The 57,671-nt window shown below is 38.8% G+C and carries 44 protein-coding genes and 2 pseudogenes (2 of these 46 only partly in view); 42 read left to right on the top strand and 4 right to left on the bottom strand.

What is annotated here, in order from left to right; translation table 11 throughout:
- From ACLKL2_RS08830 to ACLKL2_RS08730, 21 genes are all read left to right on the top strand, one after another.
- On the top strand, positions 1-623 hold the 3' portion of the coding sequence (locus ACLKL2_RS08830) for a hypothetical protein (RefSeq protein WP_413694109.1). The gene continues 463 nt to the left of window position 1, outside the view; only the last 623 of its 1,086 coding nucleotides appear in the window; its start codon lies beyond the left edge, outside the window; the stop codon is at positions 621-623.
- Entirely contained in the window at positions 623-3,160 is a 2,538-nt protein-coding gene (locus ACLKL2_RS08825) for a glycosyltransferase (protein WP_413694108.1), read from the top strand. The genes ACLKL2_RS08830 and ACLKL2_RS08825 overlap by 1 nt, the downstream gene beginning before the upstream one ends.
- A gap of 121 nt (positions 3,161-3,281) precedes the next feature.
- Entirely contained in the window at positions 3,282-4,127 is an 846-nt protein-coding gene (locus ACLKL2_RS08820; RefSeq protein ID WP_413694107.1) for a sulfotransferase domain-containing protein, read from the top strand.
- Entirely contained in the window at positions 4,124-4,534 is a 411-nt protein-coding gene (locus tag ACLKL2_RS08815; protein ID WP_413694106.1) for a glycosyltransferase family 2 protein, read from the top strand. The genes ACLKL2_RS08820 and ACLKL2_RS08815 overlap by 4 nt, the downstream gene beginning before the upstream one ends.
- A gap of 271 nt (positions 4,535-4,805) precedes the next feature.
- Entirely contained in the window at positions 4,806-4,976 is a 171-nt protein-coding gene (locus ACLKL2_RS08810; RefSeq protein WP_413694105.1) for a hypothetical protein, read from the top strand.
- Between the two features lie 3 nt (positions 4,977-4,979).
- Positions 4,980-6,179: a hypothetical protein gene (locus ACLKL2_RS08805; protein WP_413694104.1), complete on the top strand. Its 1,200-nt coding sequence runs from the start codon at positions 4,980-4,982 to the stop codon at positions 6,177-6,179.
- A gap of 106 nt (positions 6,180-6,285) precedes the next feature.
- Positions 6,286-6,861, top strand: coding sequence for a transposase (locus ACLKL2_RS08800; protein ID WP_413694103.1), 576 nt, complete (start codon positions 6,286-6,288; stop codon positions 6,859-6,861).
- A gap of 357 nt (positions 6,862-7,218) precedes the next feature.
- Entirely contained in the window at positions 7,219-7,917 is a 699-nt protein-coding gene (locus ACLKL2_RS08795) for a hypothetical protein (protein WP_413694102.1), read from the top strand.
- A 299-nt stretch (positions 7,918-8,216) separates the two neighbouring features.
- On the top strand, positions 8,217-9,062 hold the full coding sequence (locus ACLKL2_RS08790; RefSeq protein WP_413694101.1) for an HAD family hydrolase: 846 nt from the start codon (positions 8,217-8,219) through the stop codon (positions 9,060-9,062).
- A 4-nt stretch (positions 9,063-9,066) separates the two neighbouring features.
- Positions 9,067-11,103: a rhamnan synthesis F family protein gene (locus ACLKL2_RS08785; protein ID WP_413694100.1), complete on the top strand. Its 2,037-nt coding sequence runs from the start codon at positions 9,067-9,069 to the stop codon at positions 11,101-11,103.
- Between the two features lie 9 nt (positions 11,104-11,112).
- Positions 11,113-11,961: a hypothetical protein gene (locus tag ACLKL2_RS08780; RefSeq protein WP_413694099.1), complete on the top strand. Its 849-nt coding sequence runs from the start codon at positions 11,113-11,115 to the stop codon at positions 11,959-11,961.
- A 3-nt stretch (positions 11,962-11,964) separates the two neighbouring features.
- Positions 11,965-12,219, top strand: a complete 255-nt coding sequence (locus ACLKL2_RS08775) for a hypothetical protein (protein WP_413694098.1) — start codon at positions 11,965-11,967, stop codon at positions 12,217-12,219.
- A 125-nt stretch (positions 12,220-12,344) separates the two neighbouring features.
- Positions 12,345-13,142 carry a glycosyltransferase family 61 protein gene (locus tag ACLKL2_RS08770; protein WP_413694097.1) on the top strand — a complete coding sequence of 266 codons (798 nt, stop codon included), beginning with the start codon at positions 12,345-12,347 and terminating at the stop codon, positions 13,140-13,142.
- Positions 13,143-13,196: 54 nt separating this feature from the next.
- Entirely contained in the window at positions 13,197-14,174 is a 978-nt protein-coding gene (locus ACLKL2_RS08765) for a hypothetical protein (RefSeq protein ID WP_413694096.1), read from the top strand.
- Between the two features lie 7 nt (positions 14,175-14,181).
- Positions 14,182-15,081 carry a glycosyltransferase family 2 protein gene (locus ACLKL2_RS08760; protein WP_413694095.1) on the top strand — a complete coding sequence of 300 codons (900 nt, stop codon included), beginning with the start codon at positions 14,182-14,184 and terminating at the stop codon, positions 15,079-15,081.
- A gap of 26 nt (positions 15,082-15,107) precedes the next feature.
- Positions 15,108-15,434, top strand: coding sequence for a hypothetical protein (locus ACLKL2_RS08755; RefSeq protein WP_413694094.1), 327 nt, complete (start codon positions 15,108-15,110; stop codon positions 15,432-15,434).
- A gap of 46 nt (positions 15,435-15,480) precedes the next feature.
- Positions 15,481-16,386, top strand: coding sequence for a hypothetical protein (locus ACLKL2_RS08750; protein ID WP_413694093.1), 906 nt, complete (start codon positions 15,481-15,483; stop codon positions 16,384-16,386).
- Positions 16,367-16,645, top strand: coding sequence for a hypothetical protein (locus tag ACLKL2_RS08745; RefSeq protein WP_413694092.1), 279 nt, complete (start codon positions 16,367-16,369; stop codon positions 16,643-16,645). The genes ACLKL2_RS08750 and ACLKL2_RS08745 overlap by 20 nt, the downstream gene beginning before the upstream one ends.
- Positions 16,646-16,764: 119 nt before the next feature.
- On the top strand, positions 16,765-18,438 hold the full coding sequence (locus ACLKL2_RS08740) for a glycosyltransferase family 2 protein (RefSeq protein ID WP_413694091.1): 1,674 nt from the start codon (positions 16,765-16,767) through the stop codon (positions 18,436-18,438).
- A gap of 47 nt (positions 18,439-18,485) precedes the next feature.
- On the top strand, positions 18,486-19,589 hold the full coding sequence (locus tag ACLKL2_RS08735) for a sulfotransferase family 2 domain-containing protein (protein WP_413694090.1): 1,104 nt from the start codon (positions 18,486-18,488) through the stop codon (positions 19,587-19,589).
- A 165-nt stretch (positions 19,590-19,754) separates the two neighbouring features.
- Entirely contained in the window at positions 19,755-21,131 is a 1,377-nt protein-coding gene (locus ACLKL2_RS08730) for an MBL fold metallo-hydrolase RNA specificity domain-containing protein (protein WP_413694089.1), read from the top strand.
- A gap of 2,022 nt (positions 21,132-23,153) precedes the next feature.
- On the opposite strand, the gene ACLKL2_RS08725 is transcribed toward ACLKL2_RS08730, so the two are convergent.
- Positions 23,154-24,419 carry an ABC transporter substrate-binding protein gene (locus ACLKL2_RS08725; RefSeq protein WP_413694088.1) on the bottom strand — a complete coding sequence of 422 codons (1,266 nt, stop codon included), beginning with the start codon at positions 24,417-24,419 and terminating at the stop codon, positions 23,154-23,156.
- A 350-nt stretch (positions 24,420-24,769) separates the two neighbouring features.
- Between ACLKL2_RS08725 and ACLKL2_RS08720 the strand changes: the two genes are divergently transcribed.
- The 21 genes and pseudogenes from ACLKL2_RS08720 (at position 24,770) to tuf (ending at position 53,853) form a co-directional block, all read left to right on the top strand.
- On the top strand, positions 24,770-26,800 hold the full coding sequence (locus ACLKL2_RS08720) for a HAMP domain-containing methyl-accepting chemotaxis protein (protein ID WP_413694087.1): 2,031 nt from the start codon (positions 24,770-24,772) through the stop codon (positions 26,798-26,800).
- A 121-nt stretch (positions 26,801-26,921) separates the two neighbouring features.
- Positions 26,922-27,571: pseudogene (locus ACLKL2_RS08715) on the top strand (ABC transporter ATP-binding protein).
- A 1,549-nt stretch (positions 27,572-29,120) separates the two neighbouring features.
- Entirely contained in the window at positions 29,121-30,236 is a 1,116-nt protein-coding gene (wecA, locus tag ACLKL2_RS08710; protein WP_113818383.1) for a UDP-N-acetylglucosamine--undecaprenyl-phosphate N-acetylglucosaminephosphotransferase, read from the top strand.
- A gap of 83 nt (positions 30,237-30,319) precedes the next feature.
- Positions 30,320-31,276 (top strand): DHH family phosphoesterase, encoded by a 957-nt coding sequence (locus tag ACLKL2_RS08705; protein WP_413694086.1) that lies wholly within the window; start codon positions 30,320-30,322, stop codon positions 31,274-31,276.
- A gap of 68 nt (positions 31,277-31,344) precedes the next feature.
- Entirely contained in the window at positions 31,345-32,514 is a 1,170-nt protein-coding gene (locus ACLKL2_RS08700) for a nucleotide sugar dehydrogenase (RefSeq protein WP_413694085.1), read from the top strand.
- An 860-nt stretch (positions 32,515-33,374) separates the two neighbouring features.
- The gene (secE, locus tag ACLKL2_RS08695) at positions 33,375-33,755 is read left to right on the top strand and encodes a preprotein translocase subunit SecE (RefSeq protein ID WP_413694084.1); all 381 of its coding nucleotides are present in this window, start codon (positions 33,375-33,377) and stop codon (positions 33,753-33,755) included.
- Between the two features lie 9 nt (positions 33,756-33,764).
- Entirely contained in the window at positions 33,765-34,313 is a 549-nt protein-coding gene (gene nusG, locus ACLKL2_RS08690; RefSeq protein ID WP_113818379.1) for a transcription termination/antitermination protein NusG, read from the top strand.
- A gap of 283 nt (positions 34,314-34,596) precedes the next feature.
- Positions 34,597-35,025 (top strand): 50S ribosomal protein L11, encoded by a 429-nt coding sequence (gene rplK / locus ACLKL2_RS08685; RefSeq protein WP_113818378.1) that lies wholly within the window; start codon positions 34,597-34,599, stop codon positions 35,023-35,025.
- Between the two features lie 4 nt (positions 35,026-35,029).
- Positions 35,030-35,734, top strand: coding sequence for a 50S ribosomal protein L1 (gene rplA, locus ACLKL2_RS08680; RefSeq protein WP_113818377.1), 705 nt, complete (start codon positions 35,030-35,032; stop codon positions 35,732-35,734).
- A gap of 267 nt (positions 35,735-36,001) precedes the next feature.
- Positions 36,002-36,505, top strand: coding sequence for a 50S ribosomal protein L10 (gene rplJ / locus ACLKL2_RS08675; RefSeq protein WP_113818376.1), 504 nt, complete (start codon positions 36,002-36,004; stop codon positions 36,503-36,505).
- A gap of 43 nt (positions 36,506-36,548) precedes the next feature.
- Complete coding sequence (gene rplL, locus ACLKL2_RS08670; protein WP_413694083.1) at positions 36,549-36,914, top strand: 50S ribosomal protein L7/L12; 366 nt, start codon at positions 36,549-36,551, stop codon at positions 36,912-36,914.
- 241 nt (positions 36,915-37,155) lie between these two features.
- Positions 37,156-41,193: a DNA-directed RNA polymerase subunit beta gene (gene rpoB / locus ACLKL2_RS08665; RefSeq protein ID WP_413694082.1), complete on the top strand. Its 4,038-nt coding sequence runs from the start codon at positions 37,156-37,158 to the stop codon at positions 41,191-41,193.
- Between the two features lie 80 nt (positions 41,194-41,273).
- Positions 41,274-45,494: a DNA-directed RNA polymerase subunit beta' gene (gene rpoC, locus ACLKL2_RS08660; protein ID WP_413694081.1), complete on the top strand. Its 4,221-nt coding sequence runs from the start codon at positions 41,274-41,276 to the stop codon at positions 45,492-45,494.
- A gap of 2,324 nt (positions 45,495-47,818) precedes the next feature.
- Positions 47,819-48,205, top strand: coding sequence for a RidA family protein (locus ACLKL2_RS08655; protein ID WP_113820548.1), 387 nt, complete (start codon positions 47,819-47,821; stop codon positions 48,203-48,205).
- Positions 48,206-48,214: 9 nt separating this feature from the next.
- Entirely contained in the window at positions 48,215-48,619 is a 405-nt protein-coding gene (gene tusD / locus ACLKL2_RS08650) for a sulfurtransferase complex subunit TusD (protein ID WP_413694080.1), read from the top strand.
- Between the two features lie 10 nt (positions 48,620-48,629).
- A complete protein-coding gene (gene tusC / locus ACLKL2_RS08645; protein WP_413694079.1) occupies positions 48,630-48,989 on the top strand; it encodes a sulfurtransferase complex subunit TusC in 360 nt (119 codons plus the stop codon).
- A complete protein-coding gene (tusB, locus tag ACLKL2_RS08640; protein ID WP_413694078.1) occupies positions 48,990-49,283 on the top strand; it encodes a sulfurtransferase complex subunit TusB in 294 nt (97 codons plus the stop codon).
- Between the two features lie 208 nt (positions 49,284-49,491).
- Positions 49,492-49,865, top strand: a pseudogene (gene rpsL, locus ACLKL2_RS08635) (30S ribosomal protein S12).
- A gap of 84 nt (positions 49,866-49,949) precedes the next feature.
- Positions 49,950-50,420 carry a 30S ribosomal protein S7 gene (gene rpsG, locus ACLKL2_RS08630; protein ID WP_113820545.1) on the top strand — a complete coding sequence of 157 codons (471 nt, stop codon included), beginning with the start codon at positions 49,950-49,952 and terminating at the stop codon, positions 50,418-50,420.
- 77 nt (positions 50,421-50,497) lie between these two features.
- Entirely contained in the window at positions 50,498-52,594 is a 2,097-nt protein-coding gene (fusA, locus tag ACLKL2_RS08625) for an elongation factor G (protein ID WP_113820544.1), read from the top strand.
- Between the two features lie 74 nt (positions 52,595-52,668).
- Positions 52,669-53,853: an elongation factor Tu gene (tuf, locus tag ACLKL2_RS08620; protein ID WP_113820543.1), complete on the top strand. Its 1,185-nt coding sequence runs from the start codon at positions 52,669-52,671 to the stop codon at positions 53,851-53,853.
- A 1,980-nt stretch (positions 53,854-55,833) separates the two neighbouring features.
- Here tuf and ACLKL2_RS08615 read toward each other — a convergent pair.
- The 3 genes from ACLKL2_RS08615 to cysI all read right to left on the bottom strand — a co-directional run.
- On the bottom strand, positions 55,834-56,460 hold the full coding sequence (locus ACLKL2_RS08615; RefSeq protein WP_413694077.1) for a tetratricopeptide repeat protein: 627 nt from the start codon (positions 56,458-56,460) through the stop codon (positions 55,834-55,836).
- 124 nt (positions 56,461-56,584) lie between these two features.
- A complete protein-coding gene (locus tag ACLKL2_RS08610) occupies positions 56,585-57,349 on the bottom strand; it encodes a phosphoadenylyl-sulfate reductase (protein WP_113820541.1) in 765 nt (254 codons plus the stop codon).
- Positions 57,342-57,671, bottom strand: the 3' portion of a protein-coding gene (gene cysI / locus ACLKL2_RS08605) for an assimilatory sulfite reductase (NADPH) hemoprotein subunit (RefSeq protein ID WP_113820540.1). 1,359 nt of this gene lie beyond the right edge of the window; the window shows 330 of its 1,689 coding nt (coding positions 1,360-1,689); its start codon lies beyond the right edge, outside the window; it ends in the stop codon at positions 57,342-57,344. Before cysI ends, ACLKL2_RS08610 begins: the two co-directional genes overlap by 8 nt.

Genomic DNA, 57,671 nt, shown 5'->3' with positions numbered 1-57,671 from the left:
AAATAAAAGAAGAGGTTATTTATAAAGACCTCGATAAAGAATTAGATGTTGAGTTTTACAAAAGTCATTACCCTGATCTAGCTGAGTTATCTACATCACAATTAAAGCAGCACTGGTTAAGCAACGGTAAAAAAGAAAAACGCTATCAAAACAAAGCAATATTTGTGGCGAAATCATTACATATGCAATTTGATTTTGACTACGCATTTTATAAGCATTTTTATCCAGATTTAATAGTTGCTGGTATAGATAATGAAGTAGATGCCAAATTTCATTGGTTCTTTCACGGTAAAGAAGAGGGGCGCTTAAAAGGACTAGAAGAGTGGCTTGAAAAAAATAATCAATCAGGTCTTTTGTTTAACCCTTTAGATTATGATTTTGTTGATGTTTTAGACAGAAATGCCGAATTGTCAGTGACGCTACAAGACTATTTAAATTTAGCGCAAGGATCGATGACTAAACCCATCAAGGTTGAAGATACTAAAGAAAGTAACGCACGATTTTATCGTGGGTTAGGGTTAGGTTGTATAATCAATTTAAAAGCTCAAGCGATCATGCCAAGCTTCACAATGCGAGAAGTGCATGGCGCATCGCTTGTTATTTCCTACCTTCAAATGAAATAATGGAGATTATTGCCGGAACTTATTTTGAGCAAAACGATTTTAGAACGGCACAAAAAGCCTATGAAAATGGTTATAAACTTAATAATAAAATCAGCTTTGGTGCATTAGGTTCTTTATTGCAGTGTTATGAAAAACTAACCAATATTACTAGTGGATTAAAATTTTTAGTGCAGTACAAAAAAGATAATCCAGAGCAAACTGTTGTATTAGAGTGGATTGATGGTTTTTGTAAAAAACTTTACGAAGATAATTTAGGTGAGATGCAGGTTTTAAGTAACCTTGATCAAAGAAAAGAATTAATAGCTTGCGCAGAAAAGTACACAGATTATATTTATGACGCTTATTATCAATATTATTCAACAGATAACGTAACCACGCTTAAGTCCAACTTAAATACCGAAAAAGTACTTATTATTGGTGACTATCATATTCCTCAATGTATTCGTTACCGTATTGATCAAAAAGTAGAGCAACTAGAGTTACAAGGTAAGGTTGTTAAGACCGTAAGCTGGACTGAAATTGAACAGAATTTAAGTGAAGTAGCGTTACATGATATTGTTATTTTTTATCGAGTACCTTCAGTACCAACAGTGATTAAAGCATTAGCGCAAGTTAATGCAAATGGTAAAGCTTCATTCTTTGAAATTGACGATTTATTATTTGATGCCTCATACCCAGCTTCGATTGAAACCTTCGGTGGTTACGTTGATATCAATACTCATATTGAGCTTCGTAAAGCATCAGGTAATTTTTCAGCATTAGCTAAAAAGTGTCGTTTTGGCATTGCATCAACTGAATTATTGAGAGATAAACTCGCAAAATTAGTAAAATCCAGCGTTTGTTTATTGCATCGAAATGGCTTAGATAGCTTAAACTATTTTTCCAATAAGAAAAAAGTTGGTAAAAAAACTATCGATATCTTCTATGGCAGTGGAACACAAGCCCATAATACTGATTTTATTGAATTGGCATTGCCAGCACTTGAGAGAGTGTTAAAAAAATATCCAAATACACGTTTAATTGTTGCTGGGTATTTAGAGCTTCCGAACAGTTTTAAAACTACCTTCGCATCACAACTTTCAATGGTTCCACCAGTCAAAAGCGTAAGAGCTTATTGGAATTTATTGGAACAAGCTGATATCAACTTAGCAATACTAGTTGATGATGAAACTAACGGTTGTAAGAGCGAGTTAAAATGGTTTGAAGCAGCTTGTCTGAGTGTGCCCTCTGTTTTGAGTAGCACTGCAAATTATAGGGATGTTATTAACGATGGTGAAGATGCTCTGTTAGCTTCAACACCAAACGAATGGACAGTCGCTCTCAGTTCATTAGTAGATGATGCTGCGTTACGCCATAAAATTGCAGATAAGGCACTACAACGCGTAAAAACAGAATATAGTTTAGAAACGCTTGGCGAAAAATTAGTGGATGATATTCAACAGGTGGTATCTCCTGTTGAAAATAAAACGACGAAAATAAAGAAAAAAATAGCCATTGTGAATGTGTTTTTTCCGCCGCAATCAATTGGTGGAGCAACTCGTGTTGTATCTGATAATTTTGATATCCTACAAAAGCAGTACGGTGACGATTACGAGCTAGTGGTTTTTACTTCCGATGAGCGTTGTACAACTCCTTATAAGCTGGATACCTATCAACATCAGGGGGTGACGGTTTATCGTTCTACTATTTTGTTCAGAGAGAATATGGATTGGCATCCTAAAGATGACAATATGTACGATCTGTTTGAGCAATTTTTAGATCTTGAAAAGCCTGATTTAGTGCACTTCCATTGTGTACAACGTTTAACTGCCTCTATCGTCGAAGCAACAAAAGATAATAATGTGCCTTATATTATCACTGCGCATGACGCTTGGTGGATATCAGATCATCAGTTCCTGATCGATCAAAATGATACGGTGTATCCTGACGGCCATCCTGATATGTTTGCCCCTAGAGTATTACCTAATAACGTATCATTGAGCGATTCTATTGAACGTATTAATTATTATCAATCGCTATTACATGGTGCAAAAGAGCTCCTTACTGTATCGCAAAGCTTTGCTGACATTTACAGTAAAAATGGTTATCCAGATATTCAAGTGAACAAAAATGGTATCAGCTCAACTGTTGAGTGGAAGCCTAAAAATACAGCGCATACAGAAAAGGTGGTTTGTGCGCATATTGGTGGTATGGCCAATCATAAAGGTTACTTCTTACTAAAAGAGTCAATTGAAAAAGAGCAACCTAAAAATATTGAAATGTTAATTGTTGATCATTCAAAACCTGATGGTTACGAAGATAAAACTTATTGGGGTAAAGTACCCGTTACTTTTATTGGACGAGTAAGTCAAATGGGAGTGACAAGCCTTTATCAAAAATTGGATGTGTTATTTGCACCATCAATGTGGCCTGAAAGTTATGGATTGGTAACACGTGAAGCGGCTGCTTGTGGTTGTTGGGTAGTTGCGAGTAATTTGGTGGAATTGGCGAAGATGTTATTGAAGGGAGAAGTGGCTTTAGAATCGCTCCTGAAATGAATAGTTTAAGCAACACAATTATTCAAATAGACAAAAATACAAAGCAATTTAAACAAAATGTTAATGAGTTTGATATTCGAATTGCAGATAAACAAGTTTCAGAATTAGTGGAGATATATAAGTGATTGATAATTTATTGTTGTGTGTAGGCGCACAAAAAACTGGGACAACTTGGTTGCATGCTCAGCTAAAAGATCATCCTAAAATTGGATTTTCAGATGTGAAAGAAGTTCATTATTTTAATACCATTCATAATGGTAGTATTTTATTAACAACTAGAAAAGTATCTTATATCAAAAGTTTAATTGAAAATAATCGTTTTGCTTTAGAAAACTATTTTACTAAGCTTTCGCAGGGTAAAGCGGTGGATAAAGGGATTCAAAAGTTGTTATCACCCGTGAATGATGAATGGTATATCAATCATTTAAAAACAGATAAAAAGTATGCAGCTGACTTTACACCTGAATATGCATTGCTTCCTGACGCTGGTTTTGAAAATATTAAGAAGATTTCAAAAAAACAAAAAATTATTTTTATTATGCGAGACCCTATTGCCAGAGCTAAATCTGCTATTCAATATTATTTCCAAACTCATAATCTTGATATTAATGCAGCAACAGATAGCTTTATTATGGAAGTAGCGAAGAAAAGCTTTATTTTGAATATGAGTCGTTATCAAGATACTGTGAAAAGGATAAATTCATATTTTGAAAAGGAAAGTATTTTATATATGTTTTTCGAAGATATTATGGAAAATAAAAAATTAAAAGTAATTGAAGTGTCTAATTTTCTAGATATAGAGGTACAAAATATTAGTGAAGAAACTTTAGAGAAAAGAGTAAATACTTCTACTAAATATGTGTTTAATACAGCTGTAGAAAACTTTCTTATTGAAAGTCTAGATGAAACTTATAATTTTATTGAAAGTGAGTTTGGATTCCTACCTAATAAATGGAGCCGCAAATGAAAGTTGTGATTACCAGTATGAGAAATGAAGCTGATTATATACTTGAATGGGTCTCTTGGAACCTCATGATAGGTTTCGATAAGATAATAATTTATACTAACAATAACGATGATGATTCTTTAATTCTTTTAGAAAAATTACAAAAAATAGGTGTTATTGAATATTTTGAGCTTAATCCTCCAGAGGGTAAACAACCTCAAATGTATGCATTTAATAAAGGTATGGAGTGGGTACATGAACATAAACCCGAGTGGGTTTGTTGTTTAGACTCCGATGAGTTTTTAGTTCTGAAGTATGATAGTAATATAACAGACTACTTAAGTCGTTTTAATGCTGATGCAATTGCTATTAATTGGAAAATTTTTGGTTCAGGTGGAATAGAAAAAAGGTTTAGGCTTAACACCTGAGCGTTTTTTATTATCTGCAAACGCTCCATACAGAGAGCATAGGCAATTTAAAAGTATATTTAGGTACAATCCTGAGTTAGTTAGGTTTCATCATCGAGCGATTTATAAAAATGGAGCAGAAGAACAAATCAAGTATATATATTCTGATGGTTATGAACTTAGTTCTGATGCAAAGAAACCTGGGTTTCCTATAAATGAGTCTTATATAACCTTTGATTATGCTCAAATCAATCATTACACGATCCGATCAAAAGCAGAGTTCTTTTCTAAAATGTCTAGAGGCAATGGTTTAGATCCAGTTCAAGTAAAAAATAAAAGGCATGAAGAGTATTTAAATAAGTTTGATAAGGCTAGTGTTTATGATAATTCAGCTTTAAGATTTTTAGAGCAACATATTTATCATTATAATAATTTACTTAAAAAGATAGATACTATTGGGTGATTTATGAAAATTGCTATATTGGGTACTTCTAATTCAGTTTCTGGTGAGAATGGCTATATAAAATCTCTTAGGGAGCAGCATCAAATTATACAATTATCTGTTGGTAGAGTCCCATTTTTTTATCATATAAAGACTATCTTAACAAATATAGAGCTCATAGAAAGCTGTGATGTTTTAATAATTGATCATTATATTAATGATATTAATTTTTACTTAGATCGGCTTGGTAGTAGCTATCGAGGGTATTGTCTAGATTTTTACAAAATTTTAGGCGCTATAAATACAAATGTTATCAACTTGTTTTTTCCTGTAAAAAATATTTATAGGCATAAGCATTATAAATATTTTACAGAACTCCTTGTATTGTCTGAGAAGCATAATATATCGGTATTAAACTTAAACAAACTCGAGTGCCAGGACTTCATTTTTAAAGATGAGATTCATATAACTCATCATGCTTCGTACCTTTTTGGATTATGGTTTTCTGAATTACTTTCTAGCTCTTTATTTAGTGAAACAGTAAAGAAGGGAGTAATTTTAAACTGCCCATTTAAAGTAAATGTATTAACTGATAATTTGAAAACAGAAGATAATGTTGATCTTTTTTCTAACAGTCTAATAAGTATTAAATTTTTAGAAATTAAATCTGATATTACCGTAAATGTATCAAATGATTATAAGCTTTTATCGGTGGGCTTTGTTAATTTAAAATCAGGAGTAGGTTGCTCAGGTTTAGCAATAAATAATATAAAAGTTGGCTTGGAAGGGATTGGTTATTATCATGAAGCTATTGATTTTGAGCTTTATGGTAAATTAAAGTTATCCTCATTGAAGACCAATCAAAACATTAGAAATTTATTTGATCGAGGGGATAATAAGTTGATAGAGCCTTATTCTATGTTAACTGAATTATTATTCTTTGATAAAAGCTCCGGTTTGAAGACTATCCAAGAAATAAGAAGCCCCTGTACATTTGATTTAAGTAAGCTTCATTTTATGTTTGATAAATTATTAATGCCAATGTCTAAAAAAATTAGTAATAATACTATTGATAGATTGAGGGATTTAGCTATCGAAAATGAAGCTAATGACCTAGAGTTTTCACATGACATTATGTCAATTCTGAATTTTTTAAGACCGAGTGGACATTTTATAAACAAGAAGTTATTTCAGTATAGTTCTCTAAATAAGAATAAATCTTGATTTTTTAAGAAGAACGAGGGCAGGGCTTGTATTTTGCCTCTTAGCCTAATCTGAATTAGATTTGTTAGATTATCCTAAATTGTAGGTTGTTGTAATGAGTCGTCCTTTGCGTTTAGAGTTTGCTGGTGCGCTTTATTATATTACTTCGCGTGGTAATGAGCGAAAGATTATCTATTTTGATGAAGATGATTTTTTGCTTTTTCTTGATATTTTAGGAGGCGTTTGCAAACAATATAATTGGGTTATTCATGCTTATTGTTTAATGAACAATCATTATCACTTGTTAGTTGAGACACCAGACGCAAATTTGAGTAAAGGGATGCGTCAGTTAAATGGTGTTTTTACACAGTCTATAAACCGTAAGCATCGTCGTATTGGCCATCTTTTTCAAGGACGCTATAAAGCGATTTTAGTTGATAGGGATGTTTACCTTTTAGAATTATGTCGTTACATTGTTTTAAACCCTATTAGGGCTCATATGGTAAACTTTCCTGATGAGTGGTTATGGTCCAGCTGGTTTTGTATGGTGGGCTATGCTGAATCGCCTACCTGGTTATCTACAAATGCATTACTTATTATGTTTGCAAATAATCGTCAGGATGCAATAAAGTCTTATAGAGAGTTTGTTCAATGTGGTGTTGGCAAAAATGTTTGGGATAACTTACAGCATCAAGTTTTTTAGGTGATAATGAGTTTGTTGATAAATATCAATCGATGCTTGATGAGCAATCCGGCGACTTATCTGAAATCCCACTAAAACAGCGTAGCGCTACTCCTAAACGTTAAAACAATATGAACAGGAAGCCAATAGCAAACATGAAGGAATCGTTAAGGCTTATCAATCAGGTGGTTATACACAAAAACAGGTGGGTGATTTTTTGGCCTACATTATTCACAAATTAGCCGTATTGTAGCAAAACACAAGACCTAACTCTGCGAATACTTATAATACCCTAACTAATTTATTTCTTTAATTTTTCATCACACTATATAGCTCATTTAAATATAGCTAGGGTTAAATTCCATTGAAGAGCTGTGAATGAACAATACCATTACCTTTATCCTTCTGTGTAAAAATCAATGTCACTCTATAATTTGGTTAATTATGAAAAAAATAATTGTTACTTCTACCTTGAAATTTATCCCTAAAAACTTCCAACATAAAGCATTGTGCAAAGGATTAAATTATATCTTTTCTACTATTGATATGGCTGACTTCGAAAATATAACGATGAGGTTATATATTGGTGATATTAATAAAAGTTGGGTTGCTATTCATAATGGCAAGCACTTTACTTCGGCAAAAAAGCATAAAGTTAATCTTGAAATCACTATGCCATTGAATACTGCCTTTAATCTTAAAAATAAGCCACTCATCTTAGAGGCTATCCAACAAGGTAATATTGAATTCATGGGAGAGCTGGCATTAGTAAATAAGATGAAAGAGGTTATATTACAGCTTGATGAAAATCGGTTAGCTTATTTATCAAAAAAACTTTTATCTTTTTCGAAAGTTAAACCTCCTTTACCGTCTACTGGTTTTGACTTTAAAAATATTAAGCTAAGTAACTTAAAACACCCCGAAGATATTAATTTAATAAGGGATGAAGCGGTCCGATTAGAAAAACTGGATTTACAGAAAGCTCTATCATTAATGACGTTGGCACATCAAGCTCGCCCCAAGGGACAGTTTATTGCCAGGAAAATGGCTGAATATCAAAAGAAATTAATGAGTTAAAATGAAACTTCACACGGCGATAAACCACTAAAAAAAGAAGAAATTGTCTTTTTTTTGTTATAATATGAGTTCATTTAAAATATCACAAATTCATTAAAGAGTCGTCAAATGTCTATTACATCACTACAAGAATTAGGGGCGACTCTTGTGTCCCCTATCTTTACTTTTTTCAATCAAGAACTCGTTAATCAAACTAATCCTGATGAAAAAATATTTTTTTAGCCAGAGAAGGGTATTGGTTTAGCCGTGCTTATACGGAGTTTTGCAAGGCAACCCATCGCGCTGATAACAGCCAATATATGCTAGTATCTCGCGCTTTCCTTTTTAAAATAGGTTTATCAGAACCTAAAACATTTCCTTACTCTTTAAACTTTAAGTTTGAAAATAGTTTGTATGAACTAATGCGTTCGCGATTTATGTTGAGTGATACTAGTTTAAGAAAAGTGTTTACTGAGAAACAATTACAACAAACTTTTTCGTTACCAGATGATCTTAAAAAAGTATCTACTCTTTTAGTTCAAAAACAAGCAAAGTTAAAACCTGTTATTGAGCCTTCAAGCTCGGCTTATCATCAATATTTAACGTCTATCGGCTTTTTTGATGTGGAAACAGTCAATTTAGTTGATCTTGGTTATAGCGGTACGATTCAAACATTACTTACGATTTTGTTCGAAAAGAATACTAAAGGGCACTATTTGATTGCTTCAAATCCAGGTACACAAAAAGTTGAGAAGCAAACGATGGAAATGGTAGGTTACTTAAAAGAGGGCGTTAAAATGGGCGGTGGCTATACGCCGTTAGACCGTTCTATGTTTTTAGAGTCTTTACTTACTGCCCCTGTTGGACAATTTCAAGATATACGATTTAGCGCACTGCCTGATGAAACATTTGATACTTATTACGGTCGTAAAGTGACATCACAACATCAGTTTCATTTACTAGAGCAAATTTGCCAAGGGGCACTTAAGCAAATGAATGATTATATAACAAGTGGTGTTACTTTTTCTGCAGTAGAAGTAGAAACACTTTATACAAGGTTTGTCACTAAAAAAGGGATGTTACCTAAGCATAGTTGGCCACTGTTTACCATTGATGATGATATTGTGAGTGAAGGTACAGTGAACGGTTTAGATTTTTTGGATTAAAATTATGAATTATAGAGCAATGATTAAGCGTCTCCCTCTAGTAGGCAATGCATTAAGAAATAACCCTAAACTGATGGCAAAAGCAGTACAAATTGAAAATAAGTTAACTAAGCAACCTAATACACAAAGTCATGAGCACCAGCAAACGGAAATTCACGTGTCAACTCCTATTAATACTGATCCTAGCCTATTAAACGATGCTAAAGAGCATGGTTTATTTGATTTTTCATGGTATTGCGATGTGCAAGATAAACCATTCGATTCAGAAACGTCAGCTTTTAACGACTACTTAATGAAAAGTCGTTTCTCTAGTGTTAGCCCAAGCCCAGCGTTTAACAACTGGGATTATCTAAAAAATAACCTAGACGTATACCACTTTGGGTTAAGTCCTCTGGATCACTATATCTCTACCGGTATTAATGAAGGGCGTATCAACACGCATTTTGCACCGCGTTGGGAACCGAGTGATAAATTAACTACTAACATTGATGAAACGTTAAACAAAACACAAAAAGTGGCTGTTTGTTTGCATGTTTTTTATGCCGATTTTTTAGATTATTATCGCCAATGCTTAGCGCACTTTCCAGTTAATGTTGATGTGTTTGTTTCGGTGAGTGACGTTGCTTTAAAAGCCGTCGCTATTGAAAAGTTAGGTTCACTGCCTACTGTGAACAAAATAGAAGTCGTGCCTGTCCCTAATCGCGGTCGAAACTTTGGTCCTATGTTAGTAGAGTTTGGGCAAAAGCTATTAGATTATGATTTGTTTTGTCACCTTCATTCTAAAAAGTCATTATATTCAGGGCGCCCACAAACACAATGGGCTGATTACCTCGGCGAGTTTTTATTGAATGATGCCAATGTGATTGCAAAAGCGATTACGCACATGGCTAAAGATGAAAAGTGCGGTATTTATTACCCGACCTCATTTATGATGATGCCGGACTGGGTAAATCATTGGCTTAAAAACAAACCCTTTAAAAGTAAATACTTTGATGAGTGGGATATTACCGATCATTCTGAGTTTATCGCTTATCCTGTTGGGGGCATGTTCTGGGCTAAACCTGCAGCATTAAAGCAATTGCTTGATAAAGAGTACCAATATGAGGACTTTCCTGCAGAGCCTTTACCTAATGATGGTTCTGAACTACATGCATTAGAAAGAACTATCGGTTTACTAGCTGAGCGTAACGGTTATAAACAGCTATTTTATTACCCAGAGTTAGGGCGTTTTACACAAGATAAAAGCCATATTTTTGCTAATTATGTAAGTAGCCAAGAGCAGTTACTCCATAAAATACAACCCTTCGATATTATCTCTTTTGATGTGTTTGATACTTTAGTTCGCCGTACTCATTTTGTGCCTGATTATGCTAAGTTGAAATTAGGTAAATATCTTGTTGAGCAGGGTGAAGTAAAAGATGCGCATGAGTTTGTAAAATTGAGAAATAATGCTGAGTTTACTGTGCGTAAACAAAAAAACTTTAAAGGTGATGTTAAGATAACGGAAACCTATCAACAATTAGGTAAAGAGCTAGGCTGGGGTGAGCAAAAGGCATTAGGCTTTTCTGACATGGAGTTTGCTTACGATTTAGATATGATTGAAAGTAAAGACGAGGTGGTTGATATTTTAAATGCGTTAATCGGTCAACGAAAACACGTTTATATCATCTCAGATACTTATTATTCTGAACATCAAATTGTATTAATGCTTCGAAAAGCGGGCGTAACCAATGGCTATAAATTGTTTGTCTCTTCTGAATTAGGTTTAAGAAAAGATAGTGGCACCATGTGGGCCTTTATGAAAGAAGAGTTAGCAGATAAAGGCTCTTTTGTTCATGTTGGTGATAACGCCGTAGCGGATGCTCAAATACCAGGTGACTTTGGTTTGGCCAATCTGCATATTCTTAATCCAATGGATAAGTGGCAAGCGGCAGGATGGGATAACCCATTCAGTGACGGTAATGAATTAGATGAACAACACATTTTAAAATGGGGGCCACTGATTAGTCAGTTCGGTCGTTTCCCATTCTTAGGCGAGTAACCAGACGGTATGGATATTAATTTAAATCAATCTAAAACAATCATTTTTCATCCTGGTATCGGTAAAACCGCTACCAGTGCAATACAAAATATTGGTTTTACCTTTCCCACTGATAAAGTTGAAGAGGCTTGTTTTTCGCCTTATGGCATTTTTGGTGGTGCGCATAATTATTTTGCCTCTAACCATCCTGAATTTTCTGCTGTTACATTTCAAAAGCAATGGGATGAGTTATTAAACTTTGCATTGAATAGGCAAGGCAGCACTATTGTTTCTAGTGAATTTTTAATCCGAGATGACCCTAAACATATTGCTTTGATGCTGACACAAGCTAAAGAGAAAGGGCTGCATGTAAAGGTGATTGTTGCTGTTAGGAATTATACTGATTACCTTATTTCAGCTTTTTTACAAGCTGTGAAAGTGAATTGGGGGATTCCCGATAGTGAAAATGTTTTTATGTTTTGCGAAAGAGAATTAGCACAAGTCAGAATGCCATTGTTAGTTGATCACTGGGCTAAACATATTGGTGATGAGAATGTATTTTTAATGGATTATGACAAAGACAAAAAAGGCTTTGTTAACTTATTTTTCAAGACTATTGGGCTAGAAGTTGATTCAGGTGATAAGAAAGAGAATAAAGTTAACGAGTCAATAAGGCTTGAAATTGCCCCCATGTTACGTCACTTTGACCGTGTCACTTCAAACAAACAGCAACGCCCTGAGTTTATTAAATTCTTAAATTCGCTTGATTATAAAGAACAGCATTCAAAAAATGTTAAGCAGCGAATAGATAATAAAATCGTACGTAATGCTTTTACACATGATAAAGAGCGCCTTTCAGCTAGATACACATGGATTTAATGTATGAAAAATAACTCTTATTGGGATCCTGTTAAAAAGCGTATTAATGAGCGTATGGAATATAGCTTGCCATTAAAGAAGCATATTAAATTTATATGTGGATCTAATATTTCAGATACTCGTTTATATCGTTCAGAGTTTACCAAGTTCAAGCCAACTTATTGTATTGAAGATGGCGCACTGCTTTACCTTATAAAGAAACGCATCATATTCCTAAAAGCTATTTCTTCGAGCATTGGGCTTACGATAAACACTTAAATCCTATTTTAATTGCTGACCATTATAAACCTGTTTTAAAGGGATATAGGGACCATTCTGAGTTACCTGTTTATCCGTTCCGAGCGAACTTACCTGCTGAGTATATGAAGGGTGAGTATTATTATATGGGGATGTTAAATCCACATTACGGTCACTTTATTCAAGAAGGTGTGACTCGTTTTTGGTTAGCATTAAATAAACCGAACTTAATTAACAAAAAAACTAAGTTTGTTTACCACGTGTTTGAAAACTTTAGTAAAGAGCAAGAAAATAAGTTTTTAAACTCTAATATGATGGAGTATCTTGCGGTTTTGGGGATCAACAAAAATAATATTGTTTTTGTGAGAAAACCAACCACTTTTGAGCACCTTATTGTGCCTGAATCTGTTATCTCTATTAGCGATGGAAACTGTTATTTTGCTGATGAGTCTCGCCAAGTTTGGTTACATTTAAATAAACTGATGGCTGGTTATGATAATAAAAGTGATTTGGTTAATGATAAGCGCATCTATTTAAGTAGAAGAGCCGTTAAAGCGCCTATTCAAGGGCGTATATTGCTTAATGAAGGTGAAGTAGAATCTTACTTTCGTTCATCTGGCTTTGAGATTGTTGTGCCAGAGGATCTCTCTCAAGTTGAAATGCAAAAAGTACTTTCTACTACTCAATTTATTGCTGGTAACCCAGGCTCTGGTTTGCAAAACTCATTTTTTATTCCTAACCCTGCGAAGACTTTAGGCATAACCTGTTTACCAATTATGAAAATAAATCCTGGCATTAATCATCAGGTTAATACCGACTTAGTTTGTGGGCATCAAACCTTTGGTTATAACACCTCTGCTAATCATATAGTTCAAACAAGCAATTCAATTGAATGGAAAGTATCGATAGATAATTTGAATAAATGCTTAACGTCTATTTTGTAGTGTCTTGAATTTATTATTTAACTACTCAGGTATAACGTTTTCGGAGAAAATAAAATGCGGAAATTAACGCTGCATATAGGCGCGCATAAAACAGGTACATCAACGATTCAAAACTGGATGTATAACCACAGACAGTTTCTTAAAGAAAATGGTGTCACGCCATTTTTTACTGCAAACGGTAAACATACTGTTCAGGTTAACCAGACCTATTATTTTAATCATTCAAAAATTAAGCAAGGGGTGGTTACCATTGCCCCCAACTTGGCCGTTAATCTAAAACAATGTAATGAAGAAAATGTTGTTATGTCTTCAGAATGTTTTTCATGGATTCATGATCGAGAAGAGTTAGCGAAGTTAAAGTCTTCGCTACAGCCACATTTTTCATCTATCAATATTCTGATTTATATTCGTCGTCAAGATCGTCAAGCGTTGTCTCATTACCAACAACGTGCAAAAAGCTGGGAAGCTGAAGGGCTGTATTTCAGTGGTGAGAATAAAGCTTTCCCCACCCTAGATGAAAATGCTCAATCATATTTAGATTATTATAATCACTTTGCTATGTGGGGTGATGTATTTGGTGATGATAATGTAACTTTTAAAGTATTTGATAGAGCGTTGCTCAAAAATAACTGTGCTGTGAGTGATTTCCTTGATGTTTTAGGCGTCCCTTTCACTGAAAAAGATGTCAATGTCAAAGATGCGAATACAAGCCTTGGACTGCTTAATGTAAAAGTTGCACATATTCTGCGAGACATGGGGATAAAGCGACACGACCCAATATTCCAAGAGATCATTAATAAGTTAGGTGAGTCTCACGTTATGTTGCCTTCTCGGAAAGAGGCTATTGATTTTTATTCGAACTTCAAAGAATCAAATATAGCGTTGAATGAAAGATTTAACATTAGTACCGAAAACGAAGATATATTTGCTCATGATTTTAGTAACTATCAAGAAACGGCATCAGATGAATGGACTGAAGCGTTAGCTAATCATGCGTTAACAACGGTTCTTAAAGTCTTATTAAAAAAGTGAGTTGTTTATGAACGATGATAAGTTAAGTATCGATAATGCTAATGGTTCTAAGTCCATTCCATTAACGAATCAATGCAAAGAAGTGGCTGTTATTGCTGTGATTAAAGATGAATCGGCTTATATACATGAGTGGATTCATCATTATCTGTATTTTGGTTTTAAGCATATTTATTTGGCTGTAAATCGAACAACCGATAAAACGACGGAGATATTAGATCTAATCTGTGCTGAATATAGTAATGTAAAATATTTTGTTACGGATTGGATGGATAAAGATTCAGATAAAACGGGCATTAACCCGAGCATGCAAAGGTTATCTTTTAGTTTTCTTGCTAATGAGGCTTTTAGGGAATCGAATGTTTCGCATTGTTTAAGTGTTGATGCCGATGAGTTTTTTTACCCAACAGACTTTAAGCAAGATGTTTCTCACTTTATTAACTCTATGCCCTATTGCAGTAGACTCTCAATACACTGGGCTTGCCAAGACGTAGATGACTCTGACTTTGCTGCTCCTTTTGTTAATAAGGAATATTACACAACCTCACAAGTCAAAAGTATTATCTCTCGAGATGCCTTTGTGAACATGAGAAAATTTACGCTTCATGTCCCTTTATTAAAGGTTAATTATCATGCTCCACACATTGATGCGAGTGGTGATATTTTTAAAAAAGGAAAACATAGGGAAATTTCTGATTCAAATTTCAATGTAAATCAAAGCGCTTTTATACTTCACCGAATGATTCGCTCTGAGAGTGAATATTTAGCCTTGTTATTGAAAAGAAATCCTGAGTCTACGTTAAGAATTAAAAATAACAGAGACGGTATTGTTAAGAAAAGTGATCTACTGAAGTTAAGTATCGATGAACTAGCGCTAGAACACTATCAAAAGAGCCTAACTCTTTTTTAAAAGACTCTGGTATATCTGAAATAATAGTGAATATTAGAAGAGAGTTAAAAGAACAGGCGAAAGAGATCCTGAATACGAGTGATGAAGGAATTTTAAACGACGTAGATGTTTATTATAAAGTGTTGAAGGGCACTTCGGTGTTTACCACTTTACATGATAGAGTTAAAAATATTAAATCTAGCCTTTTATTTAATCATGAGATTATTGAGAAGTTAAGAGATGCAGCTTTATTGTTAGAGTCTTACGATATGCGAACATCTTTAGAATTGATGATGATGGCACAGAAATTTAGGCCTGATGGTGCTTTGATTTCACACAAGATCGCTGAATATAAAGTTAAATTAAAAGATTAAAGTTAAATTATGGTAATTGAATCAAACGTACTGAATGTGTTTTTCCATGTTCGATAAAATCATTTTACATGTAGGCCTTCATAAAACTGGAACCACTTCGCTACAAAATTATTTTGGGAAAAATAGAGATAAGCTTAAATTGCAGGGTATCTCTTACCCAAAGTTAAAGGTTAAAGAATTCACGCCTAATAACCACTCATGGCCCATTAGAAATTTAATCATGAGTCACCCTCATAAATACCATTTAAATATTGCGAATAATATTTTAAAAAATGATTTGAAAGAGGTTATTAACTCGATAGATAAGCAATTTGTGAAGTTGGGATCTACGGTTGAAAGCACTTTATTACTTTCTGGTGAAGGTATTTCTACTTTAAAAACTAAAGAGTTGAGTAGGCTCAACGAAAAACTACAATGTATTTCAACTGAAAAAGCGACGATAGAAGTTCATTATTTTACTAGAAATCCAACGGATTATGTTTCAAGTGTTATTCAGCAAAGGTTAAAAGGTGGAACGACTGAAGGCATTATATTATCTGGCCTATCAAAAGTATCGCCGTTAAGGCGTTTTATGAATCATGGGGCATTTGAACGTGCTTTTAATGATGTCACTATCATTGAGCATTGTTATGAAGACGCGTGTACCTTTCCTGGTGGGTTAGAAGCTTATTTTGCGAAGGCCATATTAAATATCGACACGAGCGAATTCGAACCTAATATTTCTCGTGATAATTCAGGTTTAAGCGACTTATCATTTCAGCTAATAAAGTATTATCTAACTCATTCTCAAGAGTATGTGCGGGTACCAATCGAAGGGACCGCTTATAAAAGAAACATTAAAGCTTTATCTCAGGTAAAAGGTGGTAAATTCATCATAACAGCTGAGCAAAAACTTAAATTGCTTTCTTTGGTTAATACAAAAAAGATCAGCGATGATTGGACTGTTTTTTGAAAACAAAGTTTTAAAGTCAGATTTAGATTGTTGGAATGATGTTAATGTAAGTCAGGTTATTTCTTGTATCAATCAGGCTGATGCAGAGTGCCATGCAGTTTTAATTCAGCTGTTTAACGAGGTATTAGTAAGCGGTAAAGGCGATGGCGAGAAAGTCAGATTGCTTTTAAAGTCTCTTACTAAGCCAGATAGCTATTTAATTAAATTAAAAAGAAAAGCGACGCAGATAGCTAGGAAGGGAATTTCCTATTTTCAGTGAACGAAAGGCATTTTGAGAGCTACCTTTTTAGGAACGATGATGTTTAAACTGTTTTTTACGAAACTGCGTAACCAAGCTAAAAAAGTAAATGGCTGACTAAAATATATCGCCGTTATTTTATGACTTTACCGATTGATGCTGATTATACAGAGGTCGCTAAGGTACAAAACCAGTTGCTGTCTAAGTTAAAAGTACATTCAAATTCAGTTACCTTTTCTATTTTAGTGCCTGTTTATAAACCTGATCTTGAATTATTTAAAGAGATGGTTTCTTCTGTGTTAATGCAAACCTACTCTCATTGGCAACTTATCCTGGTTGATGATGCATCTGGTGATCCTTTGTTATCTGATTATTTGTCTGAGTTAGCAGCGTCTGAATCGAGAGTTAAAGTAATCAGGAGCGAGCACAATATTCATATCTCTGCAGCGTCTAATCTCGGCTTAGGTGTAGCGAATGGTGAATATGTAGTATTATTGGATCATGATGATTTGTTGCATAAAGCAGCATTGAAAACCGTTGCTAATTATATCGAAAAGTACCCTGACGCGGTGGTTTTGTATAGTGATGAAGACAAGTTAACTGCTAAAGGTGAAAGAGCCGCCCCACATTTCAAACCCAAATGGAATAGAGACTTATTTTATTCGATGAATTATATATCGCATTTAGGTGTTTATAAAAAATCGACGGTTGATGCTATCGGTGGCTTTAAGTTAGGGGTTGAAGGCAGCCAAGATTATGATTTGTTATTGCGTTGTGTTGAGCAATGCCGTGATCAGCAAATTATCCATATACCTTACGTATTATATCATTGGCGCGCTTTAAGGGGTTCTACGGCATTGGCTGAGTCAGAAAAAGCCTATTCTGCTGATGCTGGTTTACTAGCTCTTCAAACACATCTCTCTGACTGTATTGTTGAGTCGGGAAATTTGCCTAATACTTATAAAGTGAATTGGCCTGTTCCTGAGTCTTGCCCTTTAGTGTCGATTATTATTCCTACCAAAAATGCTAAAAAACTTGTTAAGCAGTGTGTCGACTCTATTTACCGGAAAACCTTATATACTCATTTTGAAATTTTACTGGTAGATAATAAATCCGATGATTTGGCTAGTGTAGAGTATTTCAAGGCGCTTGAAGTGGAAGGTAAGATAAGGCTTATTTCATATGATAAGCCTTTTAATTATTCTGCGATTAATAACTTTGCAGTTACTCAAGCAAAAGGTGAGTTGTTAGTATTAATGAACAATGACATTGAAATACTGTCTGAGTCTTGGTTAACAGAGATGGTCGCGAATATGAGCCGCTCTGATATTGGTTGTGTCGGCGCTAAACTTTATTATCCTGATGGGAAATTACAACATGGTGGTGTGATAATCGGTTTAGGTGGCGTTGCTGGGCATTCTCATAAATATTTCCCGAAAGGGCATCCAGGTTATTTTAAACGTTTACAAGTCGTTCAAAATTTATCGGCTGTGACTGCAGCGTGTTTAGCAGTACGTAAAGAGGTGTTTGAAGAGGTCGGTGGTTTGAATGAAAAACATTTGACGATTGCTTTTAATGATGTGGACTTTTGTCTAAAGGTTCAACAAGCAGGGTATCGTAATTTATGGTCTCCTTATATTGAAATGGTGCATCATGAATCGATTAGTCGTGGCACAGAAGATACCCCTGAAAAACAAGCGCGTTTTGCTAGTGAAGTGAATTACATGAAAAAAACATGGGGAAAGCAGTTATTAAATGACCCGTGTTATAGCCAATGGTTAACTTTGGATAGAGAAGATTTTAGTTTGCGCTAAATCAGTTATAAGCATGTTGCTTAATATATTTATAATGGTAAATAAATTTGAAGTTTAGAAAATCGATCAACAAAACACGTGTTATCAGTGGCCTTCGCCGTGTTACTGGTGCATTTGACCTGACCTCTAAAAAAGTACCCGGAAAGTCTGTAAATCCTTTAATGCTTGCTGATCAAGTAAAAGAGGCAGACGGCCTTGAACAGTATAATAATTTTTTCTTTATTCACATCCCTAAAACGGCGGGAACTAGTTTCAGAAAGGCACTGGAAGATAAGTATTCAGTGCTTGCGGATTACGGCCCTCAATCTGTGGAAACCAATGCGCTTATAAAAGCATCTGTCTATGACAGTAATACGCCATTATTAGTAAAACGTCAGTTTCAAGAGCTCCAGAACCAATGGTTGACTGGACACGTATCTTTGAAAAAGTATTCCAATATGGTCTCTGCTCGTCATATTATTACGTTTGTTAGAGACCCTATTGAAAGAGTTATTTCACATTATAACCATAGTATTCGTTATCAAGGTTACAAAGGTGATTTAGCTGCGTTTATAAAAGGTCCGCAATCATCAAACTTTCAAAAAAACTCTCTTCTCTCTTTACCACTTGGCCTGATTGGCTATATTGGTTTGACGGATTGTTATGATGAAAGTGTTGCTTTGATTAATGGTTATTATGGGCTTGATTTGGATATTAAAAATGCCAATGTCAATGCTAAAAAAACCATTGAAAAAGAAGCTATGTCAGTGGCGTTGAGAAAGCAGATTAGCGAGCAAAATAAAGCAGATATTGCCTGTGTTAATGAAGTGCGTTTTCTTCATAAACAACGTATGGCGTTAACCCAAGAGAATAAACAGTGGGTGTATAGCCATTTTGCGATTAACCCTAATAATGTGTTGATTGGTTGTGCTTATTATAGCCACTCTTCAGAGGCGGTTGAATTTGAGGTGCTGCGCAATGGTGAGCTCATTGAAACGGTGATTGCTGATGGTTTTTATGGTGGTCAGCCTAAAGTTAACTTCCCGCGTGAGCGTTATATCGGTGTGCATTTACCTTTATCTAGCCATTGTCAAAAAGGCGATAAGATTGAAGTGTTTGCTAAGGAAACAGGGCAGCAACTTACCTTTAAGCCGTTAACTGTTAAAAAGTAATTATCTGAACTTAGTCATATAAAGCAAAGCATCGTATTCTGGTTATAAGTGGATACGGTGCTTTTTTGTTTTCTCCTCTCATTTCAAACACGCTATTTTTGTATTTATTGGGTCTTGGATCATACTCATTGCAGTGATTTAGCTAATGAGGTTCAAGGAGGGGGCATGGAAATACTTCATCACGGTGCAGTTAATGGTGTGACGGGATCGTGCCATCAATTAGTGATTGATTCATCGAATAGTGTGTTGGTGGATTGTGGTTTGTTTCAGGGGGCTGAAACGTCAGGACGAGGTGATGATGACCTGTTATCCATCGAGTTTGATATTAGTACGGTACAAGCTTTATTAGTCACACACTGCCATATCGACCATGTTGGTCGCCTTCCTTATTTGTTAGCCGCTGGTTTTTCTGGGCCTATTATCGCGACTGAAGCCACGGCAGCCTTATTGCCTATGGTCATTGAAGATGCATTGAAAGTCGGCGTGACGCGTAATCAATCAATTATTAAGGCGTGTTTGTCGCGTTTAAGTGAGCAGTTGATTGCGGTGCCTTATAAGCAGTGGTTTGTGCTTGATTTAGTGGGGGAGGTTGAAACCAAAATTAAATTCCAGCCCGCGGGTCATATTCTTGGTTCAGCTTATATCGAGGTGGATGTTAAGCCTGTTGCTGAAGTATCAAGTCGTGTTGTTTTTTCTGGGGATCTAGGCGCGACTTATTCGCCTTTGTTAGCATCTCCTCAAAGCCCTTATAAAGCAGATATTGTGGTGATTGAAAGTACTTATGGTGATAAGGAGCATCAAGGGCGTCGTGAACGTGCTAAGAGCTTGGAAAAGGTGTTAATTAAGGCGATTAGTGATAATGGAGTCGTCATTATTCCCGCTTTTAGCATTGGGCGCACTCAGGAGTTGCTTTATGAGCTAGAGCAGATTACCGCAAAGGCTAAGTTTAAAAAGTTAGCGGATATTGAGGTGATTGTGGATTCACCGATGGCAGCTAAGTTTACGGAGCATTATCAAGCGCTTCAAACGTTATGGGATGCGGAAGCTAAAAGGCGTGTTAAGCAAGGCAGGCAACCACTTAATTTTGATGCCTTGTATACGGTAGGTACACATCAAGAGCATATGCAGGTAGTAGAGTATTTGGCTAAACGTGATAAGCCTGCGATTGTGATTGCTGCCAGTGGGATGTGTAGCGGCGGTCGTGTAGTGAATTATTTAAAACGCTTTATTGGTGAGCCAACCGCTGATGTGTTGTTTGTAGGGTATCAAGCTTATGGCACCTTAGGGCGTCAAATTCAGCAATATGGCCCACGCGGTGGTTATGTGTTTATTGATGGGGCTAAATTGGATATAAAAGCCGGCGTGCATACAATATCAGGGTATTCAGCACACGCAGACCAATCTAATTTGGTAAATTTTATTAAGCGTATTCGTAAAGGCCCTGCAAAAGTAGTGATAGTACACGGTGATGATGAAGCAAAGCAGGCGTTGAAAGCAAAACTCATCGCATTGGATGATGAGTTGATAGTGACGATACCGTAATAATGCGTTTTTGTGTTGACTTTGGGGCGCTGAGCGAATTAGCCGGCAGGCTAGAGCAATGAGCGGAAGAGCTCTGCGATTCCTTTTTTCAGCCTGCTTCTTTTGAATTTGCTTTTTTGTGTTGACTTCGGGGTTATTGCTTTGTAATTGAAGAGATAGAAAAAACCTAAAAACCAACACAAAAAGATCTGCAGGCTGAAGCCAGCGCCCCTAATATTAGACTTCGTCTAATCACTGTTGCTCCTTTTTTGTGTTTGTGGATCATGAGAAACATGTTTTGAGTTTTATCGATATCAATGAAGGTTACGATACATCTTTAAGGGGTGCTGGCTTCAGCCTGCTTGTTTTTGTTTTTAGTGTGTTGAGTTTTAGTGTTTTGATGTTTTGAATGCTTCATCAGTTCGTTTTGCTTATTGAGGCTGATAGTCGTATGCGATGACTCGCATACTGGCAGGCTGAAGCCAGCGCCCCTAAGATCAAACGTTGTTTGATAGCTATCGCCGTGTTATGCGGTGAGCGAAGGCGTTGAATTTTGATATGACGTAATTGACGAATAACATAGTAAGTTACGAAGCATCTTTTAAGGGGCGCTGACTTTAGTCTGCAGTGTTTTGGTTTTGTGTGTCGATTTTGGGGTTATTGCTTCGTAATTAAAAAGATAGAAAAAACCTAAAAACCAACACAAAAAGATCTGCAGGCTGAAGCTAGCGCCCCGAAATCAAGCTTTGCTCGATAGCTGCCGCTTCTCATTTGTGTTTGTTTTTTAGTTCAACGAAATAATTGTAGTTTTATTATTTGTGTTATCTATAAAAATTACGAAACATGTTTTGACCTTGGGGCGCATGCTTTAGCTTGCAGTGTTTTTGTGTGTTGATTTTGATGCAACGTAGTTTACGACACATCTTTAGGGGCGCTGGCTTTAGCCTGCAGTGTTTTGGTTTTGTGTGTTGACTTTGGGGTTATTGCTTTGTAATTGAAGAGATAGAAAAAACCTAAAAAACAACACAAAAAGATCTGCAAGCTGAAGCCAGCGCCCGGAATCAAGCTTTGCTTGATAGCTGCCGCTTCTCATTTGTGTTGGTTTTTTAGTTCAACGAAACAATTGTAGTTTTATTATTTATGTTATCTATAAAAATTACGAAACATGTTTTGACCTTGGGGCGCATGCTTTAGCTTGCAGTGTTTTTGTATGTTGATTTTGGGGTTATTGCTTCGTAATTAAAAAGATAGAAAAAACCTAAAAACCAACACAAAAAGATCTGCAGGCTGAAGCCAGCGCCCCGAAATCAAGCTTTGCTTGATAGCTGCCGCTTCTCCTTTGTGTTTGTTTTTTAGTTCAACGAAATAATTGTAGTTTTATTATTTGTGTTATCTATAAAAATTACGAAACATGTTTTGACCTTGGGGCGCATGCTTTAGCCTGCTTATTTTTGGTTTTGTATTTTGACTATGTTGTTTTAGTTGTTCACGGTTCGCTTTGCTCATTGAGGCTGATAGTCGTATGCGATGGCTCGCATACTGGCAGGCTGAAGCCAGCGCCCCTGATATTAGACTTCGTCTAATCGCTGCTGCTCCTTTTGTGTTTATTTGTGGAGCATACGAAACATTTCTCAGCTTTATTATTAATTCTATCGATGAATATGATGAAACATATTTCGTGTTTTATCGTTATGAATGAAAGTAACGACACATCTTTAAGGGGCGCTGACTTTAGTCTGCAGTGTTTTGGTTTTGTGTGTCGATTTTGGGGTCATTGCTTTGTAATTCAAAAGATAGAAAAACCTAAAAATCAACACAAAAGATCTGCAGGCTGAAGCCAGCGCCCCGAAATCAAGCTTTGCTTGATAGCTATTGCTATTCATTCGTTTATTTGACATAAAAAACTGCAGACTAAAGTCAGCGCCCCTAAATCAAGCTTTGTTTGATAGCTATCGCAATGTTATGCGATGAGCGAAGGTATTGATTTTGGTTGTGAAAAACATGGCGTGGTATTTGACGCCATGTTTCTTTGGTGGCTGGTGGTTAGTAGCCTGCTCTGCGCATTTCACGGAGGGCGATTTTTTGGCTGCTGTCTAGTGCTTGTTCTACGCTGATGCTACCTTGTAGCGCTTCTGATATTTTTTGTCCGGTAAAGCCTGCGATGGAAACAAATTCAGGGATAGTAACAAATTGCACACTTGAGTAAGGTGATGGATAGAAGGTGTTGTTGTTTGGATCTATGCCATTCAATGCCGCTAATTCTGCTTTGGCAAAGTCACCAACAGCGTTGATGTAATCTTGGTTGCTATAGGTTGATAAGCGAGTGCCGGTAGGAATGTTTGCCCAACCGTTTTTACCTGCAATTTTTTTGATATATTCCTTAGACGTTGCCCAGCTAATGAATTTTTTAGCGGCATCAACATGGTTAGACGCTTTGGGTATTGCCAATGACCAAGACCATAACCAACTCGCACCACGGGTGGTGACTTGATAAGGGGCTTCAGCATAAGACCATAACTTAGAGTATTTGCTTTGTTTCCCATCCATCAAAAATGAAGCGGCAATTGAAGCATCAACCCACATTGCACATTTCCCTTCTCGTGATAAAGAAAGGATCTCGGGGAAGCTGTTTTTTTCTGGGTTAGGTGGACCATAGTTGTTGAGCAGATTAACATAAAAGTTAACGGCTTTGCTCCATGCTGTGCTGTTGATTTCAGGTTGCCAGTTCATATCAAACCAGCGACCGCCAAAACTGTTAGCGATAGTTGAGACTAGCGCCATGTTGTCACCCCAGCCTGGTTTGCCGCGCAAACAGATACCATAAACCTCGTTGTCTGGATCATGCACTGCTTTGGCTGCATTTTGAACATCCGTCCAGCTTGGGCGACCTGTAAATGAGATGTTGGCCTTCTCTAAAATATCTTTACGGTACATCAACATTGAGCTTTCGCCATAGAAAGGCGCTGCATAAAGATCGCCACCAAACGATAGGCCGGCTTTGATCGCTGGAAGTAGGTCGTTCTCATCATAGCTTGCTTCTGGTTTTAGTGGAATTAACCAGTTACGTTGTGCCCAAATGGGCGCTTCGTATAAGCCGATGGTCACCACATCATAATGGCCGCCAGCAGAGGCAATATCGGCAATGGCACGCATTCGTAAACTGCCTTCATTATAAATATGCCATTTCAGTTTGATGTCTGGGTTATCACGTTCAAACTCAGGCGTGAGGGCTTTCATCTCCATCATATGAGCGTTGTTGACGGTTGCAATATTGAGGTCAACTGAGAATACATTAGTGCTGAATGCCATTGATAAAAGGCTGAGAATAAAGGGCGCGTTTTTTTCATTATCTTTCCATCCTGGAAGTGTTATGTACAAGCTAAGGTAACAATGTGTTTAATAAACTGTTGTTTAGCGTGTTCAAGTAGCAAAATAATAGCATTGCTACTTTAAAATCAAAGCTTAAAAATACAGCTATGTGGGGTATTTCACAGCTTAATATTTAGCTTTTTAGTATAATCCGCTGAATTACTTTGAGTATTCAATTGGTTATAGTTTGTTGATGTTTAAATTTACAAAATGTAAAAAATATAGTCAAATAGTATCATTGAAAAGTATCTATTATGGAAATGGATACCCTTAGCAGGCGAAACGGATTTATGAAAATTTTTAATATCAATCTTTCCACTAAAATCATCTTAAGCTTCTCGCTGATTGGTGTGTTGTTTATTGGTATGGTGTTGTTTAGTTTTATTAATGGTAAGCAGGTGATCGCGGGTTTAACCTTGATTAATAATGAGTCTTCTCCTGTTATTAACTACTCATCCAAAACCAATGAATTAGTGAATGCCACTGAGCCGTTAATTTTAAAATTACTGTCTAGCCAGACGGATGCTGAATACCAACAAACTGCACAGCAATTGAGTGCTAATAACCAGCTGATTGCGAGTACTTTACAAGAATTCTCTGAACTACCTTTGAACAGTGAGTTTGCCAATATTGTTGATGATGCTTTGTTGCAACTTAACACGGATATGCAAGCGGTTGATGCACAGTCTAGGTTACTGATTGATAAACAAGCGAAAATAGTTGAGGCTATTAAGCAAACACAAGATATTACAGTGACGCTTGATACGTTATTAGAGAAGATTGCACCGCTTTTATCAGATACGCTAATTGAGCTTGAGGATGAAGCGACTATCTCTATTGTGAATGAGGTTAATGGCTCGGTGATTGCGGGTATGTTAATTATCGAAAAAACCGCCAATGCGCAATCCATCGAGGATTTGTCGGTGAGTCGAGAGCAATTTGTTAATTGGCAAAACCAGCATTCAAGTTTATTACCTTCCCTTATTTTTGCGTCAAACGATGCGTTTTATCAAAGCTTTGTGCGTCAGCTTTCTGAGTTAACTTTGTCTTTATTAGATGCTATCGAAGGTGATAAAGGGTTATTGGCGATTCAAGAGCAACGTCTTGCGCTGATTGAGCAACAACAAGCTGACTTTGCGACGTTGCAAGCTCAAACCACTCATGCAAGTGAGTTAACGGGTGTGTTATTGGATAAGTCTTTTGCCTTAAATCGGCAATTAGCTAGTGATATTAATAGCAGTACTGAGAGTCAAAACAATCTTAGCATATTGGTTGGTATGGCTATTTTGATCGGTATTGTGTTGTTGTCGATCGCCATGACGCGCTTGATCCGTCAATCTATTAAAAGGTTTATGGGTGAATTAGATGCGTTATCACAAGGGATATTGCGAGATATACCTGCCTCTACTGTGAATGATGAGTTTGGGCAACTTAATAATTACTTGAGCAAGGTGATTAATAATTTAAAACAGACTGTATTGGATATTGAAAGCTCTTCTAAACAGGTGGAAGCGTCGGTTGACTCTGTGGTGGATAGTTCAACGAGTACCTTAGAAATTGTGAATCAGCAAAAGGATGAGCTTAACATGGTGGCGACGGCGCTGGTGGAGATGAGTTCAACGGCTAATGAAGTGGCACAACATACTGAAAAAACCCACGAAGCAGTGATAGATGCGGTGGAGTTGTCTAAAACAGGGCGCCAACGTGTCTTGGATAATCATCATAGTATTGAGCAAGTAGCCTCACAAACACAGGTGACGTTATCGGCAATTAATGATTTGCATAATGGTGTAAAAAGTATCGAAGATATTGTTGATACGATCACTGAAATTGCAGATCAAACTAACTTATTAGCGTTGAATGCGGCTATTGAAGCGGCTCGTGCAGGTGAGCAGGGCAGAGGTTTCTCGGTAGTTGCTGATGAAGTGCGAACTCTAGCGACTCGTACGCAAGCGTCGACCTTAGAGATTCAACAAAAAATATCGGCAATGACGGTCGATTCTAAGTTAACTGTGGATGCAACGACTAAGAGTGAAGGCTTGGTTAATGAGAGTCTTAAGCAGGCGAAGTTGGCGGATGAAATTATTGCTAGTTTTGAGAGTAAGATGTCTGAAGTGCAAGATTTGAGTTACTTGATTTCAACGGCAACGGAAGAGCAAGCGGTCACCGTGGGTGAGTTGGACAAAAATATTAACAAGATTGCAATGTTAGCCAACGAGACTAACAGCAAGGCGGAATCTGCAAAAGATGAAGCAACCTCACAAATTACCATTGCTAAGAAACTGCAAGAGAATGTCGCTAAGTTTGTGTTTGAGCGTTAATCTTGTGGCTTAGTGTATTGCGCTTGATCGCATTATGATGTTTTGTTTATCGTTATCTTGCTCCAGTTTGCTAATAACGATAAGCTAACCATCCACTTTTTAACAAAGTTTTAGCCAACCTATGATTACATTACAAAACCTCACTAAGTATTATCCTTCTGATTTAGGCCCTCAATATATCTTCAAGAATATTAATTTTACCATCCCAGAAGGGCATAATATTGGAATTTTAGGCTCGAATGGGGCAGGTAAATCCACACTGTTTCGAATTTTAGCGGGTAGTGAGTACCCTAATAAAGGGAAGGTGGTCACGGATAAAGCGATTTCGTGGCCAGTGGCTTTAGCAACAGGTATTCACCCACAAATGACGGGGCGTGAAAATACTCGCTTTATCGGCCGCGTGAATGGTGTTGAAAACTTAGATGAGTATGAAGAAAAGGTAAAACAGTTCGCTGAGTTAGGCATTAAATATGATTTGCCAGTAAAAAGTTATTCAAGCGGTATGCGCTCACGCTTAGCTTTCGGCTGTTGTATCGCCATTGATTTTGAAGTGTATTTGATTGATGAGGCGACCTCTGTAGGTGATCAAAAATTCCGAAAAAAGCCCGCCAGGCGTTATTAGATAAAAGCAAAACCGCCAACGTAATAATGGTAAGCCACGATTTAAAAGAGATAGAAGAGTTCTGCGACAGCGCAATCATCCTACACCAAGGCGAAATGAAATTTTACGACAACCTGCAGGAAGCCCTTAAAGTCTACGAAGAGTTATAGGGGAGGTGAGCGAACCACACTCAATGCGATAGCAATTAGACGAAGTCTAATACCAGGGCGCTGGCTTCAGCCTGCCAGTATGCGAGTAATCGCATATGACGAATGGCCTCAATGAGCAAAGCGAACCGTTAACAACTAAAACAACACAGTCAAAATACAAAACCGAAAACAAGCAGGCTGAAGCCAGCGCCCCTTAAAGATGTATCGTAACCTTTATTGATATCGATAAAACTCAAAACATGTTTCTCATGATCCACAAACAAATAGTGATAACTATCAAACAACGTTTGATACCAGGGCGCATGCTTTAGTCTGCCAGTATGCGAGCCATCGCATACGACTATTAGCCTCAATGAGTAAAGCGAACCGTCAACAACTAAAACAACACAGTCAACACACAAAACCCAAAACAAGCAGGCTGAAGCCAGCGCCCCTTAAAGATGTATCGTAACCTTTATTGTTATCGATAAAACTCAAAACATGTTTCTCATGATCCACAAACAAATAGTGATAACTATCAAACAACGTTTGATACCGGGCCGCATGCTTTAGCCTGCCAGTATGCGAGCCATCGCATACGACTATTAGCCTCAATGAGCAAAGCGAACCGTCAACAACTAAAACAACACAGTCAACACACAAAAACCAAAACAAGCAGGCTGAAGCCAGCGCCCCTTAAAGATGTATCGTAACCTTTATCGATGTCGATAAAACTCAAAACATGTTTCTCATGATCCACAAACAAATAGTGATAACTATCAAACAACGTTTGATACTCGGGGCGCAGGTCTTTAGCCTGCCAGTATGCGAGTCATCGCATATGACTATTAGCCTCAATGAGCAAAGCGAACCGTCAACAACTAAAACAACACAGTCAACACACAAAACCCAAAACAAGCAGGCTGAAGCCAGCGCCCCAAAGTCAAAACCAACACACAAAAACACTGCAAGCTAAAAAAGGAATCGCAGAGCTCTTCCGCTCATAACACTAGGCTGTCGCCTAATTCGCCCAGCGCCCCAAAGTCAAAACCAACACATAAAAACACTGTAAGCTAAAAAAAGGAATCGCAGAGCTCTTCCGCTCATAACACTAGGCTGTCGCCTAATTCGCTAAGCGCCCCAAGGTCAAAACCAACACACAAAAACACTGCAGACTAAAAAAAGGAATCGCAGAGCTCTTCTGCTCATTGCTCTAGCCTGTCGCCTAATTCGCCAAGCGCGCCAAAGTCAAAATCAACACACAAAAACACTGCAGACTAAAGTCAGCGCATACGTCTGTTAGCGACGATGATTAAAGCAATTTATCAATGGTACAACTCTCTAACTACAAGATATTGTTGTTTAAATTGAACTTTATGAGTGGAGTATAGTCTTTTATTTACCATTGATTATTTGATTAAAAGTCAAATTCAATTACAATCTAGATTCAACGTTAATCTATTCGTTATATTAAAATCATTTCAAAAATAGTGACTTAGCCTATTTTCAGATCGTTTTAATATAACCTTCTATGATGAACAATAAGTGAACAAACAATAAAGGACGAGTAATGTTAAGTTCAATGATAATAACATCGCTAATGTCTTTTGCTGTTTCTGCCTTTCTATTCTATTTTTTCCACCCTAGAGCTATCCAATTCGGACTTGTTGATAAAGCTGACCACCGTAAATTACACACTGGAAATATTCCTGTTATTGGCGGACCTGCTATTTACATTGCTTTAGTATTTGCTTTGTTTATGAATCAAAACTTCACGCCTGAGATTTTTGCTTTTGTATTTTGTGCGGGATTTTTAATGCTGCTAGGGGTGATTGACGACAAAATTAATTTAAAGGTCTCATTGCGGCTGTTATCCATGATGTCGATTACTGCCTTTTTGTATTATTTTGCCGATTTTCAAATCTTCACTCTGGGTAATTTATTTGCCTTTGGCGACGTTAACTTAAATAGTTTCACCTTAGTGTTTACCATGATTGTGGTAATAGGTGTGATCACTGCCTTTAACATGGTGGATGGTGTAGACGGGCTATTAGGTTGCCTCAGTATAATTAGTTTTGCAGCGATGGCAGTGCTTTTTGGTGTGAACGGTCAATATCATTTATCTTCAACCTGTGTCTGTTTTATTGCTGCCTTATTACCTTTTTTGATGTGCAATTTATCGCTGTTACCTGATAATCGCTATAAAGTATTTATGGGGGATTCTGGTAGCTTTTTCATTGGTTTCACTATGATTTGTTTATTAGTGGCGGGCAGTCAACAATCGATGCACATTGATGATGCTGGCTCTTCTCCTGTTGGTGATATTGCCTTTCGACCTGTGATTGCATTATGGTTGATGGCGGTACCTGTGATGGATATGATTGCTAATATTATTAGGCGTGTAAATGCGAAACAGTCGCCATTTCAAGCGGACCGTGGTCATTTACATCATAAATTACAAGATTTGGGCTTATCGGATAAACAAGTGCTGATTTTTATCTCTGTACTTGCACTGATTACTGTGAGTATCGGTGTGATGGCTGAAATAGCGAAGGTGCCGGATGTGGTGATGTCGCTATCGTTAATTATTTTATTTACTGCTTATTTTCATTGCTATTCCCATAGCTACAAAGTGAGCGGTTTAATCCATAGTTTATTTGGTAATAAGGTTAATCGCGTTAATTAATAGTTGTCTGGTTATTTTATTAATAATGGGATGAACTTAATGTGATTACTTGATGTTACCTGTTCCATTGAAAAGGTTTTGTTATGCATTATGATATTTTTAACGGTGATGCCGATGGTATTATCTCGTTAATCCAACTGCGTTTAGCTACACCATTAGATTCTCAATTAGTAACTGGTGTTAAACGTAATATTCAATTATTAAAAACTATCTCTCCAGCAGAGGAAGATAGTTTTACTGTGTTAGATATTTCTATGGAGAAAAACACGCAGCCTTTAATTGATATTCTTGATAAAGGTTTAACGGTGTTTTATGCCGACCATCACCGTGCTGGTGATATTCCTCAACATGATAACCTAACTGCGTTGATTGATTTAGATGCCAATATGTGTACGGCGTTAATTATCGATCAGTATTTAAATGGCCAATACCATGACTGGGCTATTTGTGCGGCTTACGGTGATAATTTAATTGCTAAAGCTGACCAATTGTGTGAGGCAGCTGGGTACACTAAAGAGCAAGCTGAGCAGTTAAAAGAGTTAGGTACCTTGATTAACTATAACGGTTATGGTGCTGATTTATCTGACTTACACTTTGACCCTGCCGAGTTATTCCAAGCGCTATTAAAATACCCAAGTCCGTTTGATGTGTTTACCGATAAAGCTTCTCCATATTATGCATTACAAGCGGCTTATCAGGATGACTTAGAAAAAGCGTTAGCGATTCCTGCTATGCATAGCAGCGATACTTTGAGCGTGTTTGAATTACCTGATCAAAAATGGTCTCGTCGTATTAGTGGTGTTTATGGCAATTTATTAGCGAATAAAGAACCAAAAAGTGCGTTTGCTGTATTAACTAAGAATGCACAGGGTGGTTATTTAGTGTCATTACGTGCGCCTTTAGAGAACAAGCAAGGTGCAGGTGATATTTGTAGTCAATTCGAAACGGGTGGTGGGCGAGCCGCTGCGGCAGGGGTAAATCACTTACCAATTACTACTTTAGAGAAGTTTATTGGTACTGTTGAAAGTTATTACGGGTAATTAGATCGTTTTATCTATAAATTAAGTATTTATATTATTTACTAATTATCAAAGTCGAGAAATCTAATATGAGAAAAATAGCAGTCGCAGGGACGGGATATGTAGGATTGTCTAACTCAGTCTTACTCGCACAACATAATCAGGTTATTGCAGTTGATGTTATTGCAGAGAAAGTCGCGCTGCTGAATCAAAAGAAATCACCGATTGTAGATGTTGAGATTGAAGATTTTTTAGCCAATAAAGCATTAAACTTTACTGCTACTTTGGATAAAGAGTTAGCTTACAAAGATGCTGAGTTTGTTGTTATTGCAACACCTACTGATTATGATCCAACTACTAATTACTTTAACACTTCATCAGTAGAAGCGGTGATTAAAGAAGTGATGGCGATTAATCCAGATGCAGTGATGGTGATTAAATCAACTGTGCCAGTGGGTTATACAAAGAGCATTAAAGAAGAGTTAGGTTGTGATAATTTAATTTTTTCTCCTGAGTTTTTAAGAGAAGGGCGTGCGTTATACGATAACTTACATCCGTCACGTATTGTTGTGGGTGAGCAGTCTGAGCGTGCTGAAATCTTTGCTAGTTTGTTAGTGGAAGGGGCGATTAAAGAAAATATTGAAGTACTTTTCACTGATTCAACTGAAGCGGAAGCGGTTAAACTATTTTCTAATACTTATTTAGCGCTGCGTGTTGCTTACTTTAATGAGTTAGATAGTTATGCAGAAGCACATGGTTTAAATAGTCGTCAAATTATTGAAGGCGTTAGTTTAGACCCTCGTATTGGTAGTCATTACAATAATCCATCTTTTGGTTACGGCGGTTACTGTTTACCTAAAGATACCAAGCAATTACGTGCTAATTATGCAGATGTACCAAACAATATTATCGGTGCGATTGTTGATGCGAACTCAACACGTAAAGACTTCGTAGCGGACTCTATCATAGCTAAACAGCCTAAAGTGGTAGGTATTTACCGTTTAATCATGAAAGCGGGCTCAGATAACTTTAGGGCTTCAAGTATCCAAGGGATCATGAAGCGTATTAAAGCTAAAGGTATCGAAGTTGTTATTTATGAACCTGTATTCGAAGGTGATGACTTCTTTAACTCAAAAGTGGTTAAGTCATTGGAAGAGTTTAAAGCGATGTCTGACGTGATTGTATCGAACCGTATGGTAGAAGAGATCAAAGACGTAGCGGATAAAGTTTACACGCGTGACCTATTTGGTAGTGATTAATCACAAATAGAACACAAGTAAACACTCAAAAGCCGTTGTTGAATAAACAACGGCTTTTTTATTGGTGGAGGAAAAGTCGGGCTTATCTTTTTAGTTTTGTTGTTTGTGTAAAGTTATGAATGTTTACGTAACCCCTATTAAAGTTACGAAGCATCTTTTAAGGCGCGCTGGGCGAATTAGGCGACAGCCTAGTGTTATGAGCGGAAGAGCTCTGCGATTCCTTTTTTAGCTTACAGTATTTTTGTGTGTTGATTTTGACTTTGGGGCGCTTGGCGAATTAGGCGACAGCCTAGTGCTATGAGCGGAAGAGCTCTGCGATTCCTTTTTTAGCCTGCTTCTTTTGACCTTAATGTTTTAGGTTGTGAATCGCATGTGGGTTCGCTTTGCTCATGGTGGCCATTCGTTGTATGCGATGGCTCGCATACTGGCAGGCTGAAGAAAAGGGTGCGCAGAGCTTACCCGCTCATGAGACCAACCTGACGGTTGATTCGCCCTGCGCCCAGAAATCAAGCTTCACTTGATAACTGCCGCGCCTTTTTTTGCGGTTATCTGCGTAATTTACAATATTTTTTTTGCTGTTTTCCACTTTCAATTAGGCTGTTTTTGCTGTGCAAAAGTTGGATGTGTGGTCCTGTGTGATCGGACTTATCAATAAGAATTGAACTTTTTGTATCTTTTCTGGTTACAAAGAGAGAAAAATCCTTATACTTACGTGCTTTATTTTTAGGTGGCGACTTAGCTTAATATAAAAAGCGGTCTTTCATCTATTAAACAATGGCTAAATAATAAGTCGTTGTTTTACCTCTTAGCAATTGCGCTGAGATTGGTATTATTAATTTTAACAGTGGATACAAAGCGTTATGAGTACAGTAAATTCTGAAAACAGCAAAAGCTCACTTGATGGGTTGAAATGGACTATTACCGTTTTATTATTAGCGGCAGTGATTGTTGGTAATTATTTATACGGTGAAGAAACACATGTTGTATTACGTGTAGCTATACTATTAGTACTAGCTGCTTTAGCGGTTCTTTCTGCTGCATTTACTGAAAAAGGCAAAACGTTCCTTGGCTTTGCTAAGGATGCACGCCTTGAAGTACGTAAAGTTGTTTGGCCTACGCGTCAAGAAACCGTACAAACTACATTAATCATCTTAGCAGTATCAACCATTGTTGGTTTGATACTATGGGGTCTTGATGGCATTTTTGTTCGTGTCGTTTCGTTTATCACTACCTCAATTTAAGGGTTTATTATGACTGAAGAAGTTCAAAAAAAGAGATGGTATGTAGTACAAGCCTTTTCTGGTTACGAAGGCCGTGTGCAAAAAACATTATTAGAGCATATTCGTCTTAATGAGATGGAAGAGCACTTCGGACAAATCTTGGTCCCTACTGAAGAAGTAGTTGAAATGCGTGCTGGTCAAAAACGTAAGAGTGAACGTAAGTTCTTCCCTGGTTACGTTTTAGTTGAAATGGCTATGAACGACGATAGCTGGCACTTAGTGAAAAGCATCGACCGTGTTATGGGCTTTATTGGTGGTACTGCAGAACGTCCTGCGCCTATCTCTAAGAAAGAAGTTGATAACATTTTAAACCGTTTACAAGAGTCTCACGATACGCCTCGTCCGCGTACGTTGTTTGAAGCGGGTGAAGTGGTTCGTGTTACTGACGGTCCATTTGCTGACTTCTCTGGTACTGTTGAAGAAGTTGACTACGATAAGAGCCGCTTGAAAGTATCGGTTTCTATCTTTGGTCGTGCAACGCCAGTTGAACTTGAGTTCTCTCAGGTTGAAAAGAACTAATTAAGCATTTTTAAATGCGATTTTGAAAAGCCAATAAGGTCATTCTTATTGGCTTTTTTGTTTTCTGAAGTTTAATTAAATAAAACGCTTAAAAAAACGCCAAAAGATCTTGTGGAAAAGGTGTTGATGGCGTTATAATTCGCCGCCCAATTTATTTGCTGTTTTAATGCATTTTAAAACAGCAGACAGATCAGGGTTCGAGTTGGCTGCAATAAGGCAGTCACTTACGTTTTTACGGGAAGCTGATTATTTCAGCGTTATACCCAAATAAAGGTAATATATCATGGCTAAGAAAGTAACCGCATATATCAAGCTGCAAGTTTCAGCTGGTATGGCAAACCCGTCACCACCAGTTGGTCCAGCTCTAGGTCAACACGGTGTTAACATCATGGAATTCTGTAAAGCATTCAATGCAAAAACAGAAGCTCAAGAAAAAGGCGCTCCAGTTCCTGTAGTAATTACAGTATATGCTGACCGTTCTTTTACGTTCGAAACTAAGACTCCACCTGCATCTTACTTACTTAAGAAAGCTGCTGGCATCAAATCTGGTTCTGCTGTACCTAACAAAGATAAAGTAGGTAAAGTAACAGTTGCTCAACTTGAAGAAATCGCTAAAGCGAAAGAAGTTGATTTAACGGGTGCCGATCTTGAAGCGATGGTACGTTGTATTGCGGGTTCTGCTCGTTCTATGGGTCTGGAAGTAGAGGGTTAATACAATGGCTAAATTATCTAAACGCATGACAGCTATCCGTGCAGAAGTTGACGGAACTAAAGAATACGAAATCAATGAAGCAGTAGCACTTTTACAAAAGTTCGCTACAGCTAAATTCAGCGAAAGCATTGATGTTGCAGTTAACCTAGGTGTTGATCCTCGTCGTAGTGATCAAAACGTACGTGGCGCAACTGTATTACCACACGGTACTGGACGTGAAGTTCGTGTTGCTGTATTCACACAAGGCGCTAACGCAGAAGCTGCTAAAGCTGCTGGTGCGGATATCGTTGGTATGGACGATCTTGCTGCTCAAGTTAAAGCTGGCGAAATGGATTTTGACGTAGTAATTGCATCACCAGACGCTATGCGTGTTGTTGGTCAATTAGGTCAAATCTTAGGTCCACGTGGCCTAATGCCTAACCCGAAAGTTGGTACAGTTACACCTAACGTTGCAGAAGCAGTTAAAAATGCTAAAGCTGGTCAGGTTCGTTACCGTAACGACAAGAATGGTATTATCCATTCTACAATCGGTAAAGCGACATTTACTGGTGAACAAATTAAAGAAAACCTAGAAGCATTGATTATTGCTCTTAAAAAAGCAAAACCATCAGGCGCTAAAGGTCAATTCATCAAGAAAGTTTCTCTATCTACAACTATGGGTGCTGGCGTTAAAGTTGACCAAGCAACTCTAGTAACTGTAGTAGCGTAATTTTTTTATAGTCACTAGGTGATTAATCATTTAGTGACTATACAAGGCCGCGTATTGCTTGTATAATATGCGACCTTACTTTGGAGGGCCTTAGGTCCCTTCTTAGACCGCAGGTGTTAATTCTTTGAATTCACTTAATTTCCTGCGTAGATGGTACCGGACCCCAGAAAGATTATTCTACTGGATCCGAAACCAAAATAGTGCCTCACCATCAGGTGGGGGTGTTTATCTAGGGTAAAACCTAGTGGAATCCAGGAGTAAAACCAAATGGCATTAAGACTCGAAGACAAACAAGCTATTGTTGCTGAAGTCAACGAAGCTGCTAAAGGCGCTCTGTCTGCTGTAACTGCCGATTCACGCGGTGTAACAGTAGGTGCAATGACTGAACTTCGTGCAGCAGCACGTGCAAACGGTGTATTTTTACGAGTTATTCGTAACACACTAGCACGTCGTGCAGTTGAAGGTACTGACTTTGCATGTCTGGCAGATACGTTTACCGGTCCTACTATCCTTGCATTTTCAAACGAACATCCGGGTGCAGCAGCACGTCTTTTAAAAGACTTCGCTAAAGCAAACGAAAAGTTTGAAGTTAAAGGATTAGCATTTGAGGGTGAATTCATTGAAGCCGCTCAAATCGACCGTCTAGCGACATTACCAACATACGACGAAGCAATTGCGAAACTGATGGCTACTATGAAAGAAGCTGCAGCTGGCAAACTTGTACGTACTCTGGCTGCATTACGCGACCAGAAAGAAGAATCTGCAGCGTAATAGCTGTAATACCATTTTATAATCTATATATAGGAATTGACTCATGTCTCTTACTAAAGACCAAATCATTGATGCTGTTGCAGAACTATCTGTAATGGAAGTTGTTGAACTAATCGAAGCAATGGAAGAAAAATTCGGTGTATCTGCTGCTGCTGTTGCTGCAGGTCCTGCTGCTGCTGGCGAAGCTGCTGCTGAGCAAACTGAATTCAACCTAGTACTTACTGCATTCGGTGAGAACAAAGTTAAAGCAATCAAAGCTGTACGTGGCATCACAGGTCTAGGCCTGAAAGAAGCTAAAGAAGCTGTTGAATCTTGCCCAGCTGTATTGAAAGAAGGCATCGCTAAAGAAGAAGCTGAAGCATTCAAGAAAGAGCTAGAAGAAATCGGTGCTACTGCTGAACTTAAATAAGTTAGACTACCTAACTTATTAGCCATGAAAATGGCATTGGCTGGTGATTATTTAATCACCGGCCTTTTTGCGCTATAGGATACCGTGATTTATCATTATTTTTTACGGTCATCGGACGCTTAAGGTGATGTTATAGAACGCATCATTAACACCAAAATAATGTGCCGCCGTTGTCTAATATTAAAGATCCAAACCAAGCCAGACAACTATGACCAATTTTATCAGCGAGCAAAGGAACCACATGGGTTACTCTTATACTGAGAAAAAACGTATTCGTAAGGATTTTGGGAAACGTCCACAAGTTATGGAAAAACCATACTTGTTGGAAATTCAACTAGATTCATTCAAACGATTCATTGAAGTCGATCTAACTGGAGAAGTGGGCCTAGAAGCTGCTTTTAACAGCATCTTCCCTATCGCTAGTTACTCAGGTACGTCGGAACTACAATATGTTAGTTACCGTTTAGGCGATCCCGTATTTGATGTAAAAGAATGTCAAATCCGCGGAGTAACATACTCTGCTTCTTTACGTGTAAAATTACGTCTTGTTATTTATGACCGAGATGCACCAGCAGGTACGGTTAAAGATATCCGTGAACAAGAAGTTTACATGGGCGAAATGCCACTCATGACAGAAAATGGTACCTTTGTAATCAATGGTACAGAGCGTGTTATTGTTTCACAATTACACCGTTCTCCTGGCGTTTTCTTTGACCATGATAAAGGTAAAACACACAGTTCGGGTAAAGTGTTATATAACGCACGTGTTATCCCTTACCGTGGTTCTTGGTTGGATTTTGAATTTGACCCGAAAGATAACTTATTTGTTCGTATTGACCGTCGTCGTAAATTACCTGCAACGATCATGTTACGTGCACTTGAGTACACAACAGAACAAATCCTAGACATCTTCTTTGATACAACTGAGTTTGTAATTAAAGATGGTGTTATCACTATGGCTCTTATTGCAGACCGTTTACGTGGTGAACAGTTTACATTTGACATCGTGAGCAATGGTACAACTTATGTTGAAGGTGGCAAGCGTATTACTGCTCGTCATATTCGTCAGCTTGAAAAAGACGGCGTTAAACACATCGAAGTACCGTTTGAACACCTAGAAGGCAAAGTATCTGCTAAAGATTACATCAGCAGCGAAACTGGCGAAATCATCGTTAATGCAAATGATGTATTCACGCTTGAGCTATTAGCTGAACTTGCACAATCAGGTATCAAAACTTTCGAAGCTATCTACACTAATGAACTAGATTGTGGTGCTTTCATCTCTGACACATTACGTGTTGATTCTTCAACTAACCGTTTAGAAGCGTTAGTAGAAATCTACCGTATGATGCGTCCTGGTGAGCCACCAACAAAAGATGCTGCTGAAGGTCTATTCCAAAACTTATTCTTTGCTGAAGAACGTTATGACTTATCTAAAGTAGGTCGTATGAAGTTCAACCGTCGTGTTGGTATCGATGGCGATGAAGGTCCTGGTATTTTATCTAACGAAGATATCTTAAGTGTGATGAAAACACTGATTGATATCCGTAACGGTAATGGTGAAGTAGATGATATCGATCATCTTGGTAACCGTCGTATCCGTTGTGTTGGTGAAATGGCTGAAAACCAATTCCGTGTTGGTTTAGTACGTGTAGAACGTGCTGTTAAAGAGCGTCTATCTCTAGGCGACCTTGATGCAACTATGCCGCAAGATCTGATCAATGCAAAACCTATTTCTGCTGCTGTTAAAGAGTTCTTTGGTTCTTCACAACTATCTCAGTTCATGGACCAAAATAACCCGTTATCAGAAGTAACACATAAGCGTCGTATCTCTGCATTAGGTCCTGGTGGTCTAACACGTGAACGTGCTGGCTTCGAAGTACGTGACGTTCACGCAACTCACTACGGTCGTTTATGTCCAATCGAAACGCCAGAGGGACCAAACATCGGTCTTATCAACTCGTTAGCAACGTTCTCACGTACTAACAGTTACGGTTTCTTAGAAACACCTTACCGTAAAGTTGTTGATGGTAAACCTTCAGATACAGTTGAATACTTATCAGCTATCGAAGAGGGTACTTTCGTTATCGCACAGGCATCTGCTAACGTTAATGAAAATGGCTTACTAGATGAAGAGATGATTCCGTGTCGTCATAAAGGTGAAACTACCTTTATGGGACCAAATGACATCGATTATATGGATGTGTCACCACAACAGATCATCTCTGTTGCTGCGTCACTTATCCCGTTCTTAGAACACGATGATGCTAACCGTGCCTTAATGGGTGCGAACATGCAACGTCAAGCTGTACCAACACTACGTGCTGATAAGCCATTAGTAGGTACAGGTATCGAACGTCGTCTTGCTATCGACTCTGGTGTTACTATCATCGCTAAGCGCGGTGGTGTAATCGATTATGTTGATGCATCTCGTATCGTTGTTAAAGTTGCTGATGATGAGTTACTAGCTGGTGAAGCGGGTATCGATATCTACAACTTAACTAAATACACGCGTTCGAATCAGAATACTTGTATTAACCAAAAACCTACGTGTAAACCTGGCGAGCCAATTGTTCGCGGTGACGTATTAGCCGATGGTCCATCGACTGATATGGGTGATTTAGCACTTGGCCAAAACATGAAGATTGCCTTCATGCCTTGGAACGGTTACAACTTTGAGGATTCAATCCTTATTTCTGAGCGTGTATCTCAAGAAGATCGTTTCACTACGATCCATATCCAAGAGTTCTCATGTATTGCACGTGAAACTAAATTGGGTACAGAAGAGATCACTGCGGATATCCCTAACGTTGGTGAATCTGCACTAAGCAAACTAGATGAGTCTGGTATTGTTTATGTAGGTGCTGAAGTTAAACCAGGTGATATCTTAGTAGGTAAAGTAACACCTAAAGGTGAAACACAACTTACACCAGAAGAAAAACTATTACGTGCAATCTTCGGTGAGAAAGCGTCTGACGTTAAAGATAGCTCTCTACGTGTATCTAACTCTACATACGCAACAGTAATCGACGTTCAAGTCTTTACTCGTGATGGTGTTGAGAAAGATAAACGTGCATTAGAAATCGAAGAAATGCAATTACGTGCTGCGAAGAAAGATTTAACTGAGAAGTTCAAGATCTTAGAAAACGCAATCCACGAAAAAGCATTGAAAGTACTAGTGTCTGCTGGACAAGAAGAAGCGCGTCTACTACAAATGCCTAAGGCACAGTGGTTCGACATCGTTCTTTCTGATAACGAAAAGCAAACGCACTTAGACCAAATCAATGCACAATACGATGAAGTTAAAGCAGACTACGATAAAGAGTTTGATCTTAAACGTCGTAAAATTACACAAGGTGATGATTTAGCACCTGGTGTACAAAAAATTGTTAAGGTTTACCTTGCGGTACGTCGTCGCCTACAACCAGGTGATAAAATGGCTGGTCGTCACGGTAACAAAGGTGTTATCTCAAACATCGTTCCTGTTGAAGATATGCCTCACGATGAGTTTGGTGTTCCAGTTGATATCGTACTTAACCCACTGGGTGTACCATCACGAATGAACATCGGTCAGATCTTAGAAACTCACTTAGGCTTAGCGGCTAAAGGTGTTGGTGAAAAACTGCAACGTATGATCAAAGATCAACGTGAAGTTGAGATCGGTAAAGTACGTGAATACGTACAAAAACTATACTCATTTGGCGATGCACCTTGTCACGTAGACTTAAATGACTTCGATGATGACGCAGTATTACGTCTTGCTAAAAACCTATACAAAGGTTTACCAGTAGCAACACCTGCATTTGATGGCGCTCACGAAAGTGAAATCCGTGAACTATTACGTTTAGCTGATTTACCAGAATCTGGTCAATTACAACTAACTGATGGTCGTACGGGTATCCCATTCGAACGTCCAGTAACCGTTGGTTACATGTACATGTTAAAACTTAACCACTTGGTTGATGATAAAATGCATGCACGTTCAACAGGTTCTTACAGCTTGGTTACTCAGCAACCACTTGGTGGTAAAGCTCAGTTCGGTGGCCAGCGTTTCGGTGAGATGGAAGTATGGGCACTTGAAGCTTACGGTGCTGCTTACACTCTTCAAGAGATGCTAACGGTTAAATCGGATGATGTGAATGGTCGTACTAAGATGTATAAAAACATCGTTGACGGCGACCATAGAATGGAACCAGGCATGCCTGAGTCATTCAACGTATTGTTGAAAGAGATCCGTTCATTAAGCATCAACATCGAGTTAGATGAAGAAAACGGCTAAGCAATAGCAGTCGGCTGAAGTACATATGTGGTGCCTTGTTTGTTGAGGCACCTAGTTTTAACTCCTAATGGGAGAGTAGCGTGAAAGACTTACTCAAGTTTTTAAAGCAACAAAATAAAACCAAAGAATTCGATGGTATTAAAATCGGTTTAGCATCACCTGAAATGATCCGTTCGTGGTCTTTTGGTGAAGTTAAAAAACCTGAAACAATTAACTACCGTACCTTTAAACCTGAACGTGAAGGTTTATTCTGTGCACGTATCTTTGGTCCTATCAAAGATTACGAATGTTTATGTGGTAAATACAAACGCCTTAAACATCGTGGTGTTATTTGTGAAAAATGTGGTGTTGAGGTTACTCAAGCTAAAGTTCGTCGTGACCGTATGGGACACATCGAATTAGCATCACCTGTTGCACACATTTGGTTCCTTAAATCACTTCCGTCTCGTATCGGCTTAATGCTAGATATGACGTTACGTGATATCGAACGTATCCTTTACTTTGAATCATTCGTGGTTGTTGAACCTGGTATGACTGATCTTGAGCGTGGCCAAATCCTGCTTGAAGAAGAGTACCTAGATAACCTAGAGCAATGGGGCGACGAGTTTGATGCAATGATGGGCGCTGAAGCCGTATTTGCACTACTTAAAGATCTTGACCTTGAGCATGAAATCAAAGGTATGCGTGAAGAGTTAGAATCGACTAATTCTGAAACACGTCGTAAGAAACTGACTAAACGTCTGAAATTGGTTGAATCTTTCCACCAGTCTTCAAACAAACCAGAGTGGATGATCTTAACAGTACTGCCTGTACTTCCACCTGATTTACGTCCTCTAGTACCACTAGATGGCGGTCGTTTCGCTACGTCTGATCTAAATGACTTATACCGTCGTGTTATTAACCGTAATAACCGTCTGAAACGTCTATTAGAACTAGCTGCACCAGATATCATCGTACGTAACGAAAAACGTATGTTACAAGAGTCTGTTGATGCGTTATTAGATAATGGTCGTCGTGGCCGAGCTATCACTGGCTCTAACAAACGTCCTCTAAAATCGCTTGCAGATATGATCAAAGGTAAGCAAGGTCGTTTCCGTCAAAACTTACTAGGTAAACGTGTAGATTACTCTGGCCGTTCTGTAATCACAGTGGGTCCATCTCTACGTTTACATCAATGTGGTCTTCCGAAGAAGATGGCATTAGAGCTATTCAAACCATTCGTATACGGTAAGTTAGAAGCATTAGGTCTTGCTACTACTATCAAAGCAGCTAAGAAATTAGTTGACCGTGAAGGTGGTGAAGTTTGGGACATCCTTGAAGGTGTTATCCGTGAACATCCAGTGCTACTTAACCGTGCACCAACACTTCACAGACTAGGTATCCAAGCGTTTGAACCAGTATTAATCGAAGGTAAAGCGATTCAATTACACCCATTAGTTTGTGCGGCATACAACGCCGACTTCGATGGTGACCAAATGGCGGTACACGTACCGTTAACAATTGAAGCGCAGCTTGAAGCTCGTACCTTGATGATGTCTACGAACAACATCCTATCACCTGCAAATGGTGAGCCGATTATCGTACCTTCTCAAGACGTTGTATTAGGTTTGTACTACATGACTCGTACGCGCATTAATGCACGTGGTGAAGGCATGTACTTCCAAAATGCAAAAGAAGCTGAAAAAGCGTACCGTGCTGGTGTTGTAGACTTACAAGCAATTGTTAAAGTTCGTATGACGCAAGTACACATTGCTGAAGACAAAACGCGTACATCAACTACTGCTTTAGTTGAAACGACGATTGGTCGTGCCATCTTATCGTTAATCATGCCTGAAGGTTTACCATTCGAGCATGTTGATTTGAACATGGGCAAAAAAGCAATCTCTAACGTATTGAATGCTTGTTACCGTCTACTGGGTATTAAAGATACTGTTATCTTTGCTGACCAATTAATGTACACAGGTTTTGAGTACGCAACTCTATCGGGTGCTTCTGTTGGTATTAACGATATGGTTATCCCTGACGCTAAGAAAACATTAGTTGACGAAGCTGAAGCGGAAGTACTAGAAATCCAAGAGCAATTCCAAGCCGGTCTTGTTACTGCGGGTGAGCGTTACAACAAAGTTATCGATATCTGGGCAAGTGCGAATGAGCAAGTTGCTAAAGCGATGATGGAAAACCTTTCTAAAGACACAGTCTTAACAGCGAAAGGTGAAGAAGTTCAGCAAGATTCGTTTAACAGCGTTTACATGATGGCCGACTCGGGCGCACGTGGTAGTGCCGCTCAGATTCGTCAGCTAGCGGGTATGCGTGGTCTGATGGCTAAACCGGACGGTTCAATCATCGAAACACCTATCGTAGCTAACTTCCGTGAAGGTCTAAACGTACTTCAGTACTTTATCTCGACGCATGGTGCACGTAAAGGTCTAGCCGATACCGCACTTAAAACAGCAAACTCGGGTTACCTAACTCGTCGTCTTGTTGATATTGCTCAAGATTTAGTTATCACAGAAGAAGATTGTGGAAGTGAAGAAGGTCTATTAGTAACACCGTTAATTCAAGGTGGTGACGTTGTTGAACCACTTCGTGAACGTGTACTAGGTCGTGTTGTTGCTCGTGACATCATCAAACCAGGTACAGATAACGAAGTATTAATCGCACGTAACGTATTACTAGACGAAAAATACTGTGACTTAATCGAAGAAGCCTCTGTTGACCAAGTATGGGTTCGCTCAGTAATTACTTGTCACACTGACTTCGGTGCTTGTGCACAATGTTACGGCCGTGACTTGGCTCGTGGACACATGGTTGGTCAAGGTGAAGCTGTAGGTGTTATGGCTGCACAATCAATCGGTGAACCAGGTACACAGTTAACGATGCGTACGTTCCACATCGGTGGTGCTGCATCTCGAGCGGCATCTGAAAACAGTATTCAAGTTAAGAACTCTGGTAAAGTTAAATTACATAACGCTAAGTTTGTAACTAACTCTGATAACAAAGTAGTTATCACATCTCGTTCTACTGAATTAACAGTAATCGATGAACTAGGTCGTACGAAAGAAAACCATCGTTTACCTTACGGTGCTGTACTTGAAAAAGCAGATGGCGAAGCGATCACAGCTGGCGAAATTATCGCTAACTGGGACCCGCATACACATCCAATCATCACTGAGGTAGAAGGTACGATTGAGTTCCTAGACTTCATTGAAGGCGTTACCATTGACAAACAAACAGATGAACTAACTGGTCTATCTAGTATTGTTGTTATTGACCCTGCACAACGTCCAAGTGCTGGTAAAGAAATGCGTCCAATGACTAAACTAGTTGATGCTAAAGGTAATGATTTATTCATTCCTGGTACTGATGTTGCTGCGCAATATGCACTACCTGCAAAAGCAATCGTTAGTCTAGAAGATGGTGCTAAAGTACGAGTTGGTGACGCGGTTGCACGTATCCCACAAGAAAGCTCGAAAACTCGTGATATCACGGGTGGTCTACCTCGCGTAGCCGATTTATTCGAAGCACGTACACCTAAAGATGCTGCTATCTTAGCGGAAGTATCTGGTACATTATCATTTGGTAAAGAAACCAAAGGTAAGCGTCGTTTAGTGATTACTAAACCTGACGGTGATGTATACGAAGAGATGATCCCTAAATGGCGTCACCTAAACATCTTCGAAGGTGAGAAGATTGAAAAAGGTGAGGTTATTTCTGATGGTCCTGAGTCTCCTCATGACATCCTTCGTCTACGTGGTATTAGCCCAGTGGCTAACTACATCACAAACGAAGTACAAGAAGTATACCGTTTACAAGGTGTAAAAATTAATGATAAGCACATCGAAGTTATCGTTAACCAAATGCTACGTAAATGTATCATCACTGATGCCGGCGACACTGCATTCTTAGTGGGTGAGCAAGCTGAAGTTGCACGCGTTATCATTGAAAACCGTAAACTTGAAGCTGAAGGTAAAATCGTTGCTAAGTTTGAATACCAGTTACTAGGTATTACTAAAGCATCACTAGCTACTGAATCATTTATTTCAGCTGCATCTTTCCAAGAAACAACACGTGTTCTTACGGAAGCTGCTGTTGCAGGTAAGTGTGACCAATTACATGGCTTGAAAGAGAATGTAATCGTAGGTCGCTTGATTCCTGCTGGTACTGGTTTTGCACATCACCGTACTCGTGCTGCAGAGAAAGCGAAAGAGCTTGAGCCTGTAGTAGAAGAGCCAATCATCGATGTTGAAGCTGCTGAGCAAAACTTAGCAGACTTACTAAACGCCGTTGATTTTGGTGAGTAATACAACAATATAACTATATTGTTTAAAAAAGGTGCTTCGGCACCTTTTTTTATGCCTGTAATTTGAGAGGCGGATTCAGTGGAAACAATTAATACCAATCATAGTAAGTAACTGATCTATTTTACTTGTTAAAACAACTTATTTTTCCGTTGTAAGTTTCGTATAGGGAACAACCATTTACATCAACTTACGCCTCAAACTAAGCTATTTTTCCGGCGCAAAATTTAGATCAGTTATTTAATACAATTGGTATAAAATAACAAAATAGATGTAGTGTTTTACTTTTTAGCATGTGGTGTTTTTATGTGTTGATTTTGATGTAATGTAGTTTACGAAACATCTTTAGGGGCGCTGGCTTTAGCCTGCAGTGTTTTTGTGTGTTGGTTTTGACCTTGGGGCGCTGACTTTAGTCGGCAGGCTAGAGCAATGAGCGGAAGAGCTCTGTGATTCCTTTTTTCAGCTTGCAGTGTTTTGTGTGTTGGTTTTGACTTTGGGGCGCTGACTTTAGTCTGCAGTGTTTTGTGTTGGTCCTTATCTTATTGTTTGCAATATTTATTTTTTCTTAGAGTATTTTGCTTATTGGTTGTTAATCGATATATGCGATGACTCGCATACTGGAAGGCTAAAAAAGGGTGCGCAGGGCTTACCCGCTCATAGACTAACCTGACGGTTAATTCGCCCTTCGCCCCTAATATCAAGCTTCGCTTAATAGCTGTCGCTCTTTTTTACGTTTGTTTGTGGATCATACGAAACACTTTCAGGCTTTGTTATTAATGCCGTTGACGAATCACGTCGTAATTTGCGACACATTTTTTCGGGGCGCTGGCTTCAGCCTGCTTGTTTTTGGTTTTGTATTTTGTCTGTGTTGTTTTAGTTTTTGACGGTTCGCTTTGCTCATTGAGGTTAATAGTCGTATGCGATGACTCGCATACTGGAAGGCTGAAAAAGGGTACGCAGAGCTTACCCGCTCATAGACTAACCTGACGGTTAATTCGCCCTTCGCCCCTAATATCAAGCTATCGCTTGATAGCTGTCGCTGTTTTTTACGTTTGTTTGTGGATCATACGAAACACTTTCTGGCTTTGTTATTAATGCCGTTGACGAATCACGTCGTAATTTGCGACACATTTTTTCGGGGCGCTGGCTTCAGCCTGCTTGTTTTTGGTTTTGTATTTTGTCTGTGTTGTTTTAGTTTTTGACGGTTCGCTTTGCTCATTGAGGCTAATAGTCGTATGCGATGACTCGCATACTGGAAGGCTAAAAAAGGGTACGCAGAGCTTACCCGCTCATAGACTAACCTGACAGTTAATTCGCCCAGCGCCGCTAATATCAAGCTTCGCTTAATAGCTGTCGCTGTTTTTACGTTTGTTTGTGGATCATACGAAACACTTTCTGGCTTTGTTATTAATGCCGTTGACGAATCACGTCGTAATTTGCGACACCTTTTTTCGGGGCGCTAGCTTCAGCCTGCTTGTTTTTGGTTTTGTATTTTGTCTGTGTTGTTTTAGTTTTTGACGGTTCGGTTTGCTCATTGAGGCTAATAGTCGTATGCGATGACTCGCATACTGGAAGGCTGAAAAAGGGTACGCAGAGCTTACCCGCTCATAGACTAACCTGACGGTTAATTCGCCCTTCGCCCCCAATATCAAGCTTTGCTTGATAGCTACGGCTGTTTTTTACGTTTGTTTGTGGATCATACGAAACACTTTCTGGCTTTGTTATTAATGCCGTTGACGAATCACGTCGTAATTTGCGACACATTTTTTCGGGGCGCTGGCTTCAGCCTGCTTGTTTTTGGTTTTGTATTTTGTCTGTGTTGTTTTAGTTTTTGACGGTTCGCTTTGCTCATTGAGGCTAATAGTCGTATGCGATGACTCGCATACTGGAAGGCTAAAGCCTTCGCCCCTAATATCAAGCTTCGCTTGATAGCTGTCGCTCTTTTTTACGTTTGTTTGTGGATCATGAGAAACATGTTTTAAGTGTTATCGATATCAATTAAGGTTACGACACATCTTTAAGGGGCGCTGACTTTAGTCTGCAGTGTTTTGTTTTTGTGTGTTGGTTTTGGTTTGTTACTTTGTAAAAGAAGCTATATAAAAAGAGTTTAAATACAAACGCAAAAAGATCTGCAGGCTAAAAAAAGGGGGCAGAGCTTACTCGCTCAGGAGGCTAACCTGTCGGTTAATTCACCCCTGATATAAAGCTTCGTTTAATCGCTGTCACTACTTTTTTATAAACCTTTCCAAATTGTTTTTAGTCTTGTTTTTATTGTGCTTCTACTTCAATATACGGGCACGAAATTTCATTCACAAAGGAAGTATCTTATGACAACTAAAACAATTATTAACACTGAAAAAGCGCCTGCGGCAATTGGTCCTTATTCACAAGCTAATCAATTAGGTAACTTAGTATTCACTTCTGGTCAAATCCCATTAGATCCAGTTTCTATGGAAGTGGTTGCAGGTGGTGTTGCTGAGCAAGCTGAGCAAGTAATGAAAAACTTGATGGCAGTATTAGAAGAAGCTGGTGCTTCTGCAAGCACTGTGATCAAAACAACTTGTTTCATTAAAGATATGAATGACTTTGTTGCATTTAATGAAGTTTACGCTAAATACTTTGCTGAACTAGCGCCTGCTCGTTCATGTGTTGAAGTTGCACGTTTACCAAAAGATGTATTAGTTGAAGTTGAAGCTGTTGCTTACACTGCTTAAAGGCTAACTATGTCAGACTCACAGGTAATTAAATTTTCTTTGCTTGTCACGGGTAACCCGGCAAGCGATCAAAGTGCGGCGACGGCATTGCAATTTTGCGAAGCGGCATTGGCGGCTGATCATCACATATCAGGAGTGTTTTTCTATCTTGATGGTGTGTTAACCGCAAGTCATTTAATTAAACCTGCCAGCGATGAGGTAAATTTACCTGATCGCTGGGCTGCTTTAGCAACTCAATATAACTTCCCTTTAGAGGTTTGTGTATCTGCGTCTTTACGTCGCGGTATTGTTAATGAGACAGAAGCAAAGCAGTTAGATTTACAGCAGTACAACCTTAAAGCACCTTTTGTGTTAAGTGGGTTAGGGCAGTTGGCGGAATTATCGGCTAGTTGTGATCGACTGATACAGTTTTAAGGGGAGTTGTATGGAAAAGAAGGTTGGTATTGTTAATCGTCAAGCACCACATGGTCGTAGTGATGCGCGTGAAGCATTGGATTTAACCTTAGCGTTATCGGCATATAATGAATCACTTAGTGTTTTTTTTATAGGTGATGGTATTTATCAGTTATTAAAAAAGCATCAAGCGGATGTTATTTTACAAAAGGATTTTCAACCTATGTTGAAGATGTTTGACCTCTACGATGTTGAACAGGTTTATGTTTGTGCCACTTCGTTGCAGCAACGTAATATTTCAGTAGAACAATTAGTTATTAAAACTGAGTTGCTAAGTACTGAAGAGATTAAGCAGCGCCTCGCTGAACAAGATCAATTAATGAGTTTTTAAATGATATTACATACTGTTAGCCGTTCACCTTTTAGTTCTTTTGCATTATCTGACTGTATTAAGCAATTGCGAGATACTGATATTGTGCTGTTACTGAGCGATGCGGTGATTGCCAGTGCTGCAAATTCAGAGTTACATCATAAGTTACTGCAACTACATGAAAATAAACGTCTGTTTGTGTTAGCGGCTGATGTTGATGCACGTGCTATTGAAGTGAAATTAGGGAAAGTGATCGATTACAGTGAATTTGTTACGTTAACTGTACAATGTAAAAGCCAATTAAACTGGACTTAAACCTCTTTAAAACCTTATTTATCTTGTTGATTTATTAATGCTTTATTAGCAAGCCTTGATTAACTTTTCTGTGATCGTCCTATTTTTTTATTGTGTGAGCAAAAACACAATTGCCTAATTATTGACTCGCCATTCTATTCAGCGTAAACTCTTGCGACCCTAATTTATAGGGTTTGATTTTTCACACACACTTAGGAGCTATTTAACAATGGCAACAATTTCACAATTGGTACGCAAACCGCGTAAGGACAAAGTTCAAAAAACTAACGTTCCTGCGCTAGAAGCGTGTCCACAAAAACGTGGTGTATGTACTCGTGTATATACTACTACACCAAAAAACCTAACTCGGCAATGCGTAAAGTTGCTCGTGTACGTCTAACTAACGGTTTCGAAGTAACTTCGTACATCGGTGGTGAAGGCCATAACTTGCAAGAGCATAGTGTAATCTTGATCCGCGGCGGTCGTGTAAAAGATTTACCGGGTGTTCGTTACCATACAATTCGTGGTGCACTTGATACTTCAGGTGTTGCAGCACGTCGTAACGGTCGTTCTAAATACGGTGCTAAAAAGCCTAAATCTTAATACTTTCCGTAAGTAAGGCCAAACAAACACTATTTAATTTTAATATGTTTTGGGTAAAATCCTGAAGCGCACGGAGATAATAAGATGCCAAGAAGACGCGTCGTAGCTACTCGTAAAGTACTACCAGATCCTAAGTTTGGATCAGAAATCCTAACAAAATTCGTTAACGTAGTAATGGTTGACGGAAAAAAATCTATTTCAGAAAAAATCGTTTACGGTGCATTGGAAACTGCAGCTGAAAAAAGCAGCAAAGATCCAATGGAACTTTTTGAAGTAGCTCTAGAAAACATCCGCCCAAGCGTAGAGGTTAAATCTCGCCGCGTTGGTGGTTCAACTTACCAAGTTCCTGTAGAAGTTCGTCCTTCTCGTCGTAATGCTCTTGCAATGCGTTGGTTAGTTGAAGCTTCTCGTAAGCGTGGTGAAAAATCAATGGCATTACGTCTAGCTGGTGAGCTAGTAGATGCAGCAGATAACAAAGGTTCTGCGGTTAAGAAACGTGAAGACGTTCACCGTATGGCTGATGCAAACAAAGCGTTTGCTCACTACCGTTGGTAGAAAGTATTTAGCACAGGCTTTGGCCTGTGCTTTTTCGTTTCTATTTGCACAAAGCTTTATTTAAAAAGGACATTGCATTGTCACGTACAACTCCTATTGAGCGTTACCGTAATATCGGTATTGTAGCTCATGTCGATGCAGGTAAAACTACTACTACAGAGCGTGTATTGTTCTACACTGGCGTATCTCACCGTATAGGTGAAGTTCACGACGGCGCAGCAACAATGGACTGGATGGAGCAAGAGCAGGAGCGTGGTATCACTATCACATCTGCTGCCACTACTACTTTCTGGCAGGGCATGCAAAACCAGTACGAACAGCACCGCATTAATATCATCGATACACCCGGACATGTTGACTTCACTATTGAAGTTGAACGTTCTTTACGTGTGTTAGATGGTGCAGTAGTTGTTTTCTGTGGCACATCAGGTGTAGAACCACAATCAGAGACCGTTTGGCGTCAAGCAAACAAGTACCACGTTCCGCGTGTTGTATTTGTTAACAAGATGGACAGAACTGGGGCTGACTTTGAGGCTGTGCTTGAGCAAATTCGTAATCGCCTTGGATCTACTTGTGTACCTATTCATTTGAATATCGGTGCGGAAGAAGAGTTCGAAGGGGTTATTGACCTCATTAAAATGAAAGCAATTAATTGGAACGATGCAGATCAAGGGATGACATTTGAATATAATGATATCCCTGCTGATCTACTAGAGCACGCGCAAGCTTTACACGAAGAGCTAGTAGATACAGCTGCAGAAGCAAATGATGAACTGATGGAAAAATACCTTGAAGAAGGTGAACTTTCAGAAGAAGAAATCAAAGCAGGTTTACGTATTCGTACGTTAAATAATGAAATTGTATTAGCGACTTGTGGTAGCGCCTTTAAAAATAAAGGTGTTCAAGCAGTACTTGATGCAGTTATCGATTATTTACCTTCTCCAGTGGAAGTTGATGCGATTAAAGCTATCAATGCCCACAATGATAAAGAGATTGAATGTCCTGCTTCTGATGATGCACCATTTGCCGCACTCGCATTTAAAATTGCAACGGACCCATTCGTGGGCACGTTAACGTTTATGCGTGTGTACTCAGGCGTAGTTAAGTCTGGTGATCAAGTTTATAATCCTATTAAAGGCAAGAAAGAGCGTTTAGGGCGTATCGTACAGATGCACGCTAACGAACGTAAGGAAGTCAAAGAGGTTCGCGCTGGTGATATCGCCGCTGCGGTTGGCCTTAAAGACGTCACTACGGGAGACACGCTTTGTGTTGCTGGACAGAATATTATACTTGAGCGTATGGATTTCCCTGAACCGGTAATTCAAATTGCGGTTGAGCCTAAAACCAAGGCTGACCAAGATAAATTAACGCTAGCACTAGAAAAACTTTCTGCTGAGGATCCTTCATTCCGTGTTGAAACGAATGAAGAGTCTGGACAAATACTGATCTCTGGTATGGGTGAACTTCACCTTGATATCATTGTTGACCGTATGCGTCGCGAGTTCTCCGTGAACTGTAACGTGGGTAATCCACAAGTAGCTTACCGTGAAACCATCCGTAAATCGGTTGAGATCGAAGGTAAATTTATTCGTCAAGGCGAAGGACCGAGCCACTATGGCCACGTCCAATTAAAATTAGAACCACTTGAAAATGGTGCTGGTTTTGAATTTGTGAACGAAATGGCTGATAATGTAATCCCTAAAGAATACATTCCAGCAGTGAGCAAAGGCTGTGAAGAACAAATGAACCAAGGTGTACTTGCTGGTTTCCCAATGCTTGACGTTCGAGTCACTTTATTAAATGGTTCTTACCATGAGGTTGACTCTAGCGAAATGGCCTTTAAAATTGCTGCCATGATGGGTTTCAGAGATGGAGCATTAAAAGCTGATGCCACTATCCTTGAGCCTCTGATGAAAGTGGAAGTAACTACTCCAGAAGAATGGATGGGCACTGTAGTCGGGGATCTTAATGGTCGTCGAGGTATTATTGAAGGAATGGACGATGGCCCTGGTGGTGTTAAGATCGTTCATGCTAAAGTACCGCTGTCTGAAATGTTCGGTTATGCTACCGCAGTTCGCTCAGCAACGCAGGGTCGTGCATCTTATTCGATGGAATTTTTAGAATATGCCGATGCGCCTAAAAAAATTGCTAACGCAATTATTGAAGCGAAATAAAAAATAAATTAAACTAACGCCTTTCCATGTGATGGCATGTGGAGAGGTATTTACTGATAAAGAAGGTACACACTGTGTCTAAAGAAAAATTTGAACGTAATAAACCACATGTAAACGTAGGTACAATCGGCCACGTTGACCATGGTAAAACTACTTTAACAGCTGCAATCTCTGCTGTATTAACTAAGAAATTTGGTGGCGACACTAAAGATTTCTCTTCAATCGATAACGCTCCAGAAGAGCGTGAGCGCGGTATTACAATCAATACTTCTCACATCGAATACGATACAGACACTCGTCACTACGCACACGTAGACTGTCCTGGACATGCCGATTATGTTAAAAACATGATCACTGGTGCTGCTCAAATGGATGGTGGTATCTTAGTTGTTGCTGCTACAGACGGTCCTATGCCACAAACTCGTGAGCACATCCTACTTTCTCGTCAAGTTGGTGTTCCACACTTAGTTGTTTTCTTAAACAAATGTGACATGGTTGATGATGAAGAGCTACTAGAATTAGTAGAAATGGAAGTTCGTGAACTTCTTTCTGAATACGACTTCCCAGGTGATGACCTACCAGTTATCCTTGGTTCTGCTCTTAAAGCACTTGAAGGTGAAGCTGAGTGGGAAGACAAGATCGTTGAACTTGCTGACGCACTAGATTCTTACATCCCTGAGCCAGAGCGTGACATCGATAAGCCATTCATCCTTCCTATTGAAGATGTATTCTCAATCGCTGGTCGTGGTACTGTTGTTACAGGTCGTGTTGAGCGCGGTATCATCAAAGTTGGTGAGTCTGTTGAAATCGTTGGTCTTAAAGATACTGTTACTACTACATGTACTGGTGTTGAGATGTTCCGTAAACTTCTTGACGAAGGTCGTGCTGGTGAGAACGTTGGTGTTCTTCTACGTGGTACTAAGCGTGAAGACGTTGAACGTGGTCAAGTTCTAGCTAAGCCTGGTTCTATCAAGCCACACACTAAGTTCGAATCTGAAGTATACGTACTAAGCAAAGATGAAGGTGGTCGTCATACTCCATTCTTCAAAGGTTACCGTCCACAGTTCTACTTCCGTACAACTGACATCACTGGTGCTGTTGAGCTTCCAGAAGGTGTAGAAATGGTAATGCCTGGTGATAACCTTAAGTTCGTTGTTGAACTAATTGGTCCAATCGCTATGGACGAAGGTCTACGTTTCGCTATCCGTGAAGGTGGCCGTACTGTTGGTGCTGGTGTTGTTTCTACTATCATCGAGTAATAACTACTCTTTATAGTTTTTAAACTACATTCAAAAAAGAGAGCTTCGGCTCTCTTTTTTTATGGGCTAAGGAAAACAAAGCTTTCACCTCACTACTGGTGAAGGTGGCGCTATACCTGTAAAGACGTAGGTGCTTGTTTCTACAATCATCGAGTAATAACTACTCTTTATAGTTTTTAAACTACATTCAAAAAAGAGAGCTTCGGCTCTCTTTTTTTATGGATGAAGGAAAGTGCTACGTTCTAGAAATAGTTTAAGTACCATGTTTAACTAGCAGTGAAGGTAGCGCTATACCTGTAAAGATGCAGCTGCTTGTTTCTACTATCATCGAGTACTACACCTCAAGTAAAGTTACTCTTTATCGTTTTTAAACTAAATTCAAAAAAGAGAGCTTCGGCTCTCTTTTTTTATGCTTGTGATAAAGTGTTTTTCGTTTGTCGTTATCAATAAAAGGCACGACACATCTTTAAGGGGCGCTGGGCGAATTAGGCGATAGCCTAGAGCAATGAGCGGAAGAGCTCTGCGATTCCTTTTTCAGCCTGCTTGTTTTGAGTTGAAAGTAATGAAAGTTGTGACACATCTTTGGGGCGCTGGCTTCAGCCTGCTTCTTTTGAATTTGTTTTTTGTGTTTTGACTGTGCTTTTTTAGTTATTCACGGTTCGCTCTGCGATGCTAATCGTTGTATGCGATAACTCGCATACTGACAGGCTGAAAAAGGGTGCGCAGAGCTTACCCGCTCATGAGACCAACCTGACGGTTGATTCGCCCAGCGCCCCTAATATCAAGCTAAGCTTGATAGCTGCCGCTCTTTTTTACGTTTGTTTGTGGATCATGAGAAACATATTTTAAGTGTTATCGATATCAATTAAGGTTACGACACATCTTTAAGGGGCGCTGACTTCAGTCTGCAGTATTTTGGTTTTATGTGTTGCTGTTAGTTTTAGTGTTTTGATGTTGTGAATGGCTTATCAGTTCGCTTTGCTCATTGAGGCTGATAGTCGTATGCGATAACTCGCATACTGGCAGGCTAAAGACCTGCGCCCCGGGTATCAAGCTTCGCTCGATAGCTGCAGCTCTTTTTTTATGTTTGTTTGTGGATCATGAGAAACATATTTTAAGTGTTATCGATATCAATTAAGGTTACGACGCATCTTTAAGGGGCGCTGGGCGAGTTAGCCGGCAGTCTAGAGCAATGAGCGGAAGAGCTCTGCGATTCCTTTTTTCAGCCTGCTTATTTTGAGTTGAAAGTAATGAAAGTTGCGACACATCTTTAGGGGCGCTGGCTTCAGCCTGCTTATTTTGAGTTGAAAGTAATGAAAGTTGCGACACATCTTTAGGGGCGCTGGCTTCAGCCTGCTTCTTTTGACTTTAATGTTTTATGTTGTGAATGGCTTATCAGTTCGCTTTGCTCAGCGATGCTAATCGTTGTATGCGATAACTTGCATACTGGCAGGCTGAAAAAGGGGGCGCAGAGCTTACCCGCTCATGAGACCAACCTGACGGTTGATTCGCCCAGCGCCCCTAATATCAAGCTAACCTTGATAGCTGCGGCTCTTTTTTACGTTTGTTTGTGGATCATGAGAAACATATTTTAAGTGTTATCGATATCAATTAAGGTTACGACACATCTTTTAAGGGGCGCTGACTTCAGTCTGCAGTGTTTTGGTTTTGTGTGTTGCTGTTGAATTTTAGTGTTTTGAGTTGAAAGTAATGAAAGTTGCGACACATCTTTAGGGGCGCTGGCTTCACCCTGCTTCTTTTGACTTTAATGTTTTATGTTGTGAATGGCTTATCAGTTCGCTTTGCTCGTTGAGGCTGATAGTCGTATGCGATAACTCGCATACTGGCAAGCTAAGAAAGGGGGCGCAGAGCTTACCCGTTCATGAGACCAACCTGACGGTTGATTCGCCCAGCGCCCCGGTATTAGACTACGTCTAATCGCTGTCGCTTTATGAAATTAGGCGATCGTTGATAGCTTTTTTAAAACTGATTGCTGCGTCTGGCGTTTTTGATGGCGTACTCAGGCATTTTAGTTTCTAGTTTGGCTAGTTGTAGTTTGGCTTCTGCTTTAGTTTTTTTACTTTCAAATACAGTGTTGTATAAGGCGTGGTAAGCTTCTTCATAATCGTATGGGCTGCCGTAACCTTGGTTTAGCAGTTTGATATAGCTGATTTTTGCTTTTAGATGGCCTAATAAGGCGGCTTCTCTGAAGTAACGAATTGCTTTGTCTTTGTCTTGGATGACTAGTGTACCGTTATTGTAGTAACGGCCTAATTGCTCTATTGCTGCTAATAAGCCCTTATTAGCGGCTTCATGTATGTAGTGCATGCCTAATTTGGCATTACGGTCTACACAGACGCCCCAGGCGAGCATATCTCCCCACAGGTATACGAATGATGGTTCTTTAATTTTTAAAGCGTGAGCTTCAATATCTTGGACTAATTGACAATCATCTGCTTTGACACGTTGCAAGTGTTTATTGTCTCTCACTAAAGCATTTAACTCGTCTTGTGTATAAACTTGAATCACTTCATAGTCTTCTGCGATCGACAGGTTAGATGTGATTAAGCTGACTAGAAGTAACGAGCTGGCTACTATTTTTTTCATAGGTCTTTATACCAGGTGAATTATTAAAGTGAATAATAGTTTATCGGCAGCTTTTAGTTTTTCTTAAGTATAAAAAAACCTCTAACAAGGTAGAGGTTTTTATGGTCGAGAAACCAGGGCAGTATTAAATACCACTACCTTGTTCTTCGATAGGATCTTCGTGTAATCCACATTCTCGTTTTAAACCAAAGAAGCGAGTCTCTTCTTCGGTCATACCTAGCTCTAATGGACGAGAAGTTTGTACATCACCTACTGATACGTAACCTTGTTCCCATAGCGGGTGGTAACTTAGGCTATTCTCTTGTAAGTAGTAATGAACCTCTTTATTTGTCCAATCTATAATCGGTAAAAACTTAAAGCAATTATTTTGAATGCTTAGTACGGCTAAATCCTCACGGCTTGAAGATTGTGAGCGACGTAAGCCTGAGAACCAGGTTTTAGCGTTTAGCTCTTTTAAAGCACGTTTCATTGGCTCTACTTTGTTGATCTGGTTGTATTTGGTTAACCCATCTACACCTTGTTCCCAAAGTTTACCAAAGCGAGCTTCTTGCCACGCTGGGCCATGCTCTGCTTTATAAATCTTTAAGTTTAAATTTAACTGTTCTGTTAAATCATCAATGAATCGATATGTTTCAGGAAATAAGTAGCCTGTATCAGTCAAGATGATTGGTGTGTCGACTTTTACACTGGTGATCATGTGTAAACAGACGGCCGCTTGAATACCAAAGCTTGATGATAAAACAAATTCACTTTCTAAATTGTCGATCGCCCATTGAACGCGTTGTTGCGCGGTCTGTTTTTCTAATAACTGATTAACTTCAGCCAGAGCAGCAGTCTGCTCGGCTTTAGATAATGTTAATAGATGGGCAAGATCTAACGTGTTAGGCATAAAAGTCCCTAGCTGCTACAACTACTTCAGCAATAATGCCGGCACGGATGACAAAGTCTCCGAAATCTTCATCTTGATTACGTTCTTTTGCCCAACGGCCGATTAATTCATCTAATGTACTTACGATTGTTGCTTCGTCGATATTTTCTGCGTACATCTTAGGAATACGAGTACCAATTTTGTTACCGCCTAAATGCAGGTTGTAACGACCTGGTGCTTTACCCACTAAACCTACTTCCGCCAACATTGCACGACCACAGCCATTTGGACAGCCTGTGATACGTAGAATGATGTGATCTTTAGGGATATTATGTTTTGCTAA

Origin of the sequence: Psychromonas sp. KJ10-2 (assembly GCF_047323255.1) — a bacterium.
In the GTDB taxonomy this organism is placed as follows: Bacteria; Pseudomonadota; Gammaproteobacteria; order Enterobacterales; family Psychromonadaceae; genus Psychromonas.
This window is presented reverse-complemented; position numbering and strand designations above follow the sequence as displayed.

Bases quoted from the DNA above. Each gene is read 5' to 3' on its own strand.
- ACLKL2_RS08825 (WP_413694108.1), top strand. From the start codon at position 623: ATGGAGATTATTGCCGGAACTTATTTTGAGCAAAACGATTTTAGAACG.
- ACLKL2_RS08815 (WP_413694106.1), top strand. From the start codon at position 4,124: ATGAAAGTTGTGATTACCAGTATGAGAAATGAAGCTGATTATATACTT.
- ACLKL2_RS08810 (WP_413694105.1), top strand. From the start codon at position 4,806: ATGTCTAGAGGCAATGGTTTAGATCCAGTTCAAGTAAAAAATAAAAGG.
- ACLKL2_RS08805 (WP_413694104.1), top strand. From the start codon at position 4,980: ATGAAAATTGCTATATTGGGTACTTCTAATTCAGTTTCTGGTGAGAAT.
- ACLKL2_RS08795 (WP_413694102.1), top strand. From the start codon at position 7,219: ATGAACAATACCATTACCTTTATCCTTCTGTGTAAAAATCAATGTCAC.
- ACLKL2_RS08790 (WP_413694101.1), top strand. From the start codon at position 8,217: ATGCTAGTATCTCGCGCTTTCCTTTTTAAAATAGGTTTATCAGAACCT.
- ACLKL2_RS08785 (WP_413694100.1), top strand. From the start codon at position 9,067: ATGAATTATAGAGCAATGATTAAGCGTCTCCCTCTAGTAGGCAATGCA.
- ACLKL2_RS08780 (WP_413694099.1), top strand. From the start codon at position 11,113: ATGGATATTAATTTAAATCAATCTAAAACAATCATTTTTCATCCTGGT.
- ACLKL2_RS08775 (WP_413694098.1), top strand. From the start codon at position 11,965: ATGAAAAATAACTCTTATTGGGATCCTGTTAAAAAGCGTATTAATGAG.
- ACLKL2_RS08770 (WP_413694097.1), top strand. From the start codon at position 12,345: ATGGGGATGTTAAATCCACATTACGGTCACTTTATTCAAGAAGGTGTG.
- ACLKL2_RS08765 (WP_413694096.1), top strand. From the start codon at position 13,197: ATGCGGAAATTAACGCTGCATATAGGCGCGCATAAAACAGGTACATCA.
- ACLKL2_RS08760 (WP_413694095.1), top strand. From the start codon at position 14,182: ATGAACGATGATAAGTTAAGTATCGATAATGCTAATGGTTCTAAGTCC.
- ACLKL2_RS08750 (WP_413694093.1), top strand. From the start codon at position 15,481: ATGTTCGATAAAATCATTTTACATGTAGGCCTTCATAAAACTGGAACC.
- ACLKL2_RS08745 (WP_413694092.1), top strand. From the start codon at position 16,367: ATGATTGGACTGTTTTTTGAAAACAAAGTTTTAAAGTCAGATTTAGAT.
- ACLKL2_RS08740 (WP_413694091.1), top strand. From the start codon at position 16,765: ATGACTTTACCGATTGATGCTGATTATACAGAGGTCGCTAAGGTACAA.
- ACLKL2_RS08730 (WP_413694089.1), top strand. From the start codon at position 19,755: ATGGAAATACTTCATCACGGTGCAGTTAATGGTGTGACGGGATCGTGC.
- ACLKL2_RS08725 (WP_413694088.1), bottom strand. From the start codon at position 24,419: ATGGCATTCAGCACTAATGTATTCTCAGTTGACCTCAATATTGCAACC.
- ACLKL2_RS08720 (WP_413694087.1), top strand. From the start codon at position 24,770: ATGAAAATTTTTAATATCAATCTTTCCACTAAAATCATCTTAAGCTTC.
- wecA (WP_113818383.1), top strand. From the start codon at position 29,121: ATGTTAAGTTCAATGATAATAACATCGCTAATGTCTTTTGCTGTTTCT.
- ACLKL2_RS08705 (WP_413694086.1), top strand. From the start codon at position 30,320: ATGCATTATGATATTTTTAACGGTGATGCCGATGGTATTATCTCGTTA.
- ACLKL2_RS08700 (WP_413694085.1), top strand. From the start codon at position 31,345: ATGAGAAAAATAGCAGTCGCAGGGACGGGATATGTAGGATTGTCTAAC.
- secE (WP_413694084.1), top strand. From the start codon at position 33,375: ATGAGTACAGTAAATTCTGAAAACAGCAAAAGCTCACTTGATGGGTTG.
- nusG (WP_113818379.1), top strand. From the start codon at position 33,765: ATGACTGAAGAAGTTCAAAAAAAGAGATGGTATGTAGTACAAGCCTTT.
- rplK (WP_113818378.1), top strand. From the start codon at position 34,597: ATGGCTAAGAAAGTAACCGCATATATCAAGCTGCAAGTTTCAGCTGGT.
- rplA (WP_113818377.1), top strand. From the start codon at position 35,030: ATGGCTAAATTATCTAAACGCATGACAGCTATCCGTGCAGAAGTTGAC.
- rplJ (WP_113818376.1), top strand. From the start codon at position 36,002: ATGGCATTAAGACTCGAAGACAAACAAGCTATTGTTGCTGAAGTCAAC.
- rplL (WP_413694083.1), top strand. From the start codon at position 36,549: ATGTCTCTTACTAAAGACCAAATCATTGATGCTGTTGCAGAACTATCT.
- rpoB (WP_413694082.1), top strand. From the start codon at position 37,156: ATGGGTTACTCTTATACTGAGAAAAAACGTATTCGTAAGGATTTTGGG.
- ACLKL2_RS08655 (WP_113820548.1), top strand. From the start codon at position 47,819: ATGACAACTAAAACAATTATTAACACTGAAAAAGCGCCTGCGGCAATT.
- tusD (WP_413694080.1), top strand. From the start codon at position 48,215: ATGTCAGACTCACAGGTAATTAAATTTTCTTTGCTTGTCACGGGTAAC.
- tusC (WP_413694079.1), top strand. From the start codon at position 48,630: ATGGAAAAGAAGGTTGGTATTGTTAATCGTCAAGCACCACATGGTCGT.
- tusB (WP_413694078.1), top strand. From the start codon at position 48,990: ATGATATTACATACTGTTAGCCGTTCACCTTTTAGTTCTTTTGCATTA.
- rpsG (WP_113820545.1), top strand. From the start codon at position 49,950: ATGCCAAGAAGACGCGTCGTAGCTACTCGTAAAGTACTACCAGATCCT.
- ACLKL2_RS08615 (WP_413694077.1), bottom strand. From the start codon at position 56,460: ATGAAAAAAATAGTAGCCAGCTCGTTACTTCTAGTCAGCTTAATCACA.
- ACLKL2_RS08610 (WP_113820541.1), bottom strand. From the start codon at position 57,349: ATGCCTAACACGTTAGATCTTGCCCATCTATTAACATTATCTAAAGCC.